Genomic DNA, 57671 nt, shown 5'->3' on the forward strand with positions numbered 1-57671 from the left:
TAAAAGCTGTCAATAGGTCGATCACGTGGTGCTGATATACCGTCAATGTTCCTAAGCCCATCATCAGTATCCAGAAGCCCAAGATTATTTTCTTCCATCCGTTGAACCTCCAGCGCAGCACCGACCAAAAAAGACAGGCATAAGCGACATGAAGGGAGGGCGTCTGATTGAAAGGCGAATCATATTCCGTTAAGAAGGAAAAGAAAATGGTGAACAAAGGATTTTCAACCTGCGGTCGGTCAAAAGAAAACCGCAGCGGAACAAGAAGAAAACATAGGGCCGCAATCAGGGTGATAAACGTAAATCGCTTTGCATAGCACAGAAGTTCCTTCTTTTCCCCACAGTAAAAAGGCACTATACAAAAAAACAGTCCACTGCTCATATAAGGCAAGATCATCCATGGAATGAACGGAATATGCTGTTCAAAGTCGAATATAAAGGAAGGTACCGCAGCTAAATTGGATGCGTAGGCAGCTGTAAAGGGATAGGTAAGTTGAAAAAGTAGCAGGCAATAGATGGCAACGAGGAGCTGCCTCCCTATTTTATTTAATCGTTTTTCATCCATTTGGCTTTCCTAAACATGATTTTACTTAATAATACATGGGGGATAAGGCCTAAAAATCCCATCAGCCATTTCATACGCTTCGGAAAAATCACGATTTCTTTCTTTTGCTGTATCGCTTTTAAGATGCGCTGCGTGGCATTATCTACACTGATCAAAAAGGGCTTTTTGGAGAGATCCTGCTGGTTAAGCTGACGGAGCTTGGCTGTATCCACATACCCTGGTGCGATGACTGTCACTGCAATCCCAAGCGGAAGCAATGCCCTCCGATAAGCATCCGCCACTTGAATTGCGGCTCGTTTTGTTTTGCTGTACAAACTGGAATTCGGAAAATCTAAAGTTCCCGAGACGGATGCTATTGTTGCAATTTGTCCCTTTGATTGTCTACACATGACTTCGCGGGCGACTTCAAAACAATTCAGGGTACCCAACATATTGACTCGGAGCATAGCACTTGCCTCCTCATAGCTGATGCGCTGTGCTACATCATCAGCATAGCTTCCCGTACAATTGATAAAAAGATCCAATGTTTCATGGTGACAGAAAGAATCAACGGCAGCAGCCAAAGCATCCCGATCACATACATCCACTTTAAACTTGACCAGCGCATCATATGCTGGCTGATTAGTCAGCCTTGAAAGGTCCCGGCCACATACGGCAACTTCCGCCTCTTGCTGGAGGTAGCTTTTTGCCAATGCTAGACCTATTCCACTTGTTCCTCCCGCGATAAATACCTTCATATTAAAAGAATGATCAAATCATATACAATTTCAATCTCTTCCGAACCTCTCCCGAATTCCACGTATTCCAATCCATCGTGTCTCAGCGCAGCTGCAGTTTCATCGTCTTGCTATATCCATAATTCCACTGAGCTTCCATAGCAGCCGCAAATTCATCCAGACTGGTCGGCAGTGACAATGTTATTTCAAATCTACGCCAATCTATACCTTTTCTGCAATAGTTTCCTACCAGTTGTTGCGCAGCATCCCTTGTATCAATCCATCGGATATCCCGAAATTGCTGATCAATATCTCGCAGGCGTTGATTTCCACTGAAGCCTAATACAGCTCTGACCAATCCTTCTTCCTGCAATTTGTATAGCTGCTTCCGTTCACCGATCACTTCTGTGGCCAAAGACTGCGCTAGCTCCACAGGCACCAGATCAATGGCTCCGCCGGCATAATATTCCCCATTCCGCTCTATTGGCTCAATATAAAACATATCGGACATCGAAATACGAACAGCCTCTAACAATGTTACCGATGAATTGATCACTGTCGTTGGAGCAACAGCACTTTGTGCATAATTTTCACCTTGAAGTTGAATACCATCCAGATTTACGTTCGACAGGGCAGTTGCATTCCCCATCAGGACTTTCTGATAGAGCTTACGTTCGCCACGTCTCTCCCCAACTTCCGAACGGTCAAAAAGCATTCTCGAACCAATAATAATTGAGGGTATTTCCTGTGAAAACGGGCGGTTCAAAGTCGGTAATAAAGGGGAAAGATCATGTTCCATCTTGACCAGATAACGATCAAAGACATCTTCCAAATAAGGAGCAGATCGTTTATCCCATTGCTTTTTTAACACATATAAACCAAGTTTGCCCAGATGGCGCTGCTCTGTAAGCCGATGTCCACAGAAGAAGCGGTAAAACTCTTCGGACTGTAGATAGGATTTCCGTTCTGCATCCCTTGCAAAAGCCTGAATAATCGCAGCAGCCAATGATCCACCGCAGGTAGCTATCAGTAAGTCCGGCTTTAATCCTAGTTCGTCCAACGCCGCATACATTCCCAGGTACAAGCCAAAACGAGTACCACCACCTGAAAATAAAACTGCCCGTTGATAATTCATTTTGCGATATATTAGATGTATGTGTATCCTTTTACAAAGTCAAGACCTAATTCCAATTTTTTAGTCACCATTACAAATTCGTCATTTCTATCAAACAAATTAAACCATAGAAAACAGGCGCATTAAAAAGCAGGCTATCTATCCGATCCAACAGTCCACCATGTCCGGGGATTAATGCCCCCGTATCTTTGACTCCAGTCCTACGTTTCAAAAAGGAGAAAAGCACATCACCGCAAAAACCTAAAACACCGAAGAGTAAACCCAACAAAGAAAAGCCAATAAAATCTCCAAATGGAAACAACAAATAGCCCAAGATATTACTCAAAATTATCGTCAGTCCGATACCACCGAGACATCCGGCAACCGTTTTATTTGGGCTGATGCGCGGAACGATCTTTCGTTTACCAAAGAATTTGCCCATGAGGTATTGGAATACATCATTCAGTTCCGTTAAAACGATGATAAAGGCCACCAGCCGCAATCCCATCCATTCATTCTGATGAATTTCTACTGCCCGGATAAAAGCCAGGTGGCTGAATGCAAGTAAGCAAGCAGCCGCTCCAATTGTCATTCCGATAGCAGCACCCATCGCTGTTTTCTGTCCCAACCGGAAAAACAGCCCGATCCCGATGCACAATAGTGTCGCCCACAATAGGTAGCCACTGTATGAACAGTACAATAACAGGATCAGCTGCAATAGGCCTGTCACAACCGCAAAGACCAATACAAGATTAAAATGTGGCACAAACATCTTCATAAATTCGCGCATGCCCTGAAATGTCAGCCAGGAAACAAACAGCAAAGATGTTGTTTGGGAAACGAAAGCTATCGCCAATACAAGCACGATATAGCCCCAGCTTCTTACGCGGACAGGTACATCAGCAAACTTGTCCTTCGGATTGGATAACTCACTCATGGACTACCAATGCCTTTCTCAATCGCGTTATCGAACTCAAGACCAATAACAAACACAGCACAGCAAAAATATAGACCGAAATAGTCGTTATTGAGATCTGCAACAAGTTCAAAATACCATATAACCCCAACATCAGTGCGCGGTCACTTTTCCCCATGGGCCCATCATAACGACGGTCGTTGGCGACCACTTTTCCAATTAGACCACAGAATTCATTGATCACGCTCAGTATAATAAAGCATACAACCAGGTATAAACTCTCGGGATGAAATTTCAGCAAGGGAAAAAAGATCAAGACATCGGAGACAATATCGCCCACCTCGTTCAGAACTTCTCCTGTTTTACTCGTTTGGTTAAAAAGACGGGCCATCATACCGTCCAGTGCATTCAACGCCATACGCAACAATAATCCGACTGGCAACGCCAGAAAGAAAACCGGGAAACGGTCGGCATACCAAAACAGCAGCGCTATAAGTATAGACAGCGCGATCGACCCAATCGTAATTTGATTTGCAGTCACCTTTTTTCGATGCAAAAAGTTCAAAATCGGCATCAACAACTGCTGAAATTTTGGTTTTAATTTATAAACAGAAATCATATTGTACGAGCTATAGCTATCTTTTTTATTTTTTTTAAAAAAAAATTTGTATAGTGTAATAAATACACTATATTTGTGTCATCATAATTTAGGTTTATAATTGGTTATTTAAGGTTTTCATTCTCCCCGTTTGAAAACCTTTTTTTTGTCCTTAAATTATGGATTACCATCGTCCGCCTGCACCACCGCCGCCAGAAGATCCACCACCAAAGCTACCACCACCACCGCTACTACTAGATCCGCCGCCAGAACTGCTCGATGTAGATCGCACCTTGACAGGAATTGAATGCTCCCCATGAGACACACGATGTCCACAATTCTTACAGAGGTCAAAACGTTCTTCTAGCCCTTGTGAACTATACGTTGCGGCTCGGATCGTTTTAGTACGCCCTGTTTCAAAGGTTCTATAATGGCATGCAGGGCAATCGACAAAGCCAGCATTTTCATCCCATGGAACCAGCTTGATTTCATTGCTTGTCTGGTTTATCCAGATCTCGTAAGATCGACTGCCAATTTTCTTTTCCAAAAGCTGGCCAGGATCCAGATATGCGCTTTCTCTGGTAGATGCATCATCCTTATTCATCCGTAACCAATTTCCTGAATTATCAGGCGGGGCCAGCCGCAGTTCATTTCTCCGAATCCGTTTATTTAATCCAATAAGATCAAATAAGGCCAATGGACTAAGCAATAATGGTACAAGTCCCCACACACGAAATTTACGTAAGGCCCGCTGAATATTCTCCTCATCGCGATAGGAGTTAACAATCTGTGTGCGACTAGCATTATATTTCATCGCCAAAGTAATGCTGCCAAATACAAATATAAAATAGGGTAAATTTTTCCACTGATAAACCACCTCAAAATTTTTTAAGGCAAAGGCACAGATAAACACACTGATAAACATGAGTATTCCCATACAGCCACATCCGCTCACCAAAGGTGGAAAATATTTACTTTTTTTGGTCAGCTGCCCCTTTATCGCTCTGGTCACCTCACCCAGCCAGATATAACATATTGCAAACAAGCTCAATACCAAAAAAGAGTTGCGCAGAATAGGACTTTTAAAGCTCCAAACTGGTATCGCTTCTGGCATTAAGCGCTCCAGTTCAGCCTTGCTGTCTGCAGACGTCAGTATTGTTTTTATAAAACCCGAAGCTTCTAAAACACCGCGGTCATAATCTTCATTTCGAAAGTTGGGTACGAGATACTTTTCTCCTATACGTTTAAGATAAGCATCTGGCAAGATGCTCTCCATACCATATCCAGTAATAAAGCGGTATTCATGCCGCTCTTTTGCAATAAATAACAAAAGCCCATTGTTACTTTCCTTCTTACCGATACCCCAGGTATTGAATAATTTTAACGCAAATTCGAAATCACTGTCGCCAACATAATCATTCACAACAACGATGGCAAATTCACTTTTTGTGGTAGCCTCGATCTCCTTAGACAAACCATCTAACTCAGACACCGCGCCCGAAGATAGAATCCCATCGGGATTGGACACAAAATAATCCTGCCCCTTTATTTTTGGATTGGGCAAATTGTCTACCGTATAAGCAGTAGATTGTGCAAAGGATGTTAGTCCCGTTAGGAAAGTTCCCAACAACACCAAAAAAAAGACGGAAAATCGATGTAACTTCAGCATAATTTTAGCACAGCAAAATTCGGTTCATTTTTACGATTTTAAGAAAAAAAGTCAATGGCCAAGCCAATGTAAAACCAAGACACCGATCAATCCAACAACAGACACGAGCGTTTCCATCACAGTCCATGAGCGAAACGTATCCTTCATGCTCACGCCAAAATAAGATTTAAACATCCAAAACCCCGGATCATTGACGTGGGAGAACATGAGACTACCCGCTCCCGTCGCTAGCACCATTAATTCAGGAGTAACATTTCCTGCCTGTACAATGGGAAGCATAATACCCGCAGCCGTTAGCCCAGCAACACTTGCTGAACCGATAACCAGACGAATGACACCGGCTATTAACCATGCAAGCACAAGAGGCGACAAGCTAAGGTCGGCAGTTATGTCAGCGATGTAGTTCGCTACACCACTATCTACCAAAATTTGCTTGAAGGCGCCTGATGCTGCAATGATAAAAAGGATCATCATGATGCCGCGGATTGCTTCTTCCACACTTGCTGACTGCTCCCGCAAACTTTTACCTTGACGAATACCCATCGTATACATTGCCACTAAAGCTGCAATCATTAAAGCAACAACCGGGTCGCCCAAAAAACGTAGTGCCGCCAGCCAAAAGGAGTCTTTTGGGAATAGTAGATGTGCAAATGAACCAAAAGCTATTAAAACTATTGGAAAAAGACCCGTAAATATACTAATTGCAAATCCGGGAAGCTCTTTTCGATCTGCCTTATCATGCTCAGGAAAAAACTCGGTCGGTGGGTTGGTCGGAATATGCTTAAGCATCCTGCCAAAGAGTGGCCCACCGATAATGATGGCAGGAATTGCCACAACAATGCCATAAGCCATTGTTAAACCTATATCCGCATTGTAAGTAACCGCTATGGCTGTAGCTCCAGGATGGGGTGGCAAATAACCGTGCGTCACAGAAAGCGCTGCGAGCAGCGGAATAGCAACATAAAGTAAGGGCATTTTATTAGAAGCACATACCATGAAAACAAACGGAACCAAGACGATAAAGCCGACATTGTAAAATAAGGGAATTCCTACTAAAAAGCCCGTGAGAACCATTGCCCACGGTAAGTTCTTTCGCCCAAATACAGCCGTTAGTACCGTTGTAATCTTTTCTGCAGCACCACCCTCCGCCATCAATTTCCCGAGTAAAGACCCGAAAGCCAACAAAAGTGCCAACTGTCCCATGGTACTGCTCACTCCGGTTTCAACAGACTTAAGGATATCGACGGCACTCATATTCATAGCAAAACCGACCGCAACAGAAGTTATCAGTAATGAAAAGATCGTGTTTAACCTAACGACAGTAACTAAGAGGAGTAATAAAGCTACTCCCAAAATAACGATGATTAGCGGCATAATAATTTATATCTAGTTAAAACTCGCCTTCCAATATATGGTAGAGGCGTTCAAATTTCTGGAAGTTTTTCATATACACAGCGTGATTCTCCGCACTCGGTTTATAATAGTGCTCGGTATCTTGCTCTGCTTCCGCTTGTGTGTTTTTTATAGTAGACTCACCTCCCTGTATACCTAATGCTTCCAAGCCGATTAATGCTGCTCCCCATGCAGAGCTTTCTACCGTATTTTTGGTGAATACAGGTTTATTGAAAATATCTGCAAGCATCTGCACCAACAATGATGAACGTGCTAGGCCGCCGCTTGCGAAGATCGTCTGAATTGAACCGGTGTTCTCCTCTAAAGCAATTCCTACACTGTAAATTGCAAACAACATCCCTTCCATCATGGCACGGGCAAAGTGCGCTCTGCCATGATGCAACTGTATTCCAAAATAAACACCCTTTGCATTGGCATTCCAATGTGGTGCGCGTTCACCAGTGAGATAGGGTAAGAATATCAAACCCTCCCCCCCGGGAACGACGGATTCGATCAAAGCATCTAACGACGCGGAAGGATCTTCATCTGCTTCCATTTGAATAAATTCGCGTAAAAAGTTGTCTCGAAACCAGTTGCGTAATACACCGCCATTGTTGACCGCGCCACCAATTATATATTCATTTGGTCTCAGTAGGTATGTAAATAGCCTTTGCTTTTTCTCTTGATTTGCCTGCGAACTTGCTACGCGAATAGCTCCACTCGTACCAATAGTTACCGAAGCCACCCCAGGACGTATAGCTCCCACACCGAGATTAGCCAGACAACCATCGCTACCACCTATCACAAAAGGGGTATCTTCAGGGATGTGCATCAAGGCCGCAATTTCTAGGTTAGGCACAGTTAACATATAATCGACCGGAACTAGAGATGCTAATTGCTCTTTCGATATACCGGCCAACATTAACGCCTGATCAGACCATATTAATTCACGTATGTCGAAAAGTCCTGTTGCAGATGCAATGGAATGATCGACCACATAAACGCCAAAGAGCCGGTAAAAAAGAAATTCTTTGATACCAATAAACTTATACGACTGAGCAAATAATTTTTGATCGTTGGACTTCATCCACATCAATTTGCAAAGCAAAGACATGGGATGTATTGGCGTTCCTGTCCGCTGATAAAGCAGTCTGCCCACCTCACTCGTCGCTAGGGCAACCGCGATATCCTCACTTCTGCGATCTGCCCATATTATGCAGTTGCTAAGTGGCTGTCCCAGCGAGTCAACAGCGATCAGTCCGTGCATAGCACTGCTCACCGAAATACATACAGGTTTCGGTATAGCAGCGCTAGATTGCTTTAGGCTAATCATGACATCCCTAATAGAATCAATACATGCGCCATAAACGATCTCTGGATCTTGCTCATACCAGCCTTCCGACGGATTTAATATGGGATAAGGTATGCTATGCTGCGACAAGATGTTACCCGCATAGTCAAATGCAACAGCTTTCGCAGATGATGTACCAATGTCTAATCCAATAATCATAAATAAAATTGATGTTTAGGAGAGTTCAATATACGGATTATCCGTTGGTTTACAACAAAAGACTCAAAACCAGCCAGGTAATTTGGAGAGAGAAAAGCACCTCCTAACGATCTGCTGATAATTCTCTTTCATAGTATCAACAAAAATGGTAAATTTCAGCTTAGAAAAACGATATTAAATGATGAGTATAAATAAAAAGAATAACTACGATTTTGGAATAGTTGGACTCGGCGTAATGGGACGTAATTTATTGCTGAACATCGCAGACAACGGTTTCGCGGTAGCAGGATTAGACCTCGATTCACAAAAAGCGAAGTCATTGGAATCTGAAGCAAGTGAAGGACATCGCATCAAAGTGACGACCCAAGTCGAAGAGTTTATAGGAGCTTTGCAACAACCCAGAGCAATTATGCTGTTGGTGCCGGCCGGAAAGCCGGTCGATATGGCGATTGCCAGTCTTGTTCCGCTTTTGGATAAAGGAGATATCATCATCGACGGCGGAAACACGTACTTCGCGGATACGGACAGACGATTTAATGAACTTTCCGTTATGGGTATACATTTCTTCGGAATGGGTATATCTGGAGGAGAAAGTGGCGCTCGTCGTGGTCCAAGCTTGATGCCCGGGGGCGACAGAAAGGCTTACGAAAGACTTAGGCCAATATTCGAGGCGGTTGCGGCCAAGGTAGCCGACGAACCCTGTGTGGAATTTTTAGGCAACGGGTCGGCCGGAAATTATGTAAAGATGGTACATAACGGTATAGAATATGGTATCATGCAGTTAATTGCAGAGACCTATGACCTGATGAAAAGATTATATGGTTTTGACGCCCAAACCATACAGCAGACTTTCGAAGAATGGAATAAGGGCTACTTAAACTCGTTCTTGCTTGAAATTACCGCTCAGATTCTGAAGAAAAAAGAGGGTGACCAGTATTTGGTGGACCTGATCTCAGATTGGGCAAGATCGAAGGGAACGGGTAAATGGACTTCGCAAAATGCGATGGATCTACAGGTGCCAGTGCCGGTGATCGATGCAGCGGTCAATATGCGCGATATGTCCAAATACAAACCCGAACGTGTGGAGGCGGCAAAATTACTTAAATGGGATGGACAGCCTGTTGATCTGCCCGCCGAAACGCTTATTGCCCGCTTAAAAAATGCATTGTACTTTGTGATCATCACGACCTATGCGCAAGGTTTGGCACAGCTTACCGTTGCATCGGAAAACTATAATTATGAACTAGATTTACAGGTGGTAACCAAAATTTGGCGCGGCGGCTGTATCATTCGCGCGGCTTTGCTCGAAGATTTTAGAAAAGCCTATGCGACCAATCCAAGCTTGCGTAACATCCTACTCGATAGTAACATTGCACAGAAGCTACTGAACACGCAGGCCAGCGTTCGCGAGGTATTGAAGGATGCTATCGCAAACGGGATACCGGTATCCGGATACGTAAACGCACTCGCTTATTTTGACGCCTACAGATCGGAAAAATTACCGACAAATATTATACAGGCACAACGAGACTATTTTGGTGCACATACCTATGAACGTATTGATCGGGAAGGTATCTTTCACACACTTTGGGATTAAGAAAAAAAGCCTGAAGATTCGATTAATCTTAATTTAAAACGCAAAAAAGCGGCTCTTATATAAAAAAGCCGCTTTTTATAACTGAGCCCCCTACCGGGTGTTATACAAAGATTATTTAGATGCTAACGTTCAATATCCTTTAAGCTGCTCATCTTCTTGTATTCCAAGAAGCCTTTAATATCTTCAAAATGCTCCCGTACGCGCTTGTTTCCAAATTCAAAAACTTTCTCCGCTAAGCCATCCAAAAAGTCACGATCGTGGGAAACAAGGATCAATGTACCATCGAAATCTTTTAAAGCATCTTTGATAATGTCCTTGGTCTTCATATCCAAATGGTTCGTCGGCTCATCGAGAATCAATACATTGACCGGTTCCAACAACAATTTTATCATGGCCAACCGCGTTCTTTCTCCTCCAGATAGCACCTTCACTTTTTTGGTCGTATCGTCGCCACTAAACATAAAAGCGCCCAAAAGATCTTTCATTTTAACACGCACTTCACCCACAGCAATTTGATCAATGGTATCAAAAACAGTCATTTCACCATCAAGTAAGGATGCCTGATTCTGTGCGAAATAGCCAATTTTTGCATTGTGCCCAACTTTTAACGTACCTTCGAAATCGATTTCCCCCATAATAGCTTTGATCATGGTCGATTTACCTTCACCGTTCTTTCCGACAAAAGCGACCTTTTCACCACGTTCGATGACCATATTTGCTTTTTGAAAGACGACATGATCGCCATAAGCTTTCGTCAGATCTTCCACAATAACCGGATATTGGCCTGAGCGTGGAGATGGCGGAAATTTAAGACGCAACGCCGAGGTATCCACCTCATCGATCTCAATAATCTCCAATTTTTCCAGCATTTTCACACGCGACTGTACTTGCAAAGTCTTTGAATACGTACCTCTAAAACGGTCTATAAACTCCTGGTTGTCTGCAATAAAACGTTGCTGTTCTTCATACGCTTTTAGCTGATGCTGACGACGCTCCTGACGTAATTCCAGATAATGACTGTACTTGGCACGATAGTCATAAATCCGTCCCATCGTCACCTCAATGGTCCGATTCGTAATATTATCAACAAATGCTCTATCGTGCGAGATCACAATAACGGCTTTCGCCGAATTTACCAAGAAATCCTCAAGCCATTGAATACTCTCAATATCCATGTGATTCGTAGGCTCATCCAATAAGATCAAATCTGGCTTTTTTAGTAATATCTTAGCCAACTCGATGCGCATACGCCAGCCACCAGAAAATTCAGATGTTTGTCTAGTAAAATCCGTGCGCTCAAAACCAAGACCCTTCAATACCTTCTCGACCTCCGCGTCATAGTTGACTTCCTCAATCGAATAGAACTTTTCACTTAATTCGGAAACACGTTCGATCAATTGCATATAATCATCAGATTCATAATCCGTACGAATATTCAACTGCTCATTCAGGTTTTCCAACTCATCACGCATACCATAAACTTCTTCGAACGCCTTTGATGTTTCCTCAAAAACAGTCACGTTATCCTCTGTTAGCAAATGTTGTGGTAAATAGGCTATAATGGCATCTTTCGGACCAGCAACATTACCTGTCGTAGGTTTACCCACTCCAGCAATAATTTTCAACAAGGTGGACTTACCAGCACCATTTTTGCCCATCAATGCGATCTTGTCATTCTCATTGATGGAGAAAGATACATCTGAAAAAAGAGTTGTTCCCCCAAAGGAAACAGAAATATTATTTACGTCAATCACTGTATATACACTTAATTTTGGCACAAAGATAAGCGAATCAATCTTATAAATAGACAATGGTGCATTTTTGTGTATCTTTGCGCCATGCGTTTTGATATTATTACGGTCTTACCAGACCTGCTGGAAAGTCCATTTGCACACTCCATTTTGCAACGAGCAAAAAACAAAGGTTTGGCTGAAATACATGTTCACAACTTAAGAGACTATTCAACCAATAAACACAAAAGTGTCGATGATTATCCCTACGGCGGCGGATCCGGTATGGTTCTCCAAATCGAGCCTTTTGCAAAGTGTATTGAGCAATTGCAATCCGAGCGGGTGTACGATGAGATCATCTATATGACTCCAGACGGTGAAACATTCAATCAGGATATTGCGAACGGACTATCTACAAAAGGAAATATGATGATCCTTTGTGGACATTATAAGGGCATTGATCAACGTATCCGTGATATTTATGTAACAAAAGAGATTTCAGTCGGTGACTATGTGCTATCTGGCGGAGAACTTCCAGCCGCAATTGTTACAGACGCTATTATCAGATTGATTCCTGGCGTATTATCAGATGAAACTTCCGCTCTTTCCGATTCATTTCAGGATGGATTGCTCGACGCACCAATCTATACACGCCCTGCAGAGTGGAAAGGCCATAAAGTACCAGCTATTCTACTTAGTGGTCACGAAGCAAAAATTGCAGCCTGGAAGGATGAACAACAGTTAAAAAGGACACAAGAAAGACGTCCTGATTTATTAAATGATTAAGAAATAAGGGGAATTTTTGTTTTTTTGTCACAAAAAGTTTGCTTATTTATTTTTTTTTATAAATTTGTGTAATAATGACACGAAGATATACAAATACAAATTGGTGGTGGCCTGGAGCAATAAGCATCGGGAATCAATTGGTATTGTTATAATATTTCATAATCAACCAAAACCATTTATGGAAATTCCAACCCCGATGCTAACCAGTATCGGGGTTTTTTTATGCATAAATTTACAACAAGAAGATAAGACACAAAAAATGAAGTATACATTCAAAACAAAAAGCAGAAAGTTGCTTGCGGATACAACTACGCCAGTGAGCATCTATCTTCGTCTAAGAGATATCTTTCCAAACTCATTGCTATTGGAAAGCTCCGACTATCATAGCCGCGACAATAACATTAGCTACATCTGTTGCCAGCCAATTGCCGGGATCCAGCTCGATGAAAAAGAGCTAACGCTTACCTATCCCAACAGCGAGCGTACCGTAAAAAATGCGAAGGAAATCGAATTACGTCAGGAAGTATCCGATTTTAGAAATTCCTTCGAAGACCATACAATCGCCGAACTTAACCTCATTTCCAATGGCTTATTTGGATATTTCACCTTCGATTGTATCGAACACTTTGAAGATATCAAACTGACCACTTCGCCAGATCCGGCGCGGAAAATACCATTTATGCAATATCATATCTACAAATATGTCATTGCTATTGACCACTTCCGAAACCAACTCTACATCTTTGAACACCTGCTGGATGACGAAGAATCAGAACTCGAAAGAATGCAGTTTCTAATTCAGAACAAAAACTTTCCTGAATATTCCTTTAAACTTGCCGGCGAAGAAAGCTCCAATCGTACCGATGAAGAGCACCGTCAGTTGGTCAAGAAAATGAAAGAACATATCCAACGTGGCGATGTTTTTCAGATTGTTCCATCCAGAGGGTTTAAAACACCGTTCTCTGGTGATGAATTCAATGTCTATCGTGCATTGCGATCCATCAATCCCTCACCTTACCTTTTCTATTTCGATTACGGTGATTTTAAACTTTTCGGATCCTCGCCAGAAGCGCAATTACGCATTCACGGAAAACAGGCAACCATCTTCCCCATTGCAGGAACATTCAAACGTACGGGCAACATGGAGGAAGATCAGAAAATTGCCTCTAGACTCAAAGAAGATCCAAAGGAAACTTCTGAACACGTTATGCTTGTCGATCTTGCCCGCAATGACTTAAGTAGACATTGTACACAAGTTAAAGTTGAGTCCTACATGGAACCGCAATATTACTCCCATATTATCCATCTGGTCTCCAAAGTAACGGGCAGATTGAAAGATAACATCAATCCGTTTGACATTGTAGGCGATACATATCCCGCCGGCACATTGTCGGGGGCACCAAAACATATGGCGCTGACCTTAATCGATCGCTATGAAGGATTGCAACGTTCTTTTTATTCCGGTGCAATTGGATTTATGGGTTTTAACGGAGACTTTAATCACGCGATTATGATTCGTTCCTTCCTAAGCAAACAAAACACCTTACATTACCAAGCAGGCGGTGGTATTGTTCTCGATTCAGATCCTGAAATGGAACTTCAAGAAGTAAATAACAAAATCGCTGCATTGCGAAAAGCACTACAACTAGCAGAAACATTATGATCAGACCATTGGAATACTGCGTCGATAAGCATCATATCCGCACGTCAATAGATACCATTGATAACCGCATTGTGGAGCTATTGGCCCTGCGAAAATCCTATATTGACAAAGGCAAATCGCTAGACGATGAGCAAGCAGAAGAACAGCCACCAATTCGGAATTTAAACAATCATTATGGGGTACTAGCAAAAAAATTTAATTTGCCTACTGAATTTATTCAATCCATATTCCAAGAAATTGAACACTACATTCATCAAGATTTTATAGCAAAAGGTTATGAGCAACAATAAAATAGTCGTTATAGATAACTACGATTCATTCACTTACAACTTAGTCCATTTATTACAGGAGTTAGATCAAGAGTATGTTGTATGGAGAAATGATAAGTTTAAACTGGAAGATATTGATGCTTTCGATAAGATACTTCTTTCCCCCGGTCCAGGTATTCCGGAAGAAGCAGGGCTACTGCTTGATGTCATCCGCACCTATGCCCCGCACAAAAGTATATTGGGTATTTGCTTAGGCCAACAGGCTATTGCGGAGGTATTTGGAGGCACACTGTTCAATATGGAGAAACCCTTACATGGCGTGGCAACAAATATCACCGTTACTGATGAATCGGAAAAGCTATTCCAAGACTTCCCAAAAGATTCGAAAATTGGACGCTACCACTCTTGGGCCGTAAGTAAAAATACATTACCGACATGCCTTAAGGTAACAGCAGTTGATGAGAATGGCATTATTATGGCCTTAACCCATACTGAATACGATGTTAGGGGGATGCAATTCCATCCAGAATCTGTACTGACTACAAATGGTAAGAAATTAATTCAAAATTGGTTGGGAATCTAAAACCTAAAAAAATGACTATACTTGATAAAATCATTGAACGAAAAAAAGTAGAAGTAGAAAAAGCAAAAGCACTAGTTCCGTTGGAACAGCTATTAAACTACCCCTATTTCAGTGTAGCTTGTCTTTCACTGAGAGAATCTATTCTTGATCCTGAAAAAACAGGAATCATCGCCGAGTATAAAAGAGCATCACCATCAAAAGGAGACATCAACAATACTGCTGCGGTTGAAGATGTTGTTAAGGCATACGAGGAGGCAGGTGCTTCAGCAGTGTCTGTCCTTACTGACGGAGAGTTTTTCAAAGGAAATTTAGCGGATCTATCGAAAGCCCGTGAAGCAATCAGTATCCCTATCTTAAGAAAAGAATTTATCGTGGATAAATATCAAATCACTGAAGCTAAGGCCTATGGTGCAGACGTCATTCTTTTAATCGCTGCATGCCTGAAAAAGGAAGAAGTACAGGAATTCGCAGCATATGCTAAACAAATTGGTTTAAATGTCTTGCTAGAAGTACACAATGAACAGGAACTATTAGACAATCTGTTTGAGGAAATTGATGCAATTGGCGTCAATAACCGAAACCTGAAAGACTTTTCAGTGGATCTTCAACATTCTTATGATCTTTTAAACCAGATTCCAACAGAATATATCAAGGTATCGGAGAGCGGCATATCGGATCCCTCAACCATAAAAAACCTTAAAAAGGCTGGTTTTCAAGGCTTTTTAATTGGTGAAAATTTCATGAAAACCACGGATCCAGGACAAGCGATTAAAGATTTTGTAAAAGAAATTTAGAATTATTTAAAACAAATCTAAATAAGACTATCTTTGCGTCAGAATAAGCTGATCACTGATATTTTGGAAAAGAAGTTTTTTATTATAGATAAAGCAGGTTTTGAGCAAATATATCTTCAATACTGGGAAGGTATGTTTGCCTTTTGCCTGAGCAGTATCAAGGATGAAGAACACTCCAAGGAAATTGTACAGGATGTTTTCAAATCGCTATGGGAACGGCGTGATGAGCTTCGTCTCATCGAGGTTGAACGGTATCTGATCAGATCGGTAAAGCTCAAAACATTTGAATACATTCGCAATAAAGTATCCCGCCAGCAACACCTGGACAACATTTCAAATACGCGGGGAGAACATTATATAGATAATTCACTGATTGCCGACGAACTTGCTAAGAAAATATCAATGCTAATCGATAGTCTGCCCAAACAATGTAAAAATGTTTTTCGCATGAGCAGAGAACAGGGGCTCACCAACAAGGAAATTGCGCATAAACTCTACATTTCAGAAAGAGCGGTAGAATATCATATTTCACGAGCATTAAAAACATTAAAAACAGAACTAACGGAATATATATCCTAAATTTAGCTATAAAAAAGAAATCCTGTACTTTTGTCAGGAAGTATATCATATGAAAATAGACCATAAACTCATCGAGAAATATCATTTAGGTCAATGCTCTCCCGCAGAAAAAACTCTTGTGGAAGAATGGTTGTTGGATGATACCCTCGAGTCGGAGCCCTTGTCTATTTCCACCACAAAAAAAGCAAAATTAGAAACGGATATCTGGGCTGAGCTGAGCAGTCATATTGGTCAGTCCGAGGTCACGCAAACAGTTCCCTCTAAAACATATCATTTTAAATATATTGGAATAGCAGCCAGTATGGTATTTTTACTCTGTTTAGGTTTTTATCAACTCAGTAAGGATGCCGAAAATACTGCCGCCATCTTTGATAACAGAACGAGTGCTGGACTGAAGTATATTAACCAGAATAGTTTTAATATCATATTGGGTAAAAATGCATGGGCTGAGATCAATACGGATACCGGTGAATTCAAAACCTCAGGCAATATGATGTTCATTCCCAAAAAAGATTTTGCCTTTAGCTTTTCTGGCACAGAAAACAAGAGAAAATTCAGACATGGCGAAACCTATTTTGTATTGCAACCGAAAAAAAATGGCAAGCAGGTAATAATTTCCAAATCGGAACTTACTTTTTTAGCCCCTACCATCCAACACGAACTGAAAGTCCAATTTAATATCATCTAAATAAGAAGAACTTCAATTAGTCCATACACTCATGCTATCCTACCGCTTAACACTATTCTTATCCTTGTTTTTACTCCACTTAGTAATAAGCTGTAGAACGGAAGATGGGGGCAAAAATATCGACGGGAAGTTTAGTCTCTATACGATGAATAAAGATCTCAGAAATACGATCATCACCTCAAATACAATCGATAGTGGAAATCTAACCATTTCAAAAAATGGCATCGACATTCCAACACAACAATTCGATCGAAGCATCATCGTTAAGGACAGGCATTTTTATTTTTTAAGAGCGGGAAAGTTCAGAAAATATTCACTAGGATCAAATGGTTTAAAGGAAATTGCACAATTGGCTATGCAAGATCAGCATATTGAAAATATAAACTGGCTTGATCGAGACACATTGCTCCTATTTACTTCAGACAACAAGACAAACCGTCAGTTATGGGTCTATAAAATTACGGTCAACGATTTCAAAATCAACCAACAGCAACAGATAAAACTGTCCACGGCAGCAGCCGATTTTAATGTTCTTTCCATCGGCTTTAGCACAATACATCAACAGCAGTTGCTGGTTGGTTATACCTTTAATAAAGTAATAAACGAAACTGATTTTACCACAATAGACACACTCTATGTCGCTACATTGGATAAAACCACTTTCAAATTAGAAAATATACAAAAAGATACACGATCTACTTACCCCGGAGGATTAAATACTGTTCAATCTTACAGCTTTCATGACGAGAATGGCAATTTTTATTTTATGTCCTGCCCCGGTATAGCACTCGGCAACAGGCCTTCAAAACCTACCGCAATTTTTAGAATAGACAGTAATTCCACGCACATAAACCCTACGTATTTTTTTAATTTAACAGCGAACACGCGCAATCATGCGTATGGCATGTGGTATTTGGGCAACAGTCAGGCTATCATCCGTAGTGAACGTAGAGATCGCTACACCGACTTTAGTGATCACCATTCCACCTATCAATTCGAGTACTATGTGGTCGATCTTATCAGCCGAACTACCAAAAAATTAAATCTTCCCCTTGACAAGGGGACACGCAAAGAATCCGTTCTCGTTGAAAATGGGAAAGCCTATATCGCGATAGATGATGGTAAGGATCAGCATCAAGTTTGGGTCTATGATATCAAATCAAAAAGCATTCAGGTTGGTCTTACCCTAGATCAGGCGACCGATTTTATTGTTAGAATAGACCGATTACATTAATTTACCATTGATAATCAATATATTAAAAAATAATCATTTTTATTTACTTTTTTGACCTTCGGTAGATTTAGAGTTACGCAACTTATCTATGTGTAATTAATCTAAATAAAGTAATGTCAAAATATAAAATAGTATGGTTATTGTTTTTACTAATCATATCCTTTCCTTCACACGCCCAACAATTAACCGAAATCAAAGGTAGTGTTATCAATACATCAAACGAACCTATTCATGGGGCAACCATTGTCCTATCTGGCACAAAGAAAGGAGCCAAAGCAGACAAAAATGGTTTTTTCAAAATAAGCGGAATTTCTTTCGGTAATCATCAGGTTACGATTTCCGCGGTCGGATATCAGACCATCAATCGGCCAATTACCTGTACGAAAGGTGTTATTGATCTATTTGAAATACAGATGATCCCGGATCAAAAAATCATGGCGGAGGTTGAAGTGATAGGTCGATCCACTGCAGGTGAAGTAACACGACAACCTTACAACGTCTCCGCAATAGATGCAAAAAAGCTTTACAATACGACTTTAGATATCGGTCAGGCACTAAATAGAGTCTCGGGCGTACGTTTGAGAGAATCTGGCGGTGTAGGATCAAATATGTCTTTTAGTATCAATGGATTTTCCGGTAATCAGGTCAAGTTATTTTTGGATGGTATTCCAATGGACAATTTTGGTTCTTCATTTCAACTGAATAATATCCCGATCAATTTTGCCGAACGTGTGGAAGTGTACAAAGGTGTTGTTCCGGTATGGCTAGGTGGCGATGCCCTAGGTGGTGCTGTGAATATTGTCACCAAAAATGACCCTGGAAAATACCTTGATGCTTCTTATTCTTATGGATCCTTTAATACACATAAAACTGCGGTAAACGCAGGATACATCTCCAATAACGGATTAACAATGACCTTGTCAGCCTTCCAAAATTATTCGGACAACAATTACTGGGTGAATGTGCGGACGGCTGATTTTGAAACCGGAAAATATACCAAAGGAAGAAGAAGGCGTTTTCATGATACCTACCGAAATGAAACCATGGTTTATAATATCGGAGTCTCCAACAAGAACTATGCAGATCAGCTTCTTTTTGGAATAACACTGGGAGCAAACAAAAAAGAAATCCAGACCGGAAACCACATGGACGATGTTTATGGTGGCAGGGAAGCCCTGGGAAATATCATCCAACCCAGTGTAAAATACATCAAAAAAGATCTATTTGTAAAGGGGCTAGATGTCAACATATTTGGTCGATACAACCTCGGTAAAGAACGCAGTCTGGATACAGTGAACAGAAGATTCACCTGGTCCGGAGAGAGTGAACCCAAAGATAAAAATAACCCTAATGCTCCAGGCGGAGAAAACGAACTACGCGATTATCGTTTCAACAATAACAATGGCAACTTCATTGCCAATCTCTCCTATGCGATCAATGAAAAACACCACTTTATGGTCAATCACCTATTCACAACGTTTGACCGCAAAGGAAAAGATAAATATTACCCAGATCTCGAAATTAACAAGTCGCCACGGAAAACCACAAAAAATATAACTGCATTAGGTTATCGTACCAGCATAGCCGATCAATGGGATTTAAATGTATTTGTAAAAAATTACAATCAAAAAGGTAAATACTTTGAAGAAGTCAAGAAAAATGAAAGCTACAAAAATGTAGAAACGACGGTCAATAAATTAGGCTATGGATTTGCGGCTTCCTACTTTGTGAATACAACCCTACAATTGAAAGCGTCCTATGAGAAAGCATCCAGATTACCTGAAAACAACGAATTATTTGGCGATGCGCAGGATCTCAGCGCAAATCCAACGCTTAAACCAGAAAATAGCCATAACATCAATATCGGCCTCTCCTACACAAAAAAATGGAATGAGGATAACCATATCATTATAGATGCTAACTATACCTATAGAAATGCAACTGATTTTATAAGACTCTACATCAGCCCACTAAACTCAAACAATAAGAGAGAAAGTAAATACCTCAATTTAAGGAGTGTACTCAATAATGGGGTCGATCTGAATGTAAAATATTTCTATAAAAATCGGTTTTCTATCGGTGGCAATCTAACCTACCAAAATATACTCAATAATACGAAGTTTGAGCCCGGTCAAGTTGTAGAGAGCAGCGTCTACAAGGATCGTATGCCTAATATACCGTATTTATATGGGAATGTGGATGCCGCCTATTATTTGCACCACTTCGGAGGTAAACACAATACATTGACGATCGGTTACAACCTCCAATATATCCATGCTTTCTTTTTGGATTTTCCAAGTTTAGGCACACCAGCACAGCGTTTCATTATCCCCAAACAACTATCCCATGATGTCAACATTGTCTATGCAATGGCTTCGGGGAAATACAATGTTGCGCTGGAATGTAATAACCTAACCGACGCAACACGATACGACAATTTCGAAATGCAGAAACCGAGTCGGTCTTTCAATGTCAAATTCAGATACTTTATACGTCAAAAATAACACACAATTTATTAAATAACTCAAAATGAAAAAGTCAAATTACTTCAGATTGCTTACAGTAGCCTGTAGCGTATTAGCTATTACCGCATGCTCCAAGGACAAACCTGTCGAAGGCGGAGAAGATCCGGGAAACTCGAAAAAAAAGGAAAAATTTGTCTTTATCGTAACTGGCCAAGGGAGTTCCGAGTCAGGTTCATCAGGTACGTACATTGTTACTACGGATGATGTTAGCCAAGGTAATTTAAGTATTGTAGGTAACGGCATGCCTGCAACAGAGTTCTCTTTTATCAATCAAAACAATCATGTTTTTGGCCTAACATACGGTGGACAAGGTCCTATCACTCCTTATACTATCGATGCCAAAGGCGATCTGCAAAGACTTAAAGATGACCAAGTAAACGCCGAAACCGCAGGTATCTTTGGCACTTATGGTGATAAAAATGTGATTTTAGGGACAACTAACAGAAGTATGGCAAATCCTGTCGCCACACTACGAAATTATGATGCGCAAAATTTCTCCATCGCCAACAAAAATACGGTCGATCTTTCCAAAGTGTTAGGAGGTAACCGTATGGCGATCTGGACAGGTGTATTTCAAGTAGGTAATAAGGTGTATATTCCTTTCCAATCTGGAGATGGTTCAGATAACTGGGGTGGAGATTTTACGACGACAGATACAACCTATATCGGTATCTTCTCTTATCCTGAACTTAAATTTGAAAAAACAATCCGTGATGGAAGAGGATCCCATATCGGAAACTGGTTTGCGCAGCAAGGTTTAGCAGTAGACGATCAAGGTGATGCATATGTTTGGTTCTCGGCAAATGAAGCGTCACTGCCCACAAAAAACAAATCTGGATTCCTGAGAATCAAAAAGGGAACAGATGAATTTGATAAAAACTATTATTTCGATATCGAATCTCTTGGAAAGGGCAAAATAGCAAGGGGTAGTTATCTTAAAGACAATAAATTTTTAATGACGATCTATAATAAAGGCGAACAAGCTGAAGGTATCGGCGGGGGTCTTGTCAAATTATATATCGTTGATATACAAACAAAAAAAATGACCGAACTCGTAGATATTCCTGCACATGAACAACAGGGATATAAAGATGTTGTGTATGTTGACAAAGGTGGCGCTCAGGCTTACTATACCTGTCAGGATAAAGACGACAAACAATATTATACCTACATCATCGATATCAACAACGCTACAGCAAAAAGAGGATTGAAGTTTACTGGTATATCCCAAGTATCATCAATGAGCAAAATCAGCTATTAATCATCATCAATAATCCGATCTGCCAAACAACATGTGCAGATCGGATGATAAAAAACCGTTTCGCATTATGCTCAGTAAAATTAATGCCTGGCTACACCTTTGGTTAGGAATCGCTGCGGGTATTCCAGTTATCATTTTAGGAATTACAGGCTGCGTACTTGTGTTTGAACATGACATCAAAGAATTGACTACAAACTATATACAGGTCGCAGCGCAAAAATCAGAAGAACAGCTTCCTCCATCTGCAATCTATAAATCTGTTAAAGCGACTCTTCCTGACTATGAAATTGCGAGTTCCTGGTATTATGGACTTGATAAATCAATTAAAGTAAGCCTAGATCACTCTGACAGTCTGGTCTATGTAAACCCTTATACAGCCGAAATTCTGGCAATAGTCAACCATGAGGATTTTTTCCATTTCATGGATGAGGGGCATCGTCATCTTTGGATGCCCGAAAAAATAGGCAGGCAAGTCGTTGGCTGGAGCACTTTAATCTTTTTCATACTACTGCTCACCGGCCTAGCATTATGGTGGCCAAAGAAATGGAACCGTAGATCCAGAGAACAGAGCTTAACCATCAAATGGAAAGCAAAATTCAAACGTATCAATTATGACCTCCACAACGTATTAGGTTTCTATGCACTAACAATCGCATTTGTCATGTGCTTTACAGGGCTCATTATGAGTTTTCCTTGGATTCGAAGTTCTGTAGTCTGGATGACGGGAGGCTATCCCAATAAACCAAAAACGGAAAAAAATAATAAAACTGAGCTTCCGGATCAGCCGCTAAATGACGCGCTAGATGTCGCAGATCAAATTTGGTATAAGGTACGCCATGAGTATGCAAAGTATAACAAAGAGGCCGTTATTGTGCATTATCCTGAACATGACGAGAAAACAGTATCGGCATGTACCGATATGGAAGGCGGCACCTGGCGAGATCTCAATTTCGATCGAAATACACTTGAACTTACAGGCCGGAAACAAGGACCCATTGATGAGGCCAATGCCGCAGAATGGTTGATGCGATCCAACTATGCGCTTCACACCGGTTTTATCGGTGGAATGACAACCAAAATCATCTACTTTGTTGCCTCACTTGTATGCGCAACTTTACCTATCACAGGATTTTACATCTGGTGGGGAAAGAAAAGAAAAGCAACAAAAAAAACGAAACACACTCCATTAGCAACACCCTAAATTTTAGCAATACTGTAACTATACCATTATGCGCTACTTTAATCGTCATATCTTTAGTCTACTATTAATTTGTTCAGTATCCAGTAGCTTTGCCCAAAAAAACAGCCACGTCAAAGGTCAAATTATCGGTGAAGATAAGCAGGCAATTCCGTATGTGAATATCAGCCTTCATCATGTAAAAGACAGCACATTGATAAAAACTATCGTCGCAGATAGTACCGGGCATTTTATTTTTGGTGACACAAAGGCAGGCCGTTATTATATAAAAGTAAAAAGCGTCACACACCAGGAAACCTTTAGTCCACATTTCAGTTTGGACGAACAACTCGGTGGATACGACCTTGGTCAGATTGTACTGCTAACAAATAATGAATACTTAGCCGAGGTGCTTGTCGTACGAAAAAAGCAATTTATTGAACAGCAAAAGGATAAACTAGTATTTAATATCGAAAACTCCATGCTTGCGGAAGGAAATAACGGGCTTGAATTACTCAACAAGCTACCGGGTGTAGTAGCAGATGATAACGGAACATTATTTATTAAAGGGAAATCAGGCGCAACGGTAATGATCAATGGAAAACTGACTTATCTTTCTGGTGACCAATTGGCCAATCTATTGCGTAGCACATCTTCCATTGATATCAGCAAAATTGAAGTCATGACCAATCCCAGTGCCAAAGAAGATGCGGCCGGGTCGGCCGGAATCATCAATATTGTTTTGAAAAAAGGAATAAGAGAAGGATGGAATGGTTCCATTTCCCTCAATGCTGGTGCAGGCCGAGGACCGCATTTTGGCGGAGGTATTAATCTTAATTACCGCACTGAAAAACTAAATGTATTTGGAATCTATAATCAGTATCATCAGAACCTCGAGTACTTTAATTCCCTCACCCGCTACTTCTATACAGATCAAGGCACCCGCCCCGAATCTTATACACAACAGGAAAATAAGATACAGCCCAAACTTCGATCTAATAACTTTAGAGCTGGTATAGATTACAACATAGATTCCCGACAAACAATTGGAGTGCTTATTAATGGCGGATTCGGCAAATACCCGAAGTATGAACCCACGACAAATAACTTCAGTACCGTTGACGATAATCGATTAATATGGTCTTCATCTACAATAACGGAAGGAAAAGAGCGCTGGCGGGATATGCTTTATAATTTCAACTACGGCATTAAGTTTAATGAGAAAGGTCACGAATTAAAAATCGATCTTGATCTTGTAGATCATTATTCCAAAATGGATCAACAACTGAACACAAATTATATAAAAGCAGATGGCACTCCGCTCGATCGGCCAACGTCACGTCGAGGCGACATCCCCTCAGACAATAAAGTATATGTTGCCAAACTAGATTACATACGCCCGCTGGCCAAAGCGTATCGACTGGAGGTAGGCTGGAAAGCCAGTCACGTCCGCACAGAAAATGACCTACATTACGATACCTTACAAAATGATCAATATGTCTCTGACCTGACAACAAGCAATCATTACATTTACCAAGAAACCATACAGGCAGGCTATATTAATCTTTCCAAAAGTTGGAAAAAAATTTCGGCTCAGGTTGGTTTGAGAGGAGAACATACACATACATCAGGCCATCAAATCACGCTGAATGAACACTTTGAAAAATCCTATTTCAAGCTATTTCCATCAGCTTTTCTAACTTACGCTGTCGATGAAAAAAACAAACTACAGACAAGTTATAGTTATCGTGTTCAGAGACCCTCTTTTTGGGATCTCAATCCATTTCGTGTATACACCGATCCGTTTTCCTATACGGAGGGCAATGCCCGTCTGAACCCGGCATTTGAACATGCATTCGAGCTGGGCTATACTTTTTCCAATAAATATATTTTCACACTGAATTATGCTTCACGAACCGACGTTGTCAATGATATTCTAGGAAGGGATTTATCCAATCCGTATATAACTTACGAACGGCCAGAGAATATCGGCTCATTCAAAAACTTTGGAGTTTCTTTGATCGCTCCGACCCAATTGACAAGCTGGTGGTCAGCAACCCATTTCACAAACTACTATCGCAATGAATATAAAATTCCACAGGACGGCATACTGATTAGCCGCAAAGGCAATACGCTGACCCTGAATAGCCAGAATACAATCAAACTACCGAACGAATGGTCCTTAGAAGTGGGCGGGAGCTACACCTCCGGATTGACGACAGGGTTAAGCCAGATCAAGAGCTATGGCCAGTTATACTGCGGAATTCAAAAGAATATTCTCAATAAAAAAGCATCTGTTAAACTGGTGGTAAATGATATTTTTAGAACGAACAGTCGCCGATACGAAACGGTTTCTTCAACAATTCGGCTTGTCGGGAGGTCAAATCCCGACAGTAGGACAGCCATTCTATCTTTAAATTATCGCTTTGGAGGAACTGGAATTTTGAACAGTCAACGCTCAACAAGCTCTGAAGAAATCAAAAGTCGACTCTAAACTCGTGACAGTTCGCTAACTTTATAGTAACACCAATTTTGTACATTTGTAAAAAATTATCGAAGATGTCGGTCAAGATTGGTGAAAATATTGATTTGGGAGAATTCCCGTTGCTATTAGCTCCTATGGAGGATGTAAGTGATCCTCCGTTTCGTTACGTATGCAAACAAAATGGTGTTGATTTAATGTATACTGAATTTATTTCTTCCGAAGGACTAATCCGTGATGCTGCCAAATCTGTTCAAAAGCTAGATATTTTTGAATATGAACGACCGATTGGTATCCAGATCTTCGGCGGTGATATCGAAAGTATGCGTCAATCGGCTGAAATCTGCGCAAAAGCAGGGCCTAATTTAATTGACATCAATTATGGTTGTCCTGTTAAAAAAGTGGTCTGTAAAGGTGCTGGCTCATCCCTCTTACAGGATATTGATAAAATGGTTGCCATGACCAAAGCTGTTGTTGAAGCTACTGATTTACCGGTAACGGTGAAAACACGCCTTGGATGGGATGACAACACAAAAAATGTGTATGAGGTAGCTGAAAGATTACAAGATGTAGGCATCAAAGCACTGGCTATTCATGGACGTACGCGTGCACAATTGTACAAAGGACAAGCAGACTGGTCCATGATTCGCGATATCAAACGCAATCCGCGGATCAAGATCCCAATTTTTGGTAATGGCGATGTTGATTCTGTCGAAAAAGCTGCGGCTTGGCGCCAGGAGTTTGAGGTGGACGGCATCATGATTGGGCGCGCTGCCATTGGCTATCCTTGGATTTTTAGAGAAATTAAGCATTTTTTCAATACAGGTGAGCGTTTAGAAGGACCTACTATTGCCGAACGTGTCGAAGTCTGCAGAACCCATTTGATCAAATCCATCGAATGGAAAGGTGATAAGCTAGGCATTTTTGAAATGCGTAGACATTATGCTAATTACTTCAAAGGAATTCCTAATTTTAAAGAGTATCGAATGAAATTAGTCAGTTTGCAGAGCCAGGCTGAAATTTTAGAGGTACTGCATGAGATTGAAAATTCCTTCATTCCCGAAGGAGTCTAAAAAAGAAACAAGGCAATAATGATACAACTATTGCCTTGTTTGTAAAATATGTAAATAAGACTATTTTCTTCGTAACAACTCCATCAACCTATTCTTTTCAAGCATAAAAGTGACACCTAATAATAACAATAGCATCCCATTGCCTATCCAGATGTTATTATGAAAAACTTGAAAGCTCATCCAGGAAATCAGAAGCCCTACCCCAAGATAAATGGCAATTTTTATCAATTTATAAGGTATAGGATAATACATTTGACCCCAGTGGAGTGAAAATCCAATCATCACCAAGTACACCACTGTCGTAGACAAAACAGCCCCAACATAGGAATACACCGGAATCAGCCAAACATTCAGCATAATGGTTAATAAAGCTCCTATTCCTGAAATATAAAGTGCATATCGTGTCTGGTCTGTCAACTTGTACCAAATTGACAGGTTCATATATATCCCTAGCAGGACATAGTTAAACAGTAGAATCGGCACAATTTTGAGTCCGGTCCAGTAAACAGCAACCTCCGATTCATTTCCCTTAATGAAGTATTTAAGCCAATCGAGATTGACTGTTAGTCCAACCATTGCAATGACCATCAAAATAACAAAATACTCCATGATGAGTGCATAGGTTTTCGATGCATTCTGATTTTTCGAATACGAAAAGAAAAATGGTTCTGCCCCTAGCCTAAAAGCCGTAACAAATAAGCTTAGAAATACGGCCAATTTAGCAACCGCACCATATATACCTAATTCGTCTTTCCCAGTCTCTCCTGGCAACAATTTCAGAAAGAACATTTTGTCTAGATTCTCATTAATAATAAATGAAATATTAGCGACTAAAATTGGGAAGCTATACGTTAACATTTCACGCAGTAACTTTCGATCTAGACTAAATCGGAAAGTTAGTAATTCAGGCAGAAGTAGAATTAATGTAACAACGCTGGCGAAAAGATTGGAAATAAAGACATAGCCAATCCACCCTTCTTTAAACCATGTTCCGGCAAAATCAGCCCAAAAGCTATACTGATGAACCCAATCAGGTAAGAAATAAATGAAGAACAGGTTTGAAATCACCGTAACTCCAATATTAACAAATTTCAGGGCGCTATATTTATAGGGCCTTCCCTCAGCGCGAAGTTTTGTAAATGGGATGACAGCAAGCGCATCAGCAACAAGAATAAAAGCGAAATATTTAATATATCGCTCATACAGATCAACATCACCACCATCTGCAAACCACGCTGCAATGGGCCGCGTAAATACAAAGACAGATAATAATAGAATAAGCGAAGTGACTAAAGTAATAAAGAAACTATTATTGTAAACTTTGGATCTATCTTGCGTTTCGACTTTTTGCAAATAGCGAAAATATGTCGTTTCCATACCAAATGCAAGCACAGCATTTAACATAGACATCCAGGCATAAAAGTTAGAATAGATACCGTAGACTGCGGCATCTTTAAATTTTCGCAGATAAAGCGGAGTCATCAAAAATCCTATCATTCTTGAAACGATAGTCGTTATACCATAGATGAAGGTATCGCTGAGAAATTTTTTGATCGTAGACACTTGGCTTAGGATTGAACTCTTTTAACTACTTCAAAATTGGAAAAGCCTTTCACTTCGCCTTCCTCTATTTCTACACTTTCCACAACCGCACCCTCTGGACCTTCCTTGCAGAACTCCAAAAGTGAATCAAGAGAAAATTCGTCACCCTCAGCCTCAATATAGACAGAACCGTCTTTTAAATTGACCACAAAGCCCTTCACACCAACTTGATCAGCAACTGCCTTAGTTGTTAATCGAAAAAAGACTCGTTGTACTTTACCTCTTATTGAAATATTCAAATGTTTCATCTGTAACTTATTTTTTCTTCCATCTGTCAGATGGAGCAACCCATCACTATAATTTCATTCATATAGTCATGGGTTGTTCATTAAAAACAAAAGTACAGAAGTTTTGGGGAATTAAATACTAGGCTAAGCGTTTTACCTTCACATCATCAGTTAAGCGCATATGTTCCATGCCTTGCAGCAATACAACACCTGGCTTTTTACCGACCTCCAATGATCCAAATTCGTCCTGAATATTTAACGCTATAGCACCATTAATCGTAGCCCATTGGATAGTTTGTAAGAAATCAAGATCCTCGAAGTGTGCATGTAAAACCTTTAATTCGTCCAGAATGGACAAGGTATCGTTGGAAGCTAAACTATCGGTTCCGATCACAATACGTTGTCCCGAATTTAAAAAGTTCTGTATTTTAGGTAGAGTCCCCTCAATATAAAGGTTAGCTTTCGGACATAAACACCACGTGACGTCACGACCCATACGCTCAACAAAATCAAAATCTTTTAAAGACGTATAGGTATTATGAACCAACAACAATTTATTTGGGTAAGGCAAATAAGGCAGATAAGATTGAATTGAATTTCTTGCCTGCGCTTTTATCGTATCTGCATTTTTTCCGATACTTTTATAAAAGTCTAAGAATTCGCCCATTTTATAACGGAACAACTTATTCTCTTCCTCACTTTCCTGATTATGAATACTGATAATGTTTGTTTCCGGAACTACTTTCTTGAATTTTTTAAAAAGCACCTTAGAACAAGAATAGGGGGCATGTGGCGTGATAGACACATGGCCATTCCTAAACTCTTGGATCAGTGATTTCGCCTCCTTCAACTTAAAATCGGCTTCGTCTGGCTCAATTCCGATCACTTCTACAAATGTGTGATACAAGATTTTAGAATCGTCCTTCAATTTTGAAGAATTATCCGTATTAGCGTGATCGCCGACTGCGACAATACCATTCTCGTACATCTCTCTGTCGGCTTTTGCCATCGCTTCATCTATTTTTTTCATCGAAGCCGAACGCGTTGTCATCACCTTACTCAAAAAGCTTGGAAGCCCTGTACCTTTAGCAACAATACCTTTCATATGCGACAATTCAATGTGGCAATGCGCATTGATAAATCCCGGAATTATAACCCCTTTGTATTTCTCGACCTGACCATTATCCATAGGTGCAAATGACGTTGGGTCAAAGATACCTTGAATTACCCCCTCCTCATCTACCGCAACAATACCATCTTTTATCGGCATCGAGCTAATCGGTAGAATATAATTAGCGCTTAAATATTTTAACATTTTATCTCCTCACTATCAATTTAGTAACTAAAATTTTTAGACTTGTATGAATACATACCATTAGTAGAAAAATCCATGCCAAGGTACCTAAAAAGAACAATATATACCAAAAACAACAATTTACATAAAATTTTAACCAAAAAGAAATAATAAAACAACCTTCCTTGTTTAATTTGTCATAAAATACTTCTTTATATCGCATTTCAATTTTTAATCTATATATTCGCAGCATCAAATAGGGGTGCCTTGTTTTGTCAGGAACACAAATACAGGCTGAGATTATACCCAACAGATTAAATTCTGTACACCTGATCCAGATAATGCTGGCGTAGGGAGAGGTTAGTTAAATAGTGCGGTCATAGTAACCCCTTGCTATGATTTGTTTAACTCAAACAAAATACATTACCATGATCAAATTTTTGATTTGTAGCTCGTTAGCTACTATTTCGATGCAAGTTGCCATTGCGCAGCAAAATCTGACAATTAAAACTGTAGATAAAAGTAGCCAAAATCCTTTACAAAACGTTTCCGTATCCATCGATGGCCAAGCTTCTTTCCATGGTCAGTCAGACAACCATGGAATCATTAAGCTCCATCATCTCAACACTGGGCAACATCGTATTCAGATCTCCTCTGTTGGATATAAAACATGGATCCGCAATGTAAACATAAAAGATAATATGGAACTACTGGTCGAATTAGAACCAATTACCATACAAATGGAAGAGGTGCTCGTCCAATCTACCCGCGCTAAAAGAAATGCGCCTACAACCTTCAAAAACATCTCAAAAGAGGAAATTACAAAAAACAACCTCGGACAGGATATCCCTTTTCTGCTTAACCAAACACCGTCGGTACAGGTAAATTCAGATGCCGGAGCCGGCATCGGTTATACAGGGATGACCATCCGCGGATCAGATAATCAACGAATCAATGTAACGTTAAATGGCATTCCGCTAAATGATGCGGAGAGCATGGGCTCATTTTTTGTCAATCTTCCTGACTTTGCTTCTTCCACTGAGAGCATCCAAGTTCAACGAGGAATTGGTACCTCAACAAACGGGGCCGGATCATTTGGAGCTTCATTAAATATTCAATCCAATACACTGGCTGAAAATCCCTATGCAGAACTTAACAACTCGTTCGGTTCGTATAACACTTGGAAAAATACCGTGAAGGTGGGCACCGGACTAATCAATGACAAATTTGCATTCAATGCCAGGTTATCCAGAATTAGTAGCGATGGCTATATTGAAAGGGGGAGTTCAGACCTACAATCTTTCTATGTAGATGGTGGTTATTATGGTAAAAAGCACATCCTAAAAGGAATTGTATTCTGGGGAAAAGAAAAAACATATCAGGCATGGAATGGCGTTCCCGAACCGTTAATTACTGGAGATCGGTCGCGTATGGATGACTATGCCGATAATGCGCTCGAAATAGCAGGAGCTGAAAAGGATCGGTTTATGAATGCCGGTCGAAACTATAACCTGTACACCTATAAAAACCAAACTGATAATTATACGCAAAAACATCATCAGCTTCATTATACCAATATCCTGAGCGACAAGTTAACACTCAATACCGCCCTCCATTATACCAGAGGTTATGGCTACTATGAAGAAATGAGACCTGGTGATAAATTGAGTAAATATGGCCTGCCCGATGTGATTATGGGAAAAGACACCATACAGAAAACAGATCTAGTGCGCAGAAGATGGTTGGATAACTATTTTTATGGCTTGACCTACTCCCTCAATTATAAACCCAACGATCAGCTGGAGATTACCTGGGGGGGAGCCTACAATCAATACAGAGGGAAACATTATGGTCAAGTCATATGGGCACGATATGCCTCAACAGGATTTCTGGATGACAAATACTACTTCGGAAAATCACAAAAAAATGATTTTAGTAATTTCTTAAAGATCGATTACAAATTGGACCAGTGGATTCTAATGGCCGATGTCCAATATAGAAATGTCGACTATCACATGTATGGCGATGACGATAAAGTCAAAAACTATAACTATCATCCAAAATTCAATTTTTTAAACCCAAAAGCAGGCGCAACTTATCTCTTAAATGATTATTCAAATGTGTATGCTTCCTATGCTTTTGCGCAGAAAGAGCCTGTTCGGAAAGATTTTATTGAAAAAAACAGCAATTTACCTGATCCAACACCGGAGAAAATGCAGGATATAGAATTTGGTTACCGATTTGCAAACGAAAAACTTAACATTGGGTTGAATGGATATGGCATGTTTTACAAAAATCAGCTGATTCCAACTGGCGAAATCAGTGATACAGGTTCTCCGATTCGCCAAAATGTCAACAATAGCTATCGGATCGGCATCGAGTTTGATGGCTCATGGAACATCAATAAGCAGCTTAATTGGAAAGCAACTGCGAGTTTTAGCCAAAATAAAATCAAAAACTTTGAAGAGGTTGTAAAAGATATATATGGAGTCGCCCCTGATATGAAAATCTTTTACGCAAAGACGGACATCGCATTGTCTCCAGGAACTATTTTATCAAGTAATTTCTCTTATAGCCCTATAACACCACTTACATTTTCACTTTTATCCAAATATGTGGCTAGACAATACCTGGATAATTCATCTACAAAAGAAAGAAGTATTTCCGCTTATTTTGTCAACAATCTTTTGGCAAACTATAGCTTGACAGCATTGGGCTTTAAAAACATCAGTGCAACATTACAGGTCAACAACATATTGAACGAGAAGTATGAGGCCAATGGCTACACTTTTGGCGGGATGGAAGGTGATAGCCGAAAGTACTATAATTTTTATTTCCCACAAGCACCAACGAATTTCCTATTGGGCCTTAACTTCAAATTTTAGGATTTTTATAAGAACCTGTTAATCCCACAGCCGATAACAGCGGGCAAACCACACTAAAGATGCTCTCTGATCAAACACTGCTAACAAAGAAATCTCTCTTTTTTCCTTCAGAGGAAAGAGAGATTTCTTTTTATATGGTGGATAAAACTGAATTTCCCATCGTGTTTGACAATCGGAATTTTTACCTTTGGTTTTATACATTTCACTATGCGCGCAGTTATACAACGAGTTACCAAAGCTTCTTGTACCGTAGATAATCAGATAACAGGCCAGATCCAGAAGGGTCTAATGATTTTATTAGGAGTTGAAGAAGCAGATACAACGGAAGATCTGAAATGGTTAGGACAAAAATTCATCAACTTACGCATCTTCGAGGATGAACAGGGTATGATGAATAAGTCGATACAAGATGTAGACGGAAATATCTTACTCGTCTCACAATTCACGCTCTTTGCTCAAACAAAAAAAGGAAACAGGCCTTCCTTTATCAGAGCAGCAAAACCGGATAAAGCCAAACCAATGTATGAAGAGATGGCTTTACTGCTAAGTCAATTGCTCCAAAAAGAGGTTCAGCTTGGCATATTCGGAGCCGATATGAAAATTGACCTACTGAATGATGGTCCAGTGACCATCGTTATGGACACAAAAGATAAGGACAACTTTTAATTTTTAATTGAACACAAGATGACTATTAAAGAAGCACAAGAGGTTATTGACAAATGGATCAATAGTACCGGAGTACGTTATTTCAATGAGTTGACAAACACCGCTATACTCATGGAAGAAGTCGGTGAAGTTGCCCGAATAATGGCTCGGCAATACGGAGAACAATCTTTCAAAAAGTCAGACAAAGAAGTTAATTTAGCAGATGAAATGGCCGATGTATTATTCGTTTTGATGTGCCTTGCCAATCAAACGGGAATTGATCTAACAGCGGCTTTGGAACAAAATCTTCAAAAGAAATCAATTCGGGATGCCGACCGCCATAAAAACAACGAAAAACTTAAATAACCAAGAGTAGTATTATTTGTACACTTCTTTGAGATAATATTTAATTTTAAATCGCGTACGATGCATAAATTCATAACCTATTCGCTCATAGCTAGCGTTTTCATTGCCTCTTGTACAACAAAACAACGGCTAAATTCCAGCGTTGAGAAACCCAGTACATTTAATAAGGCGGCCGTTGTCACAGCACATCCTTTGGCTTCAGAAGTCGGGGTAAAGATTTTAAAACAAGGTGGAAATGCAATAGATGCTGCAGTTGCCGTACAATTTGCCCTTGCAGTAGTTTATCCAAATGCCGGAAATATTGGCGGCGGTGGCTTTATGCTCTACCGCGATCATCGGGGTAATTTAGATGCCTTAGATTTTCGTGAGAAAGCTCCTCTAAAAGCATCCCGGGATATGTACCTCGATGCCAAAGGCAATGTTATTCCGGAGTTGAGCCTTTATAGTCAATTGGCCTCTGGTATCCCTGGATCTGTTGCTGGTATGTGGGAAGCCCACAGAAAGTACGGCAAATTGCAATGGAAAGATCTCCTACTCCCAGCAATACAGCTAGCGAAAACAGGTTTTAAAATCAGTCAACGACAAGCCAATGAGTTTGAAAGCCATAAAGAGCGTTTTGTCAAACTGAATCCCGCTGGTGCTGCAATTATCAAAACCACAGTTTGGCGAGCAGGTGACCTATTTAGTCAGGAGGAACTTGCAAAAACACTGGAAAGAATCGCAATCGAAGGCCGAGACGGTTTCTATAAAGGTAAAACGGCCGACTTCATTGTTGCCGAAATGGGTAAAGGGAAAGGTATTATTAATCATCAAGATCTACTGGATTATCAGGCACTTTGGCGTACCCCAATTTCCACAAATTATAGGGGCCACAGAGTGATTTCCATGCCGCCGCCTTCGAGTGGGGGAACATCTCTTTTGGCCCTGCTCAAATCAGTCGAACAGTTCCCACTTCAGCGCTGGGGCTTTCAAACCGATTCAACCATTCGTGTCATAGTCGAAGCTGAACGCTATGTATATGCCAATCGGGCTAAGTATTTGGGCGATCCTGATTTCATTAAGGTACCCATCCAACAGCTTATTGACTCTGCCTCAAATGCGCATAAACTCCATTCATTCAATTTCCATAAAGCGACATCAAGCAAAGATGTCAATGCAGATGTCATTCCTGGCTATGAAAGTGAACAAACGACGCATTTCAATATCGTAGACGAGCAAGGGAATGCAGTATCCATTACAACAACACTTAATGATTCTTATGGCTCAGGAGTATTTGTGGAGGGCGCAGGTTTTCTCCTAAACAATGAAATGGACGATTTCTCCGTAAAGACCGGTGTCCCAAACATGTATGGGCTTACTGGGGAAAAAGCGAACGAGATTCAGCCTGGCAAAAGGATGCTCAGCTCAATGACACCCACTATTGTAGAAAAAGATGGCAAACTATTTATGGTTGTAGGAACCCCTGGAGGATCAACTATCATTACCTCTGTTTTTCAGACCATCCTCAACGTTATTGACTTCCGACAAAATGCCCAATCAGCTGTAAGCCTGCCAAGATTTCATCATCAATGGCTTCCTGATCGTATTGACGTCGAAAATAACGCAATCGATGTCAATCTACGTGATCAATTGACAAAAGATGGCTATACGATAAATCCGAGAGGGACAATCGGTCGTGTGGAGAATATACTTGTATTACCAAATGGTAAATTACAGACCGGAGCCGACCCGCGTGGAGACGATACGGCAAAAGGCTATTAAAGAACAAAAAGAAAGGCTCATTTGTAATTCCAAATGAGCCTTTCTTTTTATTTAGAAATGGGATGATCTTACATCATTCCGCCCATGCCGCCACCCATTGGAGGAGCACCAGCACCTACAGGGTTTTCTTCAGCTTCGTCAGCCAATACACACTCTGTAGTTAATAACATTGAAGCAACTGAAGCTGCATTTTCTAATGCTACACGAGATACTTTAGTTGGATCAATTACACCAGCAGCGATTAAGTTTTCGTAACGGTCTGTACGTGCATTGTAACCGAAATCTGCAGTTCCTTCTTTCACTTTTTGAACGATTACTGCACCTTCAATACCAGCGTTATTACAGATCTGACGTAATGGCTCTTCGATAGCGCGCTTGATGATGTCAATACCGATTTGCTCATCTTCGTTGTCACCTTTAAGGTTTACCAAAGCTTCAGTTGAGCGAATGAAGGCAACACCACCACCAGCGATAATACCTTCTTCAACAGCTGCACGAGTTGCGTGTAAAGCATCATCAACACGGTCTTTTTTCTCTTTCATTTCAACCTCAGTAGTTGCACCGACATATAACACGGCTACACCACCTGACAATTTTGCTAAACGTTCTTGTAGTTTTTCGCGATCGTAGTCTGAAGTTGTTGTTTCGATTTGTGAACGGATTTGAGCAACACGTGCTTTAATATCCTCTACATTACCAGAACCATTGATAATCGTTGTGTTATCTTTGTCAACTTGAACTTTTTCAGCTTGACCTAAGTAAGATAACTCAGCATTTTCTAATTTGAAACCTCTTTCTTCAGAGATAACAGTACCACCAGTTAAGATCGCGATATCCTCTAACATTGCTTTACGACGGTCACCGAAACCTGGTGCTTTGACAGCTGCAACTTTTAAAGAACCACGGATTTTATTAACCACTAAGGTTGCCAAAGCCTCACCATCTAGATCTTCAGCAATGATCAACAAAGGTTTGCCAGTTTGAACTTGTTTCTCCAAGATAGGCAGCAATTCTTTCATGTTGCTGATTTTCTTGTCATAGATCAAAATATATGGATTATCCAATTCCGCTTCCATCTTATCGGAATTTGTCACAAAATATGGTGACAAATAACCGCGGTCAAATTGCATACCTTCCACAGTTTTAACTTCTGTTTCAGTACCTTTAGCTTCTTCTACAGTGATAACACCATCGTTACCTACTTTTTCCATTGCCTGTGCAATTAACGAACCAATTACTTCGTCATTGTTAGCTGAAATTGTAGCAACTTGTTTGATTTTATTGTTGTCTTGACCAACTTCTTGAGATTGTGATTTCAAGTTGGCAACTACAGTAGCAACCGCTTTATCAATACCACGTTTTAGATCCATTGGGTTAGCACCAGCAGCCACAGATTTGATACCTGGAGCAACGATTGCTTGCGCTAATACTGTAGCAGTAGTTGTACCATCACCAGCTTGATCAGCTGTTTTGGAAGCTACTTCTTTTACCATTTGCGCACCCATGTTTTCTAAAGCGTCTTTCAATTCGATTTCTTTCGCTACCGAAACACCATCTTTAGTAATTACTGGAGCACCAAATTTCTTCTCAATAATTACGTTACGTCCTTTAGGACCTAATGTTACTTTAACTGCATTTGCCAAGGTATCTACACCTTTTTTAAGGGCTTCACGAGCCTCAACGTTATATTTTACTTGTTTTGCCATTTTTTATAAGTATTAAGTATTTCAAGAAGTGTAATGAAGATAGTATACTAAACCGTAAACCGGTTTTATCTTTTAATATGCACATTTACAACTCCACTAAAATAAACTTGAATTTTTAACCGAGCCAGTAAGCTCATTTTTAAATAATCTTTTGTATGAATTAGATGACTGCGTAAATATCAGACTCACGCATAATTAAGTACTCTTTTCCTTCGTAAGTAATTTCAGTACCTGCGTATTTTCCGTATAATACTTTGTCACCAACTTTCACAGTTAACGGTTCGTCAACTTTACCTGTACCTACAGCAACTACTGTACCTTGAGATGGTTTTTCTTTTGCTGTATCGGGGATATACAACCCTGAAGCTGTTTTTTCTTCTGCTGGAGCAGCTTCTACTACTACTCTGTCTCCGATAGGTTTGATACTTAATGCCATAATTAATTTACTTTTTATCTGTTTTTGAATTTATTTTTATGTTATAATCGCTATAAGCACATCATCTTTTATGCCAATTGTAATTGGAAGGGCTTTTAAGACAATTTTTCACACAAAAGTTAACATCCCAATCGACAAAAATTCATTTTGCTGTCACACTGTCATTTTATGTCTGCCAGTCTTACTTCTGCTTACCAAATATCCATTCAATTTAATACGCTTAATCCGCTTAGCAAAACGTTCACGATCCTTTCATTGACAACAACGTCTAAAAAATACAGAAAACAAAAAGCCCCGTTTGCTTTCACAAACAGGGCGTATAATTTTTTATTGACAACTATTTTTTAGCCTCTTCTGCCGGTTTAGCGGTAGGCGCTGTTGCAGGTACTTTTTCCTGAGATTGAGCCGGAGCTGTTTGCTCTTGTCCAGCAGGAGCAGCAGCAGGATTTTGTCCAGTACCTAAGTTCAATGGACCTTGTTGAGCAGGCGCTTCAATTTGCCCCCCCAATCCTCCTTTGGATGTGCTTGGAGATGTTCCAATAATATTTACACCCAAACTAAATACCATGATGGCAATAACCATGATCCAAGTACCTTTTTCCAAAATGTCACCTGTACGTTTTACACCCATAAGATTCGTTCCACCCGAAAAACCAGATGATAAACCTCCTCCTTTTGGATTTTGGATTAAAACCAAAAACGCTAAAATAATACTAGCCAATATGATTAGACCGATTAATAATCCTTGCATCTCTTTATGTTATTAATTTAATTTCTTTTCTAATTCTGTTATGCGTGCCGCAAAGTAAGCATTTTTTTCTGGATATTTCAAAACTAATTTTTTGTAAACCTCTATTGCCTTTGGATATAAGCCCTGTTCCACATAGATTTTTGCAAGCGTTTCGGTAACGAGTGAGTACTGATCTTCCGAACTTTTCCTGGCTTTATTCTCTAAATCCAACTTCTCCGCTTGTAGCGGCTGAATGATAGGTTCTTCGCGGATAAACTTCTCAATGACCTTGTCAGATTTACGCGGTATCTGAAAAGCGACCGTTGTTTTAACCTCATCACTTAATTTCGCCTCAGGCGGTTGCAAATGAAAAATATTCTCACGGATCTGTTGATCTAATAGCTGGCTATCCAGTTTTTCATGAATTTTTTCAACATCATCACGCGATGGCTTCATTGGACTCAAAGGAGATTTAACGTAAGGCTGATAAGTATGCGCATACTCCAATCTTGTTTTATGTAGCCACCACAAAAAACTGTAGGGCATCGTATCATCATCATAAACAGAAACATGCTCGTGACTATCATTACTTTCGTCGGCAACAGATTCCTGAGGAACCGCGGCCACAACTTGAGACTCCTGCAAATCACCACTAGTTACATCCTGTTGACTATTCGACCGAAAATATTCTGTTGCAGCCCCAGCCTCAATCAAACGATTCAACTCATCCATCTCTATTTCTCCATCGGCCACAATTTCGACAACACGATCATTGCTAATAGATTCCTCATCCACTAATAATTCATCCGATGGCGTTATTGCTGCAGAATCTACGATAGATTTAACATGCACAAATTCATAAAGCCAACTCGGGGAACAAGCATATAACAGGGTGGAAGATAAATTCTGAACAGTTTGATGTTTTTCAAAAACTTTACGTTCATAAACGAATCGTAAGCTCTGTGCATAAGGGTATTTTTCAATCAAGGCCAAAATCAAATCTTCCTCCACCGTATCAGGGTAGTTGAGTGCTCGAAAAAAAAGCTCCTTATTGGGTAATGATACATTAAGATTCATCTTATAAATAGAGTTACCAATTAGCAAAAGCTTTATTGTATATATCTTCCGTTAGCATTTGAATAATTTCCTTACCCAAAGTCTCTTCCTGTGCACTCTGAAGGTTTCCAGCGAACTCTTTAAAACGTGTAAATGGCTGTTCAAAATCGTCCTTCGGGTTAATTTTATTATGATAAGTCACTTTGACTGTGATCGTCAATCTATTCATAGCAGCACGATCAGTCCCCGCTTCAACAGCAGCAGGACTTATCGTATACTCGGTGATAAATCCCTCAAAGTTTGCATCACCATCCTGGTTCACCTGACTCAATCGAGACTGATTACGAATACGCTCTTTAAGTGCCTCCGTAAAATTCTGACTCAATGTCGGGTAAACTAATGGAGCAATGTTTTCGAAATATTGAATATTAACTGTTTTCATTCCCTCAGGAATAGACCCACCAGTAAACCCATATTTTACCCCACAACTATTCATGACAAACAAAAAGATTGTCGTGAGAAAAGTATATACTATTTTTTTTGACAACATCTGTAAACTCTAATCTAAATTTAAGTCTTTAATCTTTCTATACAAAGTTCTTTCAGAAATTCCCAACTCTTGTGCAGCAGCTTTACGTTTACCACGGTGTTTTTTCAACGCCTTCTTGATTAAATCAGATTCCTTATCTACAAGTGATAAAGATTCTTCCACCTCTTCTGCATCCTGCAGATAGTCATCCTTTGAAACCGGATTTTTCAGCACATTTGCAGCATTTGCCGGCGAATGTATCGTCAAAGTCGGTGTTGTATAATTTTCCGGCTCCGATTTCAAATGTGGCTCAATCTCTTGATACAATTGATTAATGTATGGAGAATTTTGATCAAACGTGCTAGAATCAACGCCCTTCTGAATTAATTCAACCACCAGTTTTTTCAGATCAACCATATCTTTCTTCATATCAAATAAAACTTTATACAGCAAATCTCTTTCTGAAAAATCCTCCTTCCCCCCATTATTTGACGGAACTACTGCTGGGAGGCTCGTCCGGGATTCATTGGGCAAATAATTTTGAAGCGTATACGCATCTACAACACGTTCTTTCTCCAAAACAGCAATTTGTTCGGCAACATTTTTCAGTTGACGCACATTTCCAGGCCAACTATAGTTGCGTAGCATATTCTGAGCATCGTCCGTCAGTTGCACGCCCGGAGTACGGTACTTTTCAGAAAAGTCCACAATGAACTTACGAAATAACAAGTTGACATCTTCAGGACGCTCACGCAAAGAGGGCACACGTAAGGGTACAGTATTTAAACGATAATAAAGATCTTCGCGAAATCTACCTTTTTGTACAGCTTCAAAAACATTCACATTTGTAGCGGCAACTACACGAACATTTGTTTTCTGCACTTTGGATGACCCGACCCTTATATACTCACCGGACTCCAGCACACGTAACAATCGTGCTTGCGTACCCAAAGGTAACTCACCAACCTCATCTAAAAAAATCGTTCCACCGTCAACGACTTCAAAATAACCCTTTCGAGCTTCATGCGCACCCGTAAAAGAGCCTTTTTCATGACCAAATAACTCGGAGTCAATAGTTCCTTCTGGTATAGCCCCACAGTTGACCGCAATAAAGGGGCCATGCTTACGTGAACTCAATTGATGGATAATATGCGAAAAAACTTCTTTACCACTACCACTCTCACCTTGTATTAATACGGAAATATCTGTCGGAGCCACTTGCCGCGCAATATCAATTGCCCGATTCAACAATGGCGAATTACCGATAATTCCAAATCTATTCTTTATATCTTGGTTATCCATAAATTTCCGGTTGGAAATAAAATAATCTAAGTTAGCTTAATCAACAATTTTTCCTAACAGCGTCGCAGAAGTACATGATTCAACAAGCACATTCACATAGTCACCTTGTTTAAATCGAGGATCTATTGGAAAAACAACTAATGCATTTTGGTCGTTACGTCCACAAAAATCGAACTCAGATCGTTTTGAAAATCCTTCAATGAGTACCTTACAGACTTTCCCAACAAATTGTTGATAACGATACAAACTATGATCGCGTTGTTTATTGATAACTTCCGTCAAACGCCGTTTTTTAATATCTTCAGGAATATCATCTGCATATCTTTTCGCCGCCAATGTGCCCGGTCTTTCCGAATAAGCAAACATATAAGCGAAATCATATTTCACATAGTCCATCATAGAAAGTGTATCCTGATGTTCTTCTTCCGTTTCCGTGCAGAAACCAGTAATGACATCGGTAGAAATAGCACATTCCGGTATAATACGACGAATTGCATCGACACGCTCCATATACCACGCGCGATCATACGTACGGTTCATCAATTCCAATACTCTGGAATTCCCGGACTGTACGGGCAAGTGAATATAATTACAGATATTTTCATGTGATGCTATCGCATACAATACCTCATCTGTAATATCTTTTGGATGAGAAGTTGAAAAACGAACACGCAGAAGTGGGCTGATTTCTGCAACCATCGTAAGCAAAGTAGCAAAAGTGACAGTTTCGCTAGGAACATCGCCTTCTGCTACTGGAGCAGTATATTTATAGGAATCGACATTTTGTCCTAACAACGTAACTTCCTTATAGCCCGCATTAAAAAGATCTTGAGCTTCCTGCACAATAGACTGCGGATCACGACTACGTTCGCGGCCCCGTGTGAAAGGAACAACACAGAAAGAACACATATTATCACAACCGCGCATAATTGAAATAAAAGCGGTGACGCCATTTGAATTCAAACGAACTGGATTGATATCAGCATAGGTTTCCTCTCTTGATAATAAAACATTTACGGCTTTAGCGCCATCGTCAACCTGATCAATCAAATTAGGCAAATCACGATAAGCATCTGGCCCCACCACAACATCAACCAATTTTTCTTCTTCCAAAAACTTCGACTTTAGACGCTCGGCCATGCACCCTAATACACCAACGATCATTCCAGGATTCTTTGCTTTAGCAGCTTCAAACTCCTTTAACCGGTTACGAACGCGTTGTTCGGCATTCTCGCGGATCGAACAGGTATTAATAAAAACAACATCAGCTTCCTGATAATTCTTGGTCGTCTCAAATCCTTTATCCAACAAAATAGAAGCAACAATCTCACTATCCGAAAAATTCATCTGGCAACCGTAACTTTCAATATAAAGTTTACGTCCAGTACTTAAAGTCGGATCCTGTTCCAATAATAATGCCTCACCCTGACGAGATTCGTCGTGTTCCTTCGTGGTATGTGTTAAATCTAGCATAGCTCGCTATTCAATAGAATGTAATTTTTATTATTTAATGAAGTCAACCCAGGCAGAAATCCATAATTTGATGAATTAATTTCCCACCAACGTTTGTTTCAAAGATTACAAAGTTAGAAATTTAAATCCATATAATGACAGTTTGTCAGACAGAAATATGGTTTATGATTTGTCACATTTTAGGGCGAAACAAATCACATTGGAAATTTTCGCCCGCTTTATTCTACCCCAAAAAAAAAGCGTTGATAAACTCAACGCTTTTTATGATTAAACATCAAATAGCACAAATCAGAAAGACTAACGTCTTAAATCGAGTTATTGTCCTGCTTGTTGCTTCGCTTCTTTTTTCATTTGATCACCCGCGACGATGACGATCTCTACCCGACGGTTTTGCGCACGTCCAGCTTCTGTATCATTACTTGCAATCGGCTCAGAGAAATTTCTGCCTTCTGTACGGATACGTGATGAAGCCAAACCTTTGGATACTGCAAAAGCACGCACTGAATTCGCACGGTCCAAAGATACCTTTTCATTTGCAGCCAGTGTTCCAACGTTATCGGTATGTCCGATAACCAAAATTTCAGTACCCTGTTCTTTATTCAATGTAGTAACCAAATTTGCAATATTATCTTTGGCAGATGCCTTAAGGTCTGATTTATTAAAGTCGAATAAAATACCTGAGTCAAACTTAACTACGATACCTTCTGCAGACTGCGTCACTTCGGCTCCTTCAACAGTTTTCGAGATCTCGGCTGCTTGCTTATCCATTTTTTTACCAATCAATACACCAGCAGCACCACCAATTGCAGCACCGGCCAAAGTACCAATTGCCGTATTACCGGCTTTACCCCCGATTAATGCACCCAATGCACCACCGGCAACACCACCAATGACTCCCCCTTTAGTTGCATTATTCGTATTTTGAATGGTAGAACAACTTCCAAATAACATAGCTGAGGTTGCAACCGTCAAACCAAATACAGCCAATTTTCTATTCATTTTCATATGTATGCGATCTAAGACTTTATATTTAAACTAATACAGCTCTACTAAAATCAAACTAAGTGCCAAAAGATATTTTTATCAACTTTTTTGTTACCAAATAAGTAAAAAAGCGCTATTAAATTTCCTCTATGCAGTCAAAACGCTACATTATTTACTCATCTTTATTTAATAGAACATTAGCTATTAACACGAAATGTTCTATTTCTCCTGTGTCTTTACTTCAATATCTGGCAATAATGAGCCTTTAGGTCTCCCCTTCGCATCAAAATCTTCCATAGACTGTTGCACGTAATGCATCAAATCATATTGTCCCCAATGTTCAGCGAGATCAAAAGATGGACGATAACGTATCATAAAAGCATCCAGCTCAGCACTATCCAGTTTCGTCAGATTCTTAACAGCTTCACGAGAAAAAATACGATCAACTTGTAACTCCTCTTTCTCTCTATCCATAAATCGTCCAAAGCGCTTCGCATTCTTAGCCTCTCGCCCAAAAAGATTATAAAGTGCAGTGGCCGGACTACCTAAATAAGTTCCAAACTTGTTTTTACCGCCATTATAAACACCCTTTCTGGAATAGTTATTCATAGCATCGTTTAATTCAGCTTCTTTTGTCTTCCTTTCCACAACGACAGTCTCCAATCGTATACCCTCTTGCAATTCCACATAAAACTCATTCAAATTGGTTAACACAGTCTTTACAGGCGAATACCCCACCTTAGTGAAAGACAACGAATCTCCCACTGATGCGTCAATTGTAAAAACACCGAAAGAATTGGTCAGCGTTGATCTGTGCGTACGGAGATTGATTACCACCGCATCCCCAATGCGATTACCATTATCCTTTTGTAAAACCATACCCGAAACCTTCTGCTGTTGCTGAGCAGTAGCGCCGAAATAGGTAAATAAAAGTAAAAAAAAACCTACTATCTGTATCTGTAATATTTTCATCCTATTATCTCTCTTCAATTATGCCAATTAGTTTTAGCTTACAGCAGTTTCATTGGATCCAATAGCACATGCTCAAGATCGCATGCACAGTTATTTTCAATCGTATAAATTATATTTTATACGTTAGCTATTGACTAAAATTAATAATAGTTGGACACTTGTACTGTTAAAAAAGTTTAAATATTCTTATGTACGCTACTTGTAAGGATAAAAAACAAAATTGGCCCCTTCCGCAACCACAACAAACAAACACATAAAATCTTTAGCAGGTTTATAGTTCTGAATAAAGGACGATTTACGATCTTCCTGTATGATATCCTTCGAAACAAACTCTTCTAGGGTGGACGCATTAATTGTCCATTTTGTATCCAGCTCCTTGCGATCCAATATAACCTCGCCAACAGAGACATCATGCTGATGAGCGATGAAAATGGGGTATTCAGAATACCCTTCTTCCACGATTTCCAACGCTACCTCGCGGATAGATTCACTATAAAAATCGAGATCGACCTGCAGGCTCTTTAATGGACTTTGTCCTGTAGATGTTGTATTTTCCCCTCTTGCAGACCCTGCAAATAAATCTTCTACTTCCATAATGGTACTATAACTTTTTCAATTCCAATAAAACGACATTCTCAACATGTTGCGTATGCGGAAACATGTCCACCGGTTTAATACGCTTTACCTCATATTTCTCCGCTAACAACAGAAGATCTCTCGCCTGCGTAGCAGCATTACAACTTACATATACGATACGCGGAGATTCCATTTCCAACAAACGTGCCACAACATCAGCATGCATTCCTGCACGTGGCGGGTCTGTAATCACCACATCAGGTTTACCATGTTCGGCAATGAAGGAAGGGGTCAAAACATCCTTCATATCTCCAGCGTAGAACTTTGTATTCGTAATATTATTGATGGATGAATTGACTTGTGCATCTTCAATAGCTGTAGGAACGTACTCTACACCCACAACTACTCGGGCTTGCTTAGCAACAAAATTTGCTATCGTACCAGCACCCGTATACAAATCATATACCAATTCATCGCCATTCAGACCGGCAAAATCACGGGTGATTTTATATAACTCATAAGCTTGCGCAGAATTCGTTTGATAGAAAGATTTAGGTCCAACTTTATACCGTAATCCTTCCATCTCTTCATAAATGAAATCACGTCCGGCGTAGATATGTATGTCTTGATCAAAGATCGTATCGTTGCGTTTCTGATTGACAATATATAATAGCGAAGTGATTTGTGGAAACTTTTCTTTGACATCATTCATCAGCAATTCGACCTGCCCCTCTTCCGGATAAGCAAAAACAACGATCACCATCATCTCGCCAGTAGAAGAAATGCGGATAATCAAATTACGCAAAACACCTGTATGCTCACGCAAATCGTAGAAAGTAATGCCTTGGCCAAGTGCAAAATCACGAATTGAATTGCGAATTTCATTTGAAGGGTCTTCTTGCAGATGACAATGATCAATATCTAAAATTTTATCAAAACGTCCCGGCACGTGAAATCCCAAAGCATTCATTTCCAATACAGACGCATCTTCATCCACAGAAGTCAACCACTTTTTGTTTGAAAAAGTGTACTCTAATTTATTCCTATAATATTCCGTTTGCACCGACCCTAATATAGGTTCCATAGCAGCAGTATCAACCTTCCCAATACGCGATAAAGCATTATCGACAGACTGTTGCTTAAATTTCAATTGAGCATCATAGGTCATATGCTGCCACTTACATCCGCCACAAACTCCAAAGTGCTCGCAAAAAGGATTTACACGATAGGATGAGGCTTCTTTTAAAGCAGTTACCCGAGCTTCTGCAAAATTCTTTTTCTTGCGCATAAGCTCCACGTCAACAACATCTCCCGGAACAGCTTTTTCAACAAACAAAACCAAATCTTCGGTTTTTCCAACACCTCTACCCTCTTCGGCAATATCAATGATGGCAATATCTTTCAAGAACTTTTTATCTTGCGGAATTCTTCTACTCATAGGATGCAAAAATACAATTTTTATAACGATTTTTCACCTGCACATTTTTTTTATAAGCATTGATTACCACGACGATAAAGGAACTCTTCACGTACTACCGGCTTCGTATAGGGAATAATGGAGCAATCAAATATCGACGAACGTAAATAGGGAAAAAGCAAAGCACAAGAAAGGAACAACATTGAAAAAGGAGAGCGCCGGCCATTGGAGCAGCAATGACAGCGTTCACGAAACTTATTGAACAGTTGCCTGAACAAGGTAAGGCAGGATTTCCTTCTGAAAGGAAATGAAATTTTTACGCACATCAGCATCCGAAACCGCAGTAAACGCAAATGAAAACACAATACTTTTACTGGATTTAATCAGAAAGGTTAACTTCTCTTCACTAATCGCTTCATTAATTTTTTCATTTTGGATGAATGTACTTAAGAGCAGAAACTCCAAATCTTCTGAAAGCGTTTTTAGGTATTCCTGAGCATTCGCAGACTCCCGAATAAACTCCCATCCGATCAACTCATTGCAAACAGTATAGGTAAGTCGACTTACCCGCAAAATCGTAAAGCCCAAAAAGGAAGCCATATCATCTTCATATTTGGTCGTTTTTAAAATATCCTGCAAGCTCGCACGAAGATAGTCCATCAAGATGGCATGCAAAATCATTTCTTTGCTATCAAAATATTTGTACACAGTAGCTTTCGCTATGTTGGCCTTTTTCGCCAAAGTATTCACACTGGTCTTATGATAACCATTCTGACGAAAAAGCTCCCGTGCCGTTCTTTTTATTGATTCAATGATATGATCTGGTTCCATGTAATTTTATAATAGGCATATCGAATTTCAGCCACAAGAACAAAGACTAAAAAGCATCATATTATTCCCAGACTTCGTCATAATAGAGAATAATATGATGCAATATTGGTTTTGAACATTAATTTATATTAATTCCGTCTCAAATTGAGCTAAGAAACGAGTGTCGTTCTCAGAGAAAAGACGCAAGTCCTTAATTACATATTTCAGATTAGTGATACGTTCGATACCCATACCAAATGCAAAACCCGCGTATTTTTTACTATCAATACCACAATTATCCAGCACATTAGGGTCCACCATACCACAACCTAGAATCTCTACCCAGCCAGAGTATTTACACAGATTACATCCAGCACCTTTACAAATGGTACAAGAAATATCCATTTCTGCCGAAGGCTCCGTAAAAGGAAAATATGAAGGACGGAAACGTACTTTAGTACCTTCACCGTACATTTCTTGGACAAAATGATATAAAGTTTGTTTCAAATCAGCAAAAGAGACATTTTCGTCTACATACAAACCTTCCACCTGATGAAAGAAACAGTGCGCACGTGCCGAAATAGCCTCATTTCTATAAACACGACCCGGCATAATGGCACGGAACGGAGGTTGACCAGCTTCCATTAAACGTACCTGAACGGAAGAAGTATGCGTCCTTAAAGTAATATCATTACCTTCCTGTTTCTTAATAAAGAACGTATCTTGCATATCACGCGCAGGATGCTCAGGAGGGAAATTTAAGGCCGAGAAGTTGTGCCAGTCGTCTTCGATTTCTGGGCCTTCTGAAACAACAAAACCTAATTTCTTGAAAATTTCAACGATTTCTTTACGAACCAAGGAGATTGGATGTCTAGATCCCAGCTGAAAACCCTGCCCCGGTAAAGTTAAATCGCCCTCAAACTGTTCGGATTTTTGCTTCTCTCCAGTTCCGAATTTTTCTTGTGCTTCCTTAAACGTATTTTCTGCCAACTGCTTAAATTCGTTCAACACTTTACCCAAAGTACGTTTCTCTTCAGGTGTAACCGTTTTGAATTCATCAAAAAGATTCTTCACAATCCCTTTGGAAACCAAAAACCTCAATCTGAAATTTTCTACATCGGCTGAAGAAGTTGGCGAAAATGCCTTAATTTCCTCAGTATACTGCGTAATTCTATCTTGCAACATAATTAAAGCAAACATAGCCAAAATTTCGTCGAAAAAGAAAATTTATGGACATTCGCCCATCATGAACAAAACATCAGCTTTAGATAACTAAAAAAAGAAATGTAGCCATTTACGCTGTACGAGTAGTCAAAATGCATTATAAACAAAAAAAAGCAGACTCATTTGCCTGCTCCTCTAAATATCATCGATTGATTACCAAAGTCAAGTTTTTACATAAACATCACTTTTTACAGATTAAAATGGTAAAGGATTATCCTCTTGGTCATTTTCGGTAAAGTCAACTTCAACTTCTTTATCTTCCACCCTTTTGTGCCTGCGTATTGGATGTATTACCCGAAGCTGTACCAGTGTTCGGCTCAAAATCTGATTTACGACCTAAAAGTGTAAAAGTTTCTGCAACCACCTCCGTAGCGTATCGTCTAATACCTTCCTTATCCTCATAAGTACGCGTCCTTAATCGGCCTTCAATATAAACTAACTTCCCTTTTGTTAGATATTTCACAGCTACGTCAGCCAGACCTCGCCACATTACAATATTGTGCCATTCGGTTTGCTCCACCCTTTTTCCATCTTTATTATAGGTTTCTGATGTTGCCAATGGAAAACTGGCAACAGAGACATTGCCTTCTAAATAACGAATTTCGGGATCTTTTCCAAGATGTCCCACTAAAATGACTTTGTTAACTCCTGACATAATTTAAAAGCATAAATGGTTAAAAATTTGACCTTTCCAAAAAAGTAAAGATCAACTTGTGTTTAGCTAATTTATCTAAATCTTTTAGAATTACATAATCCCAATTTGATTTTTTTTGAATTAAATCACCTTTTAACCGCACTTCAAAAAATGTGGCATAAATATTCTGATGACTTAAAATATGCTTAGTCTGCTGCTGCAAGATGCTCAGGTCAGCGTCTTGCCCAAAATAAGACACAAACCACTTATCGTTCAGAATATCAATAATATCCATCGTATGATCAGATTCTAATAGTGGAAACTCATACAAATTTTGCCAAACATCACCTTCACCGCGTTTAGACATCAGAAGATGATCGCTGTTCTTTAAAATAAAATAATTGAAATATCTATCTCTGCTTCCTTTGCCTTTAAGCTTTACAGGCAATTGATTGACCTCGCCGCGTGTAAAGGCGTAGCAAGAAAGGCGAAACACACATTGCTCGCAAAGCGGTTGCTTAGGCTTACAATGGATCGCACCAAAATCCATAATAGCCTGGTTATATTGGGCAGGATGATTGTGATCCAGATTTTCTTTCGCTATCGCCGCGAAAACCTTTTTCCCTTCCGTTGAATTAATGGGAGTTTCTATTCCATAATAGCGTGCAAGTACGCGAAACACGTTCCCGTCCAAAACAGCCTGAGCTTCATTATTAGCAAAAGAAGATATCGCTGCAGCAGTGTACTCCCCTACGCCAGGAAGGCTTAGTAGGGTCTTATAATCCACTGGAAAAATCCCATTATATTGATCCCGGACAATTCGAGCGGCTTTATGCATATTCCTCCCCCTGGAGTAATACCCCAAGCCTTGCCAGAGGTGAAGAATGTCGTCTTCATCCGCATTTGCAAAATCGACTACGGTATTGAATCGCTCCACAAAACGATAATAGTACGGCATGCCCTGCTCCACCCGCGTCTGTTGCAAAATAATCTCCGAAAGCCATATTTTGTACGCATCATGTGTTTCTCTCCATGGTAGATCTCGCTTATGCTCTTGATACCATGCTTGCAATTCTTCACCAAATATCATAAACACAAAAATGCATAATTTTTGCCTATTCCAAGCATTAACCCCGTCCCAAGGGTGCTCTTCCTATATTAATTTATTCACAATAGCCGACGTTTCTAAAAATCGATAGACACATTGGAAGGAAGACTTGGAGAATTTTTCCTATATTGACGCCAAAGGGAAGTTTATCAAAGTATGAAGAGTAATTCGCAGACATTTCAATTGTCGACATTGCACCGTGGAAAATACATGTTTATATTGTTGACTTCAATCCTGTTCATTGGAATGGGCATGTCCAAAGTTCCGGTACAGGAAATCCTCAAGATTATCATCGCTCTTTTAATGATTCCCTTCGCCTTATACTTGGCCATTAAGCTTTCGACATTATCGTCGACATGGATTTTGGACGAAGAGGTGCTCCGCATTAGCAATGCCAAGAAAACAGTCGTTTTTCCTTTAAGCAGTATTTCATATATCCGAAATCTGAAGCGCTCTGGCGGCAACCTAATTATTATCCACCCGGTCAAAGGCCCGGCTTTTCGAACATGGCGCAACAAATTGTTCCAAAAGGAAGATGATCTTCCACTGTTGAGCGAGGCGCTGAGGACAGCCGATATCGAATATTACGACCTATAAATTCTTTGTTCCTTCAGTAACATTTGTTACAGGCTTTTGCAAAGGCAGTATGTACCTTTGTAACATCACTTAAGAACATTGTTATGTTATTGGAATACATCAAACAACCGTGGCCCTGGTATATTTCAGGTCCTTTAATTGCACTGGTCATGTACCTTCTGCTCAAACAGGGTAAGGATTTTGGCATGTCCAACAATTTACGTACAATGTGCACTGTACTAGGTGCAGGCAAAACTTCATCTTTTTTTAGGTTCGACTGGAAGACACAATCCTGGAATCTTCTGCTGGTACTCGGAACCGTTATCGGAGGTTTTATCGCACATTATTTTCTCGACGACGGCACACCAACACAAATCCATGCAAAAAGTGTGGCAGATCTGAAAGAACTGGGTATTATCGACCATATACAAGGTTACCTACCCGAATCCATTTTTGTTTTTAACGGATCTCTGTTTCAATTCCTAATTTTAAGTATCGGCGGCATATTAATCGGCTTTGGAACGCGGTATGCTGGCGGCTGCTCTTCTGGACATGCCATTTCAGGACTCAGCAACTTCCAGATTCCATCGTTGATCGCTGTAATCGGCTTCTTCCTAGGTGGAATAATCATGATCCATTTTTTATTTCCCTTAATCTTTGCATAAAATGAAAGCGTTAAAATTCATATTAATAGGCATATTATTTGGCATTATCTTATACAAGTCGGAAGCAGCATCATGGTACAGAATATACGAAATGTTTCAATTTCGCTCCTTTCACATGTATGGTATCATTGGAACAGCGCTAACAACAGCCATTATTATTGTACAGATCATTAAAAGGAAACAAATTAAGGACAGCCACGGAGCGCACATTACCTTTGCAGATAAAGATAAAAGCATTACCCGGTATCTGGTGGGCGGCACAATCTTTGGTTTGGGCTGGGCGCTGACTGGTGCTTGCCCAGGCCCCATGTTTGCTTTGATCGGGGCCGGTTACTGGACGATTGGCATTGTACTATTGTTTGCCTTATTGGGTACATGGATTTACGGTATCTTGCGCAACAAATTGCCCCATTGACCTACAGGTAGTCTACTATTTTGAAAGCCCACGCCATCAAAAATTAAATTTTTAGCAACAGAAAATGGAATTAATATTTATAGCTGGATTTACATTAGCTGTAGTCGTCGGGCTATCTATGGGCCTAATGGGTAGCGGCGGAAGCATCCTAACACTCCCCATATTTGTCTATATCTTCCATATTGAACCTCAATATGCATTGGACTATTCGCTGTTTTCTATTGGAATATTAGCCTTGGTCGGATCAATTTATCCGTTAAAAAAGAAGGAAATTGACTTGAAAACCACAACTATTTTTCTACTTCCCTCGCTAATTTCAGTCTATTTCACCAAGCGCTATCTTCTCGTTTCTATACCCGAGTCATTCAACATCGGGAGTATGGAGATTTCCAGAAACCATATCATCATGCTATTGTTCGCAATCGTGATATTAATTTCTGCGACTGCGATGGTACGAAGACAAAAACAGGTACAGAACGCAACATTCAAAGGTAGACCTGCACAAATTTTCAACGTTATCCTTGTCGGCTCACTGGTTGGCATTATGACGGGCTTGGTCGGTGCAGGAGGTGGATTCATTATTGTACCAGCCCTAGTATTACTTTTAGGGATTCCACTGAAGCAGGCTATTGCCACTTCTTTGTTCATAATCGGATTAAACGCGTCATTCGGCTTGATCGCGAATTATCATTTCTTACAATATATGAATTGGTTTATATTAGTAACCTTTACATTAATCACATTAATAGGCCTCCAAATTGGTTCCAAATGGAAAGATAAATTAGATGCCGTTAAATTGAAAGGTATTTTTGGATATTTTTTAATTAGCATCGGCACCCTAATCTTTGCTTTCGAACTTATGCAATTTGTAAATCATTAAAATCACACGTTATGTTTTTTCAACACATTTTTGAATCATCTCTTGCTCATTCGAGTTATATCATTGGCTGTCAGGCAAAAGGAGTAGCTATTGTTATTGATCCCAAAAGAGATGTAGATACCTATCTTGAGATTGCACAAAAGAATAATCTGACCATAACGCATATTGCGGAAACACATATCCATGCCGATTACCTATCTGGCACACTGGAATTGGCCGCATTAACAGGTGCCCAACCTTTTTTATCCGATGAAGGTGGGGCGGACTGGCAATACGATTTTCCACATAAAGGATTAAAAGATGGCGATCAATTTCAAGTTGGAAACCTTATTTTCAAGGTTATCCATACTCCCGGACATACACCTGAGAGTATTAGTTTTGTATTGGTCGATACACCGGCAACGATGGAACCTGTTATGATTTTTACTGGTGACTTTGTATTTGTTGGCGACATTGGCCGCCCTGATCTATTGGAAAATGCGGCTGGAATGATCGGAACCAAAGAGATTGGAGCACAGCAAATGTACCGTTCGTTGCAACATTTCTTGACTTTACCCGATCATATTCAGGTATGGCCTGCTCATGGCGCCGGATCCGCCTGTGGAAAGGCACTCGGCGCCGTTCCTAGTTCGACCGTTGGTTATGAGAAAATACGGAATTGGGCACTTCAATACCAAAACAATGAAGCAGCTTTCGTGGATGAGCTCTTATCAGGACAACCCGAGCCACCACGCTACTTTGCCATGATGAAAAAACTCAACAGAATAGTGCGGCCGTTACAAACGGAAGTACCTCGATACAATAGGTTAACGAATGATGCCTTTCTTGATTTATACCACGAAGGAACAACAATCATTGATACACGACACAAGTCCGACTTTGCAAAGGGATATCTGCCAGGTAGCGTCAATATTCAAAACAACAAGACTTTTAATACTTGGGCAGGCTGGATACTTAATTACTCCGACCCTTTTATACTCATTGTAGAAGAAAACCAATTGGAGGACGTTGCACGTAAACTTATGCGCATCGGATTGGATCACGTTACCGGATATATTACACCGGATGCAATCCCCAGTTTAGACATCGCATTAGCGCATCAACAGCTCATCGGGTTTGAAGAAATGAAGAGCGCTTTGGACAAATCTGACACGCAAATTCTAGACGTGCGCAATGCCAGTGAGTTCGCAGAGGGCCATTTACCGAATGCAACACATCTCTTTGTTGGAACAATTGAGGACAACCTCAGCAAAGTTGACCAAAGTAAACAGCTGTATCTCCACTGTCAATCGGGAGACCGGGCAACCATAGCGGCATCTATATTGGCGAAAAATGGTATTAAGGAAGTCAAAATTTATAGCCCTTCTATTAATGAATGGAAAGCAAAGGGCGGTATTCTTGTTGCCGACTCATTCGCCCCTTATTCGTAACTGGTTCGGAGTTCCCCCACTGTCCGCCCACCTTGCTCCCACTGTGCGTCCACCGAATAAGTGGGCGCACAGTGGGAGCAAGGTGGAGAAAACGAGTACGCAAGGCGAACAAGGCGCGAACAAAAGGCGAAGCAGAGCCGAAAGGCACCCGAATAGATTACCTTTCCAACTAGTCTACAAACTATTTCTGTTTATTCGCAAGAACTCAATCACCTCATCCTTCTTTTCTTCCAGCTTGCCTTTCTTTTCCGTAAATTGATGATTATAGATCGTCAAATATTGATGGTCGTCCGTTTCAGATTCATATAATTCAGCGGTGGCGAAAGAGAGATGTTCTTCTTCTTCCGATAGATAGTCGTATACATAGGCAAAATCATGGTTGCCCAACGAGCTGACTACGGCATCTTTATCAGCCACATACTTTAACCTTCCCGGCAAAGCGCGTTTATTCATCCATACTTCGTCTTTTTCAGAAAATGGATAGATAGTGATGCCGCGGAAAGCCATAATGATTGGAGTAATCAATATAATACCCATTTCAATAGCCCACACGGCCCACAACATACCGCCCGAAACCGGGCTCTTTTTCAGGGTAAACGTACCTACTTCATTTAAACCTTGCATCGCTTCCCAAATAAATGTCGGGTGTAAGAAAAAAGCTTTAAAACCTTCAAGATTAAAAGACGATTTTACCCAGGTATCTCCGCCCATTGTTCCTTCCGCATTGTACATTAATGATACAAACAAAGCCCACTGTGCATAAAAGGCTAAAATGGCGACCATTAATGTGATCAAAATGGCTATCCCCCTATTCCTTAATTTCCATTGTTTGAAACAAAAATTCAGCACATAGAATATTCCAGCACCAAAACCTAAGGTAATAAATACATTAAAGTAAATAATGGGTATAAACCATTGTAAAGCAATGTAAACAATAGCCAATACAATGGCACCCAAAGTACCTAGGATCAGGGAGCCGACAATAGCCAATACAGGAGCCTTTCCAGAGGGCTTATAATATAGATTATCCATAAATAAAAAGTAAAATTGATTTTAACTCAATAAATAAATCCCATAACCAAAACCAAGCCAATTCCACAACCAATGGTAGATTTTCGTCAAGATTTGATGACATTAGCGTCATCAAGCACCTATAAGCGCCATTTATTGAGACAATTTTGTAAGTTTGAGACATGAAAATTAAAATTATATCCTTTTTTACACTTATCTGTGTATTCAATATTTGGGGGGCAGTAGTGAAGGCCCAAAGGAAAGGATTCTGGCAACAGAAAGTTGACTACAAAATGGACGTCAACGTGGATGAAAAAGCATATCAATACGATGGAAAAATGATCTTGAAGTATAGCAATAATTCAGGTCAGTCCCTAAAAAAGGTCTATTTCCATCTATATTTCAATGCTTTTCAACCAGGATCGATGATGGATTATCGCTTAAAAAACATCAGTGATCCCGACAAGCGCATGGTGATTAATGTAGGTACGAAAGAAAAACCAATATATCAAAGCCGTATCGGAGAGCTCCAAACCAATCAAATAGGTTATCAAAAAATCAAAAGCTTAACGATGAATGGGGCTCATACCTCATTTAAAATTGATGGGACCATCTTGGAGGTCACTCTACCGTCGGTTATACAAGATGGCGAAACAGCCCGTTTTGACATGGAGTGGACCGCCCAAGTGCCAGAACAAATCCGAAGAACTGGCCGAAATTCTGCCGAAGGAGTAGCACTCTCTATGGCGCAATGGTATCCAAAAATGGCTCAATTTGACGAATTCGGCTGGCATTTAGATGAATATACAGGCCGTGAATTCATTGCTCCCTTTGGTAATTTCGATGTGACCATACGGCTCAACAAAAATTATGTAGTCGGTGCATCAGGTGTTCTTCAGAACCCAGCAGAGGTGAAAGGCTATCAACCGAAGGCAAAGATAAAATTAGACGGCAATAAAGCCACCTGGCACTATAAGGCCCAAAATATCCATGACTTTGTATGGGCCGCGGATCCCAAGTTTGTCGTAGATTCAGCTTCAAGTAAAAACGGAATAAAAGTGTATACCGTATTTTTGCCAACCGACAAAGAAGTGATATCCAATTGGAAAACAACGATAGGTCTATCCACCGAATTCTTCGATTTTTGTAGTGCAAAGTTTGGAAAATACCCTTGGCCAACATATACCATCATTCAAGGTGGCGATGGGGGAATGGAGTATGGTACAGCTACCCTGATCACCGGTGGACGCAATCTAAAAAGCCTTGTTGGTGTAATATTCCACGAATCAGCACACTCTTGGTACCAGCAATTATTTGGAATCAACGAAACTGTAGATGAGTGGTTTGATGAAGGCTTTACCTCCTATGTCGAAGAGCTTGCCATGCAGCATATCTTTGAAAAAAAAGGAGCCATAGCATCCAACCCGCAAATTGCAGCTTACCGTGGTTATTACAAATTAGCGCTTTCTGGTAAAGAAGAACCCATGAGCTTATTGGCAGATTATTATAACACCAATTATGGATACAGCAACGAAGCATACAACAAAGGTGCTGTACTTGCAGAGCAGCTGGGTTATATTATTGGACAGGAAAACTTAGAGAAAACCTTTCTGAAATTTTATGATCTCTGGAAGTTTAAACATCCGACCCCTAATGATTTCAAACGCGTTGCTGAAGAAGTTTCGGGGATCAACCTGAAATGGTATTTCAACCTGTTTATCAATACCACCCGTCAAATCGATTACGCCATTGAAAAAGTAACAGATAAAGAAATTCTTTTGGCTAACAAGTCTAATTTTGCCATGCCACTGGATGTTCTCGTAGAATACACCGATGGAAGCAAGGAACTCTTTTATATCCCTTTGCGTGAAATGCGTGGAGAAAAACCGGAAGAACATTTTGACATTTACAAAGGTGTTAAAAGAACCGTGCTCGAAGACTGGTTCTGGACGAAACCCGATTATACCATTCCGCTATCAAAGACACCAAAAGCAGTAACAATTGATCCTTCACTGCGCTTGGCAGATGTAGAATCG

Annotated in this window: 52 protein-coding genes (2 of these 52 only partly in view); 24 read left to right on the forward strand and 28 right to left on the reverse strand. The window is 40.1% G+C overall.

Annotation, left to right across the window (positions count from 1 at the left end; all coding sequences use genetic code 11):
• The 8 genes from QE382_RS22610 to QE382_RS22645 form a co-directional block, all read right to left on the reverse strand.
• Positions 1-565 carry the start of a phosphatase PAP2 family protein gene (locus tag QE382_RS22610; RefSeq protein WP_307187858.1) on the reverse strand. The gene continues 761 nt to the left of window position 1, outside the view, so the window shows 565 of its 1326 coding nt (coding positions 1-565); its start codon is at positions 563-565; its stop codon lies off the left edge, out of view.
• Entirely contained in the window at positions 547-1302 is a 756-nt protein-coding gene (locus tag QE382_RS22615) for an SDR family NAD(P)-dependent oxidoreductase (protein WP_307187859.1), read from the reverse strand. The genes QE382_RS22610 and QE382_RS22615 overlap by 19 nt, the downstream gene beginning before the upstream one ends.
• Before the next feature lie 82 nt (positions 1303-1384).
• Positions 1385-2416, reverse strand: coding sequence for a patatin-like phospholipase family protein (locus QE382_RS22620; RefSeq protein ID WP_307187860.1), 1032 nt, complete (start codon positions 2414-2416; stop codon positions 1385-1387).
• A 70-nt stretch (positions 2417-2486) separates the two neighbouring features.
• Positions 2487-3332 (reverse strand): phosphatidate cytidylyltransferase, encoded by an 846-nt coding sequence (locus tag QE382_RS22625; protein WP_307187861.1) that lies wholly within the window; start codon positions 3330-3332, stop codon positions 2487-2489.
• Entirely contained in the window at positions 3325-3930 is a 606-nt protein-coding gene (locus QE382_RS22630; RefSeq protein ID WP_307187862.1) for a CDP-alcohol phosphatidyltransferase family protein, read from the reverse strand. Before QE382_RS22630 ends, QE382_RS22625 begins: the two co-directional genes overlap by 8 nt.
• A 163-nt stretch (positions 3931-4093) precedes the next feature.
• Positions 4094-5578: a TPM domain-containing protein gene (locus tag QE382_RS22635; RefSeq protein WP_307187863.1), complete on the reverse strand. Its 1485-nt coding sequence runs from the start codon at positions 5576-5578 to the stop codon at positions 4094-4096.
• A gap of 51 nt (positions 5579-5629) precedes the next feature.
• On the reverse strand, positions 5630-6952 hold the full coding sequence (locus tag QE382_RS22640; RefSeq protein ID WP_307187864.1) for a gluconate:H+ symporter: 1323 nt from the start codon (positions 6950-6952) through the stop codon (positions 5630-5632).
• A gap of 16 nt (positions 6953-6968) precedes the next feature.
• Entirely contained in the window at positions 6969-8480 is a 1512-nt protein-coding gene (locus tag QE382_RS22645; RefSeq protein WP_307187865.1) for a gluconokinase, read from the reverse strand.
• A gap of 178 nt (positions 8481-8658) precedes the next feature.
• Here QE382_RS22645 and gnd point away from each other — a divergent pair, with 178 nt between their 5' ends.
• The gene (gnd, locus tag QE382_RS22650) at positions 8659-10077 is read left to right on the forward strand and encodes an NADP-dependent phosphogluconate dehydrogenase (RefSeq protein WP_307187866.1); all 1419 of its coding nucleotides are present in this window, start codon (positions 8659-8661) and stop codon (positions 10075-10077) included.
• Between the two features lie 122 nt (positions 10078-10199).
• Here gnd and QE382_RS22655 read toward each other — a convergent pair whose 3' ends face one another.
• Positions 10200-11831, reverse strand: coding sequence for an ABC-F family ATP-binding cassette domain-containing protein (locus tag QE382_RS22655; protein ID WP_307187867.1), 1632 nt, complete (start codon positions 11829-11831; stop codon positions 10200-10202).
• An 84-nt stretch (positions 11832-11915) separates the two neighbouring features.
• Between QE382_RS22655 and trmD the strand changes: the two genes are divergently transcribed.
• The 13 genes from trmD to dusB all read left to right on the forward strand — a co-directional run bounded on the left by trmD (position 11916) and on the right by dusB (position 26921).
• Positions 11916-12593, forward strand: a complete 678-nt coding sequence (gene trmD / locus QE382_RS22660; RefSeq protein WP_293953064.1) for a tRNA (guanosine(37)-N1)-methyltransferase TrmD — start codon at positions 11916-11918, stop codon at positions 12591-12593.
• A 259-nt stretch (positions 12594-12852) separates the two neighbouring features.
• Positions 12853-14256: an anthranilate synthase component I family protein gene (locus QE382_RS22665; protein ID WP_293953066.1), complete on the forward strand. Its 1404-nt coding sequence runs from the start codon at positions 12853-12855 to the stop codon at positions 14254-14256.
• Entirely contained in the window at positions 14253-14546 is a 294-nt protein-coding gene (locus tag QE382_RS22670) for a chorismate mutase family protein (RefSeq protein WP_293882078.1), read from the forward strand. The genes QE382_RS22665 and QE382_RS22670 overlap by 4 nt, the downstream gene beginning before the upstream one ends.
• Positions 14533-15108, forward strand: a complete 576-nt coding sequence (locus QE382_RS22675; RefSeq protein WP_307187868.1) for an anthranilate synthase component II — start codon at positions 14533-14535, stop codon at positions 15106-15108. Before QE382_RS22670 ends, QE382_RS22675 begins: the two co-directional genes overlap by 14 nt.
• An 11-nt stretch (positions 15109-15119) precedes the next feature.
• The gene (trpC, locus tag QE382_RS22680) at positions 15120-15902 is read left to right on the forward strand and encodes an indole-3-glycerol phosphate synthase TrpC (protein WP_307187869.1); all 783 of its coding nucleotides are present in this window, start codon (positions 15120-15122) and stop codon (positions 15900-15902) included.
• A gap of 33 nt (positions 15903-15935) precedes the next feature.
• Positions 15936-16481: an RNA polymerase sigma-70 factor gene (locus QE382_RS22685; RefSeq protein WP_307187870.1), complete on the forward strand. Its 546-nt coding sequence runs from the start codon at positions 15936-15938 to the stop codon at positions 16479-16481.
• Positions 16482-16530: 49 nt separating this feature from the next.
• Positions 16531-17169, forward strand: coding sequence for a hypothetical protein (locus tag QE382_RS22690; protein WP_307187871.1), 639 nt, complete (start codon positions 16531-16533; stop codon positions 17167-17169).
• 145 nt (positions 17170-17314) lie between these two features.
• A complete protein-coding gene (locus QE382_RS22695) occupies positions 17315-18403 on the forward strand; it encodes a DUF4374 domain-containing protein (protein WP_307187872.1) in 1089 nt (362 codons plus the stop codon).
• 113 nt (positions 18404-18516) lie between these two features.
• Positions 18517-20907 (forward strand): TonB-dependent receptor, encoded by a 2391-nt coding sequence (locus QE382_RS22700; RefSeq protein ID WP_307187873.1) that lies wholly within the window; start codon positions 18517-18519, stop codon positions 20905-20907.
• A 25-nt stretch (positions 20908-20932) separates the two neighbouring features.
• On the forward strand, positions 20933-22189 hold the full coding sequence (locus QE382_RS22705) for a DUF4374 domain-containing protein (RefSeq protein ID WP_307187874.1): 1257 nt from the start codon (positions 20933-20935) through the stop codon (positions 22187-22189).
• Between the two features lie 67 nt (positions 22190-22256).
• Positions 22257-23390, forward strand: coding sequence for a PepSY-associated TM helix domain-containing protein (locus tag QE382_RS22710; RefSeq protein ID WP_307187875.1), 1134 nt, complete (start codon positions 22257-22259; stop codon positions 23388-23390).
• A 28-nt stretch (positions 23391-23418) separates the two neighbouring features.
• Positions 23419-25860 (forward strand): outer membrane beta-barrel family protein, encoded by a 2442-nt coding sequence (locus QE382_RS22715; protein WP_307187876.1) that lies wholly within the window; start codon positions 23419-23421, stop codon positions 25858-25860.
• A 65-nt stretch (positions 25861-25925) separates the two neighbouring features.
• Positions 25926-26921, forward strand: a complete 996-nt coding sequence (gene dusB, locus QE382_RS22720) for a tRNA dihydrouridine synthase DusB (RefSeq protein WP_307187877.1) — start codon at positions 25926-25928, stop codon at positions 26919-26921.
• Positions 26922-26981: 60 nt separating this feature from the next.
• Here dusB and QE382_RS22725 read toward each other — a convergent pair whose 3' ends face one another.
• From QE382_RS22725 to QE382_RS22735, 3 genes are all read right to left on the reverse strand, one after another.
• The gene (locus QE382_RS22725) at positions 26982-28484 is read right to left on the reverse strand and encodes a lipopolysaccharide biosynthesis protein (protein ID WP_307187878.1); all 1503 of its coding nucleotides are present in this window, start codon (positions 28482-28484) and stop codon (positions 26982-26984) included.
• Between the two features lie 5 nt (positions 28485-28489).
• Positions 28490-28771: an acylphosphatase gene (locus QE382_RS22730; RefSeq protein WP_307187879.1), complete on the reverse strand. Its 282-nt coding sequence runs from the start codon at positions 28769-28771 to the stop codon at positions 28490-28492.
• A 118-nt stretch (positions 28772-28889) separates the two neighbouring features.
• Positions 28890-30065, reverse strand: coding sequence for an amidohydrolase family protein (locus QE382_RS22735; protein ID WP_307187880.1), 1176 nt, complete (start codon positions 30063-30065; stop codon positions 28890-28892).
• Between the two features lie 407 nt (positions 30066-30472).
• On the opposite strand from QE382_RS22735, the gene QE382_RS22740 reads away from it, so the two are divergent.
• The 4 genes from QE382_RS22740 to ggt all read left to right on the forward strand — a co-directional run bounded on the left by QE382_RS22740 (position 30473) and on the right by ggt (position 35701).
• Positions 30473-32929 (forward strand): TonB-dependent receptor, encoded by a 2457-nt coding sequence (locus tag QE382_RS22740; RefSeq protein ID WP_307187881.1) that lies wholly within the window; start codon positions 30473-30475, stop codon positions 32927-32929.
• Positions 32930-33136: 207 nt separating this feature from the next.
• Complete coding sequence (dtd, locus tag QE382_RS22745; RefSeq protein ID WP_294187150.1) at positions 33137-33595, forward strand: D-aminoacyl-tRNA deacylase; 459 nt, start codon at positions 33137-33139, stop codon at positions 33593-33595.
• A gap of 18 nt (positions 33596-33613) precedes the next feature.
• Positions 33614-33940 (forward strand): nucleotide pyrophosphohydrolase, encoded by a 327-nt coding sequence (locus tag QE382_RS22750; protein ID WP_046674810.1) that lies wholly within the window; start codon positions 33614-33616, stop codon positions 33938-33940.
• Between the two features lie 60 nt (positions 33941-34000).
• Entirely contained in the window at positions 34001-35701 is a 1701-nt protein-coding gene (gene ggt, locus QE382_RS22755) for a gamma-glutamyltransferase (protein WP_307187882.1), read from the forward strand.
• A gap of 68 nt (positions 35702-35769) precedes the next feature.
• On the opposite strand, the gene groL is transcribed toward ggt, so the two are convergent.
• The 15 genes from groL to mutY all read right to left on the reverse strand — a co-directional run bounded on the left by groL (position 35770) and on the right by mutY (position 50640).
• A complete protein-coding gene (groL, locus tag QE382_RS22760) occupies positions 35770-37407 on the reverse strand; it encodes a chaperonin GroEL (RefSeq protein ID WP_294187146.1) in 1638 nt (545 codons plus the stop codon).
• Between the two features lie 160 nt (positions 37408-37567).
• Positions 37568-37843, reverse strand: a complete 276-nt coding sequence (locus QE382_RS22765; RefSeq protein WP_028070710.1) for a co-chaperone GroES — start codon at positions 37841-37843, stop codon at positions 37568-37570.
• A gap of 337 nt (positions 37844-38180) precedes the next feature.
• Positions 38181-38594, reverse strand: coding sequence for a preprotein translocase subunit SecG (gene secG, locus QE382_RS22770; RefSeq protein WP_307187883.1), 414 nt, complete (start codon positions 38592-38594; stop codon positions 38181-38183).
• 12 nt (positions 38595-38606) lie between these two features.
• On the reverse strand, positions 38607-39650 hold the full coding sequence (locus QE382_RS22775; protein ID WP_307187884.1) for a DUF8458 domain-containing protein: 1044 nt from the start codon (positions 39648-39650) through the stop codon (positions 38607-38609).
• Positions 39651-39663: 13 nt separating this feature from the next.
• Entirely contained in the window at positions 39664-40071 is a 408-nt protein-coding gene (locus tag QE382_RS22780) for an LptE family protein (RefSeq protein WP_307187885.1), read from the reverse strand.
• 117 nt (positions 40072-40188) lie between these two features.
• Positions 40189-41460: a sigma-54 interaction domain-containing protein gene (locus QE382_RS22785; RefSeq protein ID WP_209577572.1), complete on the reverse strand. Its 1272-nt coding sequence runs from the start codon at positions 41458-41460 to the stop codon at positions 40189-40191.
• Between the two features lie 36 nt (positions 41461-41496).
• Entirely contained in the window at positions 41497-42933 is a 1437-nt protein-coding gene (gene miaB, locus QE382_RS22790) for a tRNA (N6-isopentenyl adenosine(37)-C2)-methylthiotransferase MiaB (RefSeq protein WP_307187886.1), read from the reverse strand.
• 315 nt (positions 42934-43248) lie between these two features.
• Complete coding sequence (locus QE382_RS22795) at positions 43249-43938, reverse strand: YiaD family glycine zipper/OmpA-like lipoprotein (RefSeq protein ID WP_293953107.1); 690 nt, start codon at positions 43936-43938, stop codon at positions 43249-43251.
• A 198-nt stretch (positions 43939-44136) separates the two neighbouring features.
• The gene (locus tag QE382_RS22800) at positions 44137-44889 is read right to left on the reverse strand and encodes a hypothetical protein (protein WP_307187887.1); all 753 of its coding nucleotides are present in this window, start codon (positions 44887-44889) and stop codon (positions 44137-44139) included.
• A 195-nt stretch (positions 44890-45084) separates the two neighbouring features.
• Positions 45085-45483 carry a hypothetical protein gene (locus tag QE382_RS22805; protein ID WP_293953111.1) on the reverse strand — a complete coding sequence of 133 codons (399 nt, stop codon included), beginning with the start codon at positions 45481-45483 and terminating at the stop codon, positions 45085-45087.
• Positions 45484-45490: 7 nt separating this feature from the next.
• The gene (gene rlmD / locus QE382_RS22810; RefSeq protein WP_307187888.1) at positions 45491-46903 is read right to left on the reverse strand and encodes a 23S rRNA (uracil(1939)-C(5))-methyltransferase RlmD; all 1413 of its coding nucleotides are present in this window, start codon (positions 46901-46903) and stop codon (positions 45491-45493) included.
• A gap of 234 nt (positions 46904-47137) precedes the next feature.
• Positions 47138-47713, reverse strand: a complete 576-nt coding sequence (locus QE382_RS22815) for a TetR/AcrR family transcriptional regulator (protein WP_293953114.1) — start codon at positions 47711-47713, stop codon at positions 47138-47140.
• Positions 47714-47836: 123 nt separating this feature from the next.
• Complete coding sequence (gene pheS, locus QE382_RS22820; RefSeq protein ID WP_294345714.1) at positions 47837-48877, reverse strand: phenylalanine--tRNA ligase subunit alpha; 1041 nt, start codon at positions 48875-48877, stop codon at positions 47837-47839.
• A 292-nt stretch (positions 48878-49169) separates the two neighbouring features.
• Positions 49170-49571 (reverse strand): single-stranded DNA-binding protein, encoded by a 402-nt coding sequence (locus QE382_RS22825; RefSeq protein WP_307187889.1) that lies wholly within the window; start codon positions 49569-49571, stop codon positions 49170-49172.
• A 19-nt stretch (positions 49572-49590) separates the two neighbouring features.
• On the reverse strand, positions 49591-50640 hold the full coding sequence (mutY, locus tag QE382_RS22830; protein WP_307187890.1) for an A/G-specific adenine glycosylase: 1050 nt from the start codon (positions 50638-50640) through the stop codon (positions 49591-49593).
• Between the two features lie 174 nt (positions 50641-50814).
• Between mutY and QE382_RS22835 the strand changes: the two genes are divergently transcribed.
• The 5 genes from QE382_RS22835 to QE382_RS22855 all read left to right on the forward strand — a co-directional run bounded on the left by QE382_RS22835 (position 50815) and on the right by QE382_RS22855 (position 54624).
• Positions 50815-51255: a hypothetical protein gene (locus QE382_RS22835; RefSeq protein ID WP_307187891.1), complete on the forward strand. Its 441-nt coding sequence runs from the start codon at positions 50815-50817 to the stop codon at positions 51253-51255.
• Between the two features lie 83 nt (positions 51256-51338).
• Positions 51339-51899, forward strand: a complete 561-nt coding sequence (locus tag QE382_RS22840) for a YeeE/YedE family protein (RefSeq protein WP_209577549.1) — start codon at positions 51339-51341, stop codon at positions 51897-51899.
• 1 nt (position 51900) lies between these two features.
• Complete coding sequence (locus QE382_RS22845) at positions 51901-52314, forward strand: DUF6691 family protein (protein ID WP_293882647.1); 414 nt, start codon at positions 51901-51903, stop codon at positions 52312-52314.
• Between the two features lie 64 nt (positions 52315-52378).
• A complete protein-coding gene (locus QE382_RS22850) occupies positions 52379-53194 on the forward strand; it encodes a sulfite exporter TauE/SafE family protein (RefSeq protein ID WP_307187892.1) in 816 nt (271 codons plus the stop codon).
• An 11-nt stretch (positions 53195-53205) separates the two neighbouring features.
• Positions 53206-54624: an MBL fold metallo-hydrolase gene (locus QE382_RS22855; protein ID WP_307187893.1), complete on the forward strand. Its 1419-nt coding sequence runs from the start codon at positions 53206-53208 to the stop codon at positions 54622-54624.
• A gap of 174 nt (positions 54625-54798) precedes the next feature.
• Here the strand turns inward: QE382_RS22855 and QE382_RS22860 are convergent, their stop codons facing one another.
• Positions 54799-55656 carry a hypothetical protein gene (locus tag QE382_RS22860; protein WP_307187894.1) on the reverse strand — a complete coding sequence of 286 codons (858 nt, stop codon included), beginning with the start codon at positions 55654-55656 and terminating at the stop codon, positions 54799-54801.
• Between the two features lie 161 nt (positions 55657-55817).
• Here QE382_RS22860 and QE382_RS22865 point away from each other — a divergent pair, with 161 nt between their 5' ends.
• Positions 55818-57671, forward strand: the 5' portion of a protein-coding gene (locus QE382_RS22865) for a M1 family metallopeptidase (protein WP_307187895.1). Its footprint extends 24 nt past the window's final position; only the first 1854 of its 1878 coding nucleotides appear in the window; its start codon is at positions 55818-55820; the stop codon falls past the right edge of the window.

Source organism: Sphingobacterium zeae, from assembly GCF_030818895.1.
Taxonomy (GTDB): Bacteria; Bacteroidota; Bacteroidia; order Sphingobacteriales; family Sphingobacteriaceae; genus Sphingobacterium; species Sphingobacterium zeae.

Coding starts and splice junctions, on each gene's coding strand:
- QE382_RS22765 (WP_028070710.1), bottom strand. CDS start 37,843: ATGGCATTAAGTATCAAACCTATCGGAGACAGAGTAGTAGTAGAAGCT.
- trpC (WP_307187869.1), top strand. CDS start 15,120: ATGACTATACTTGATAAAATCATTGAACGAAAAAAAGTAGAAGTAGAA.
- QE382_RS22715 (WP_307187876.1), top strand. CDS start 23,419: ATGCGCTACTTTAATCGTCATATCTTTAGTCTACTATTAATTTGTTCA.
- pheS (WP_294345714.1), bottom strand. CDS start 48,877: ATGTTGCAAGATAGAATTACGCAGTATACTGAGGAAATTAAGGCATTT.
- QE382_RS22840 (WP_209577549.1), top strand. CDS start 51,339: ATGTTATTGGAATACATCAAACAACCGTGGCCCTGGTATATTTCAGGT.
- QE382_RS22670 (WP_293882078.1), top strand. CDS start 14,253: ATGATCAGACCATTGGAATACTGCGTCGATAAGCATCATATCCGCACG.
- QE382_RS22695 (WP_307187872.1), top strand. CDS start 17,315: ATGAATAAAGATCTCAGAAATACGATCATCACCTCAAATACAATCGAT.
- QE382_RS22775 (WP_307187884.1), bottom strand. CDS start 39,650: ATGAATCTTAATGTATCATTACCCAATAAGGAGCTTTTTTTTCGAGCA.
- QE382_RS22855 (WP_307187893.1), top strand. CDS start 53,206: ATGTTTTTTCAACACATTTTTGAATCATCTCTTGCTCATTCGAGTTAT.
- QE382_RS22690 (WP_307187871.1), top strand. CDS start 16,531: ATGAAAATAGACCATAAACTCATCGAGAAATATCATTTAGGTCAATGC.
- dusB (WP_307187877.1), top strand. CDS start 25,926: ATGTCGGTCAAGATTGGTGAAAATATTGATTTGGGAGAATTCCCGTTG.
- QE382_RS22665 (WP_293953066.1), top strand. CDS start 12,853: ATGAAGTATACATTCAAAACAAAAAGCAGAAAGTTGCTTGCGGATACA.
- gnd (WP_307187866.1), top strand. CDS start 8,659: ATGATGAGTATAAATAAAAAGAATAACTACGATTTTGGAATAGTTGGA.
- QE382_RS22815 (WP_293953114.1), bottom strand. CDS start 47,713: ATGGAACCAGATCATATCATTGAATCAATAAAAAGAACGGCACGGGAG.
- QE382_RS22635 (WP_307187863.1), bottom strand. CDS start 5,578: ATGCTGAAGTTACATCGATTTTCCGTCTTTTTTTTGGTGTTGTTGGGA.
- QE382_RS22700 (WP_307187873.1), top strand. CDS start 18,517: ATGTCAAAATATAAAATAGTATGGTTATTGTTTTTACTAATCATATCC.
- QE382_RS22630 (WP_307187862.1), bottom strand. CDS start 3,930: ATGATTTCTGTTTATAAATTAAAACCAAAATTTCAGCAGTTGTTGATG.
- QE382_RS22850 (WP_307187892.1), top strand. CDS start 52,379: ATGGAATTAATATTTATAGCTGGATTTACATTAGCTGTAGTCGTCGGG.
- rlmD (WP_307187888.1), bottom strand. CDS start 46,903: ATGAGTAGAAGAATTCCGCAAGATAAAAAGTTCTTGAAAGATATTGCC.
- QE382_RS22620 (WP_307187860.1), bottom strand. CDS start 2,416: ATGAATTATCAACGGGCAGTTTTATTTTCAGGTGGTGGTACTCGTTTT.
- miaB (WP_307187886.1), bottom strand. CDS start 42,933: ATGCTAGATTTAACACATACCACGAAGGAACACGACGAATCTCGTCAG.
- mutY (WP_307187890.1), bottom strand. CDS start 50,640: ATGATATTTGGTGAAGAATTGCAAGCATGGTATCAAGAGCATAAGCGA.
- secG (WP_307187883.1), bottom strand. CDS start 38,594: ATGCAAGGATTATTAATCGGTCTAATCATATTGGCTAGTATTATTTTA.
- QE382_RS22800 (WP_307187887.1), bottom strand. CDS start 44,889: ATGAAAATATTACAGATACAGATAGTAGGTTTTTTTTTACTTTTATTT.
- QE382_RS22640 (WP_307187864.1), bottom strand. CDS start 6,952: ATGCCGCTAATCATCGTTATTTTGGGAGTAGCTTTATTACTCCTCTTA.
- QE382_RS22805 (WP_293953111.1), bottom strand. CDS start 45,483: ATGGAAGTAGAAGATTTATTTGCAGGGTCTGCAAGAGGGGAAAATACA.
- QE382_RS22780 (WP_307187885.1), bottom strand. CDS start 40,071: ATGAAAACAGTTAATATTCAATATTTCGAAAACATTGCTCCATTAGTT.
- QE382_RS22735 (WP_307187880.1), bottom strand. CDS start 30,065: ATGTTAAAATATTTAAGCGCTAATTATATTCTACCGATTAGCTCGATG.
- dtd (WP_294187150.1), top strand. CDS start 33,137: ATGCGCGCAGTTATACAACGAGTTACCAAAGCTTCTTGTACCGTAGAT.
- QE382_RS22835 (WP_307187891.1), top strand. CDS start 50,815: ATGAAGAGTAATTCGCAGACATTTCAATTGTCGACATTGCACCGTGGA.
- QE382_RS22825 (WP_307187889.1), bottom strand. CDS start 49,571: ATGTCAGGAGTTAACAAAGTCATTTTAGTGGGACATCTTGGAAAAGAT.
- groL (WP_294187146.1), bottom strand. CDS start 37,407: ATGGCAAAACAAGTAAAATATAACGTTGAGGCTCGTGAAGCCCTTAAA.
- QE382_RS22645 (WP_307187865.1), bottom strand. CDS start 8,480: ATGATTATTGGATTAGACATTGGTACATCATCTGCGAAAGCTGTTGCA.
- QE382_RS22615 (WP_307187859.1), bottom strand. CDS start 1,302: ATGAAGGTATTTATCGCGGGAGGAACAAGTGGAATAGGTCTAGCATTG.
- QE382_RS22845 (WP_293882647.1), top strand. CDS start 51,901: ATGAAAGCGTTAAAATTCATATTAATAGGCATATTATTTGGCATTATC.
- QE382_RS22705 (WP_307187874.1), top strand. CDS start 20,933: ATGAAAAAGTCAAATTACTTCAGATTGCTTACAGTAGCCTGTAGCGTA.
- QE382_RS22710 (WP_307187875.1), top strand. CDS start 22,257: ATGCTCAGTAAAATTAATGCCTGGCTACACCTTTGGTTAGGAATCGCT.
- QE382_RS22625 (WP_307187861.1), bottom strand. CDS start 3,332: ATGAGTGAGTTATCCAATCCGAAGGACAAGTTTGCTGATGTACCTGTC.
- QE382_RS22740 (WP_307187881.1), top strand. CDS start 30,473: ATGATCAAATTTTTGATTTGTAGCTCGTTAGCTACTATTTCGATGCAA.
- QE382_RS22730 (WP_307187879.1), bottom strand. CDS start 28,771: ATGAAACATTTGAATATTTCAATAAGAGGTAAAGTACAACGAGTCTTT.
- QE382_RS22675 (WP_307187868.1), top strand. CDS start 14,533: ATGAGCAACAATAAAATAGTCGTTATAGATAACTACGATTCATTCACT.
- QE382_RS22860 (WP_307187894.1), bottom strand. CDS start 55,656: ATGGATAATCTATATTATAAGCCCTCTGGAAAGGCTCCTGTATTGGCT.
- trmD (WP_293953064.1), top strand. CDS start 11,916: ATGCGTTTTGATATTATTACGGTCTTACCAGACCTGCTGGAAAGTCCA.
- ggt (WP_307187882.1), top strand. CDS start 34,001: ATGCATAAATTCATAACCTATTCGCTCATAGCTAGCGTTTTCATTGCC.
- QE382_RS22785 (WP_209577572.1), bottom strand. CDS start 41,460: ATGGATAACCAAGATATAAAGAATAGATTTGGAATTATCGGTAATTCG.
- QE382_RS22750 (WP_046674810.1), top strand. CDS start 33,614: ATGACTATTAAAGAAGCACAAGAGGTTATTGACAAATGGATCAATAGT.
- QE382_RS22795 (WP_293953107.1), bottom strand. CDS start 43,938: ATGAAAATGAATAGAAAATTGGCTGTATTTGGTTTGACGGTTGCAACC.